The organism is Flavobacterium sp. KH_001, assembly GCF_057840745.1.
Genome location: NZ_CM174520.1, coordinates 1499458 through 1557128, shown reverse-complemented (window position 1 = coordinate 1557128; position 57671 = coordinate 1499458). Strand labels below are relative to the sequence as shown.

The window sequence follows — 57671 nt, the reverse complement described above, 5'->3', positions numbered from 1 at the left end:
TAGAAATTTCTGGCTTTTTAGTTTTTCAGACTTTAAGACTTTCGACTTTCAAACTTTATGACTTAGAGAGTAGCTTTCTGTTTTTCTACAAAACTATTTGATTGCAACTCTAATAATTCTGTTGCATTTTTACGTTGCAGATCGTATAAACTTTTATCCTCAGCAATATCAGCATAAACCCTGTCGTGCATTTGAGCACTCGTTTTCTTAAGTAATTCGCGTTGGTATTTGTTTTGTTCCAATGTCGCTTTCATCGCTGTTTCCGCTTCTTCCTGTTTAAAGTCGAATTCGCCTTTTGGCGCTAACAATTTGGCAATAATTGGAGAGGTTTCGATCGCCAAAAACAATAACATTATAAAGAAAGAAGGCAGCCATGGTAATTTATTCAAAGCGTTAATCCTGGCCATTAAACCATCAAAACCTTCAATAATCGGTTGTGTTTGTGAAACTTTTTTATCTAAATCGGCTTGCAATTGTTTGCCTGATTTTTCTTTCTCAGCAATTTTTGCTTCGTTAGTTGTTTTTAAGGTTTCGAATTCTTTTAAAATGGCATCGTGTTTCTCGCGTTTTTCTTTATAAACAGGACCTTTTCCTAGTTTTTTAGTTCCGGCAGTTCCTTCTGCTTCTGTAATATATGTTGAATATAAAGCGTTTACTTCTTTTTCTTTTTTTACGATATCTGCTTTTAAAGACGCAATCTCAGCTTTGTTTTTATCTAAATCTGATTTGAAATAGGTTCCAATTTGTTTTTTATTGGCCAATTCCATTTCGTTTTTTTCCTTCAACAAAACAGTATTGATCTCTTTTTCGAAAATTTTAATTTCCAATGGTTTCGAAATTACGATGGCAATAATAATCGCCAATGCAATACGAGGTGTCGCTTGCAGAAATTCATCCATAAAGCGATCTCTTTTTTTGATAGTCGAAACAATAAATCGGTCTAAATTGAAGATCAACAAACTCCAGACAAATCCAAAAATAAGGGCAGGATAAATAGAGTCAAAAACAGTAAAAAGCGCATAAGCACTGGCAAGGAATGCCATAACTGCAGTAAAAAAAACGGTGGCCCCAATACCAACATATTTGGTTTGTTCGCCTTCTGAACAGCCCTCAAGAAGATCTCGATCGGCTCCAGAACAAAGGATGAAAAATTGTTTTAACATGATTGATGATTTTTGATTGATTGATAAGGCAAATTTAGCGCCAAAAAATTAATTCTGAGGTAAATAGTTGATTTGTTTTTACTTGACTATAAAAAATTTGTTCTAAATAAATGTTATTTAAACATTAATAACTTTCTCTTTTTCCTACGAATCATAACAGTATGTTAATTTTTTTAAAGGCTTTTAGTAATACTAAGGTTCTAGTTTCGCAACCAAAATCAAACTAAAAAACTAATGAAAAAATTTTATTTATTACTAATGTTTGCATTATTAACCTTTTCCGGTTACGCTCAAAAAGCAATAATCTCAGGAAAAGCATTAGATGCAGACGACAAGCTTCCCTTACCAGGAGCAATGATTCAAATTGTGGGTGAAAATAAATACACCGTTTCAGACTATAATGGTCGTTTTGAATTGCTTAATATTAATGAAGGAACATACCAGGTACAAGTAAAATATATAGGATATACTACAACAACTCAGGAAATCAAAGTAGAGGCAGGAAAAAACAATGTTCTTGATTTTGCACTTAAAACTTCAGGAACTGAGTTGAACGAAGTGGTGGTTGGAGACATTTTAAAAGGTCAGGCCAAAGCACTGAATCAACAAAAAAATAATAAAAACATCGGAAACGTAATTTCATCTGACCAAATGGGTCGTTTTCCTGATGCCAACGTTGGAGACGCATTAAAACGCGTTCCGGGTATTACCATGCAAAATGACCAGGGAGAGGCTCGTAATATTATTATTAGAGGTTTGGCTCCGTCATTGAACTCGGTAACTTTGAATGGAGACCGAATTCCATCTGCAGAAGGAGACAACAGAAATGTTCAAATGGACTTAATTCCTTCTGATATGATTTCGACTATCGAAGTAAACAAAACCTTAACTTCAGATATGGATGCTGATGCAATTGGAGGTTCTGTAAACTTAATTACAAGAGCAACTCCAAACGGGGAAAGAATTTCTGCAACACTTGCGGGGGGTTATTTACCAATTCGTGAACATGCTTCTTACACTGCCGGACTAGTTTACGGAAACCGTTTCTTCGACAATAAATTAGGAGCTGTTTTCAGCGGATCTTACAACAATGTTGATTACGGATCAGATAACATCGAAAACGAATGGGTAAAAGATGATTTCGGAAATGAATATTTACAGGCTTCTGAAGTTAGAAAATATGATGTTCAACGTATTCGCCGAAGCGGTTCTGTTGCTTTAGATTATAAATTTGACGAAAACAATACCATTTTTGCCAATGCCATTTATAACTGGAGAGATGATAGAGAAAACCGTTTCAGAACTACTTATGATGATATTGAACCTCTTTACAATGGAGAAGAAATTATTGGTTTTGAAGGTCGTGTAAAACGCCAGACAAAAGGTGGGGTTGACAACGACAGAAACAAAAACAGAAGATTAGAAGATCAGCGTGTTCAGAATTACTCAATTCGTGGAGAACATTTGATTAACTCAAAATTAGATTTAGACTGGTCTGCGAATTATGCAAAAGCAAGAGAGTATCGTCCGCAAGAGCGTTATATTGAGTACCGTCAGAAAGGTTTAGAAATGATGGAAAACTTATCTGATCCAAGATTTCCTTTAATGACGACTGTTGGTGAATCTACAGATGAATTTGAATTTGATTCGGTTACAGAAAATACAGATGAGACAAGCGAAAGTGAATTTGGTGCTAAAATCAACATTCGTTTCCCTTTCACCGTTATTCCTTCAGAAAAAGGAAGACTTAGAACGGGACTTAGATTACGTTTAAAAGAAAAAGAAAGAAATAATATGTTCTTTTCTTACGAGCCAATCAATGACGGAATGGGATTATTATCTGAAATTCCAACCAGTTATTATGACGGAAAAGGATTTAATCCGGGAAGTAAATATGTACCGGGAACTTTTGCATCTGCCAATTTCTTAGGAAGTTTAGATTTGAACAATTCAGCGTTATTTGACAAAGAAGCAGATCCGGCAGAATATTTAGCCGTAAACTACAATGCTAAAGAAAATATCTACGCGGCTTACGTAAGATGGGATCAGGATTTTAACGACAAACTTTCCATGGTTTTAGGTTTCCGTTTAGAGAACACACATATCGATTATACAGGAAACAGAGTTTTGGATGAGGAGGAATTAGAAAGTGAAATCAACACTACAAACTCTTATACTAATTTATTACCAAGTATTTCATTTCAATATAATGCGACAAAAGATTTAGTTTTAAGAGCGGCTGCTACAACAGCTTTGGCTCGTCCAAACTATTATGCATTGGCTCCTTATGTAAATAATATTGCTGCAGACAAAGAAATTACAGCTGGAAATCCAGATTTGGATGCAACGTATTCTTATAACTATGATTTCATGGCTGAGAATTATTTCAAATCAGTTGGTTTGATTTCTGGTGGTGTTTTTTACAAAAGATTAAATGATTTCATTTACAATTACAGTGATAATCAATACGACAGCGTAAAATTTGCTACTGATTTTCCAAATCAGATCAACCCAATTCCGGTTGGAGAAAACTGGTCATTTGTACAATCAAGAAACGGAGATAAAGTTGATGTTTACGGTTTTGAAGTGGCGTTTCAACGTCAGTTAGATTTCTTGCCTGGGAAATTCTTAAAAGGTTTTGGAATCTATTTGAACTACACATATACAAAATCGAAAGCAAAAGGAATTGCTGACGAAGATGGAAACGAAAGAAACGATATCAGCCTTCCGGGAACAACGCCACATATGTTTAATGGATCATTATCTTGGGAAAACAAACGTTTTTCAGCCAGAGTTTCAACCAACTTCACATCAGATTATTTAGATGAATTGGGTTCTGAGTCTTACAAAGACAGTTATTATGACAAGCAGTTTTTCTTAGATGCCAATGCTTCTTTCAAAATTACAAAACAACTTCGCGTTTTTGCTGAAGCCAACAACTTAACAAACCAACCGTTGCGTTACTACCAAGGAGTTGAAGCGCACACCAAACAAGCTGAATACTATCAGGCCCGTTACAATTTGGGATTGAAATTTGACTTGTAATAACCATTTATAAAATTCTTAAATTAGACAGGACTTTGGGGTTCTGTCTAATTTTATTAAATAAAAATCAGAATGAAAAATAATTCTATAATCACTTTTTTACTTTTAAGTACTTTATTCCTTTCCTGTAAAGATGATAAATTAGCGCCCGTTGCTGCAAACGCAGTTAAACCAACAATCGTTACAGAAGCTTTACCTCACGATACTGATGATCCTTCTATCTGGATTCATCCAACCGATTCTACAAAAAGCATTATCGTAGGAACAGATAAAGACACTGACGGTGGTTTGTATGCTTTTGATTTAAATGGAAAAATTGTCGGTAAATCAGAAGTTTTAAAACGACCAAATAATGTTGATATCGCTTACGGATTAATCGTTGACGAAAAAAAAGTTGACGTTGCCGTAACAACAGAACGTGAAAGCAACAAAATCAGAATTTTTAGTTTACCTGATTTGAAAGCAATTGATAACGGTGGAATTCCGGTTTTTGAAGGAGAAGAATTACGTGATCCAATGGGAGTTGCTTTATACACACGACCAGGTGATCATAAAATTTTTGCTGTTGTAGGAAGAAAATCCGGACCATCCGGAAGTTATTTATGGCAATATGAACTTTCCGGAAACGGGAAATTTGCCACTGCAAAAGTAGTACGCAAATTTGGTGCTTACAGCGGAAAGAAAGAAATCGAAGCCATTGCGGTTGATAATGAATTGGGAACAATTTTATACTGCGACGAGCAATTCGGAATTAGAAAGTACAAAGCTGATCCTGCTTTAAATGATAATAAGGAAATGGCTTTATTCGGAAAAACGGGCTTTAAAGCTGACAATGAAGGAATCGCAATTTATAAAAAAACAGATTCTACCGGATATATTTTAGTATCAAACCAACAAGCCAATACCTTTATGGTTTATCCAAGAGAAGGTGCAAAAGGCAATCCAAATAATTATCCTTTATTGGCAGAAATTCCAACTTCAACAATTGAATGCGATGGTGCTGATGTGACCAGTATTAATTTGGGAGGAAAATATAAAAACGGTCTTTTTGTAGCCATGAGCAACGGAATGACATTTCATTATTATGCCTGGGATTTGATGCAGCAACGTATTGATGCCGCTAAAAAATAATATTTTAGGTTTTTCAGCCGCAGGTTTCAGTGTTTTATTTATTTTTTTTTTACTGCGGTTGAATACCAAACAAAAAAGCTGTTCATAACGAACAGCTTTTTTTAGTTTGAATTAGTAATTTTCCTTATTCTGTTTTTGGCGCACCGGCCAAGATTTCTTCATTTGCAAATTCTTCAAATTTCGCAAAATTAGCTTTGAATTTCTGAGCTAATTCGATTGCTTTTTTATCATATAAATCTTTGTCTTCCCAAGTGTTTCTAGGATTCAAAATCTCTTCTGGAACATTCGGGCAAGATTGTGGTTTTGCAATTCCAAACACTGCATGATCTTTATATTCTACGTTATCCAATTCTCCGTTTAATGCAGCAGTAATCATGGCACGAGTATATTTTAATTTCATACGGCTTCCTGTTCCGTAAGGCCCACCTGTCCAACCTGTGTTGATCAACCAAACTTTTACGCCTGCATCTTTCATTTTTTTAGTTAGCATTTCGGCATAACGTGTTGGGTGCAAAGGCATGAATGGTGCTCCAAAACAAGCTGAGAAATTAGGCTGTGGTTCTGTTACACCCGCTTCAGTTCCGGCAACTTTAGCCGTATAACCTGAAATAAAATGGTAAGCAGCCTGACCCGGAGTCAATTTTGAGATTGGAGGCAAAATTCCGAAAGAATCCGCCGTTAAGAAAAATATATTTTTTGGATTGTGGCCAATAGAACCTGGCTGAATATTATCAATATGTGTTATTGGGTAACTTACACGCGTATTTTGAGTGATAGAAACATCATCATAATCCACTTCATTTGTTCCTGCTTTGAAAACCACATTTTCTAAAAGCGCTCCTTTTTTGATCGCTCTAAAAATGTCCGGTTCATTCTCTTCAGACAAGTTGATTACTTTAGCATAACAACCACCTTCAAAGTTAAAAACTGTATTTTCAGCAGTCCATCCGTGCTCATCGTCACCAATTAATTTACGTGCAGGATCTGCAGATAAAGTAGTTTTTCCTGTTCCTGATAATCCGAAGAAAATGGCAGTATCTCCACCTTCACCAACATTAGCACTACAGTGCATTGGTAATGTATTTTTGAAAACTGGTAAAATGAAATTCAAAGCAGAGAAAATTCCCTTTTTCATTTCTCCTGTATATCCTGTTCCACCAATAAGAGCTATTTTTTTAGTAAAATCTAAAATTGCAAAATTAGACTGACGTGTTCCGTCTACAGCAGGATCTGCCATAAAACTTGGTGCACAAATTACTGTCCATTCCGGAGTAAAGTTGGCTAATTCAGATTCTTCTGGTCTTAAAAACATATTGTAACAGAACAAATTAGACCAAGCCGTTTCTGTTACTACACGAACATTTAATCTGTAATTAGCATCTGCACAAACATATGAGTCACGTACAAATACTTCCTTATTTGATAAAAACTGTGTTACTTTATTATATAATTTTTCGAAAGCTTCTGATGAAAACGGAATATTTACATTTCCCCACCAAACCTTATCTTCAGTAATACTATCTTTTACGATAAAACGATCTTGTGGAGAACGTCCTGTAAACTCGCCTGTATTGATCGCCAATGCTCCTGTAGAGTTTTCGACACCTTGTCCTGATTGCACTGTAATAGCATGCAGTTCATCCGCAGATAATTGGTAGTGAACTTTGGCATTTTCAATTCCTAATTCCTTTAACGAAATCGATTGCGATAAAAGTGTGTGAGTGTCCATAAATTTGTAGTTGTGTATATTTATTTTTAACTGAAAAACATTTCTTACTCTGATCTTTAAATACTTACATTTTAAAATATTGAATTGTTATATTTTTTATTGATACCAATAAAAAAGAATAAAAATTCACAGAAGTAAAGTTTTATGTTATTTATGAGACAAAATTAAAGATTAATTCTTAGATAGAATTTTTTATTCTGTATTTTATGATTTTTGCTTAAAAATATTAACAAATAATGCCAACCAAGCGAGAATTAATAAAAATCCGCCCAAAGGTGTTGCGAATACGATAATTTTAGAATCGAATAATGTAAGGTTTTTTGTAGCTAATAAATAGATAGAACCACTAAATAAAATTACCCCTGCAATCGTTAAATTATAGATTGTTTTTAATGTTTTTGGAGAGAACTCTTTTCGGGTTGAAAGAAAAAACAAAAAGAAAGCATGATACATCTGATAACGAACCCCGGTTTCAAAAGTAACCAGTTGCTCTACTGATAAATATTTTTTGAGAAGATGTGCTCCAAAAGCCCCTAAAATAATAGCCAGCATACCTATAAATGCACCAGTCAGTATAATTCTTCTTTTCATAATCTTCTACTACTTTTAATTTTAAAGCAAAAATACTTCAAAGTATTCAAAAAGCTTTTTACTTTCTGCAATCTTTTTTTGAGAAAAGGAATTCTTTAAAGTTTTATCTGAAATAAAATACATTTCATTTTTTTAAATCAATTCAATTGTTATATTTGTAACAAATTAATATATTTGTGTTACATATTTAAAAACATGAGAAGCATTTTAATTATCGGAGCTGGAAGATCAGCATCATCCTTGATACGTTATTTACTATCAAAGTCAGAAAGTGAAAATCTACATCTTATTGTAGCTGATCTATCATTGGCCCTAGCCGAAAAAAAGACAGAAAAACATCCCAATGCTACTCCAATTGCTTTAAACATATTTGATGCCGATGAAAGAAAAGCTGCGATAGAAAAAGCCTCTATCGTAATTTCGATGTTACCGGCTCATTTACATATAGAAATTGCAAAAGATTGCCTTCAGTTTAAAAAACATCTTGTAACCGCTTCCTATATAAGTGATGCTATGCAGGCACTTGATGAGGAAGCCAAAAAGAACAATTTGATTTTTATGAATGAAATTGGTCTTGATCCCGGAATTGATCATATGAGTGCAATGAAAGTTATTGACGAAATTAGGTCAAAAGGCGGTAACATGCTGCTTTTTGAATCGTTTTGTGGCGGCTTGGTTGCTCCTGAATCAGATAATAATTTGTGGAATTACAAATTTACCTGGGCACCAAGAAATGTAGTATTGGCGGGTCAGGGTGGCGCAGCAAAATTTATTCAGGAAGGTACTTATAAATACATTCCGTACGGAACTTTATTTCGCAGAACTGAATTTCTTGAAGTAGAGGGTTATGATAAATTTGAGGCCTATTCCAACCGTGATTCGCTTAAATATCGCTCTATTTATGGTTTAGATGATATTCTGACTTTGTATCGCGGAACTATTAGACGAGTTGGTTTTTCTAAAGCATGGAATATGTTTGTGCAACTCGGAATGACAGATGACAGCTACATCATGGAAGATTCTGAAAACATGAGCTACCGTCAATTTACAAACTCATTCTTGCCGTATCATCCAACGGATTCTGTTGAAATTAAAACCCGATTGATCTTAAAAATTGACCAAGACGATATTATGTGGGATAAACTTTTGGAACTGGATTTATTTAATCCGGACAAAAAAGTGAATTTACCAAATGCGACTCCTGCTCAAATATTAGAAAAAATACTATCTGACCGTTGGACTTTAGCGCCAGACGATAAAGATATGATTGTGATGTACCATAAATTCGGTTATGAATTGTATGGTGAGAAATCGCAAATCGATTCGAAAATGGTTTGCATTGGAGACGATCAAACGTATACAGCAATGGCAAAAACAGTCGGACTTCCGGTTGCTATGGCGACCTTATTGATTTTGAATGGAAAAATCACAACTCCGGGCGTGCAGCTTCCTATTAAAAAAGAAGTGTATTTGCCTATTTTAAAAGAATTAGAAGAGTATGGTGTTGTTTTTAACGAACAAACCATGCCTTACTTTGGATATAATCCGGACCTATTTTAGTTCTGATTACTTTTTTTTGAGAATTTTTTTTTTAGTTTTTAATTTTATCCGCTTCAAGTTCCAGAAGCGGATTTTTTTTTTGAAGGGGCAAAGGTTTATCCCAGTAAACCTTTGTCCCTTTAAACCTCAGCCCCTTTTCTCAAAACCTATTTACTTGGCTGAATTGTAATTGGCAGACTGTACATAACGCGTACTGGTTTTCCTTTGTCAGAAGCCGGAATCCATTTTGGAGAAAGTTTCAGAACACGAACTGCTTCTTCTCCAGCACCATATCCTAATTTATCTCTCAAAATAGTAATTTCGCTTAGCGAGCCATCTTTCTCAATTATAAATTGAAGGTAAACTTTGCCATTTGTTTTGTTTTTTGAAAGCTCTTCCGGTATTCTATAATTTTGTCCAACAAGCTTATAAAACTCCAGAATTCCACCCGGAAACTCAGGTTGAACATCGACATCAGTAGTCATCATGAAATCTTTAGATTGATTTTCTATTTTTGAAACTTCCTGTGCAACGACATCAGTGCTAAAAATAAAAAGCATTAAAACACTAACAATCCCTACAGTAAAAACTTTTAGGATAATTTTAAGCGGAGATTCTTCTTTGGTCATCATAAGAAAACGTTTTTTTGTTATTAAATAATTGATATTACTCGCCAGAGCGATATTTGTTTTGTCATAAGCAATATCAAGCAGCAGGCTCTGATAAGTTGAAACCGATTCAAATTGTTCGTTTACAGCCTGATCTGCCAGAAATTCATGATTGAGTTTAATGGCTTTTTTGTATAAAATAATAAGCGGATTAAACCAGAACAAAATTTGTAAAACTTCAATAAAAAGGATATCCAAAGAATGTTTTTGTTTAATATGCGCTTCTTCGTGTGCAATTAATTCAGATGGAATTTTGCCGTTTTCAAACTCATCATTATTGATAAAAATGGAGTTCCAAAAAGAGTGTGGCAAAATGGATTCCTTAACCAAAACAATTTTTTGATCGTTTACAATTTGAATTTGATTGTATTTGATGTTTTTATAAAAAGAATACAAATTCTTTGTAAAACGGAAAATCAAAACGAACGCCACTAAAGCGTAAATGATTCCTAAAGTATAGATCAAAATCTGATAATAATTTATTTGATCTGAAACCTTCTCATTGGTTTGAATTATGATTCCGTCAAGCTGAACAACACTAATTGGCGTTGAGAAAAGAGGTTTAATTGAAAACAACTGCAATGGAATTACAAAGCTAAAAATCAAACTTCCAATTAGATAAATACGATTAAAGCGAAACATCCTTTCGTTTTCTAAAAGCAATTTATATACCGCAAAGAATATTAAAAGCAGTACTCCGGATTTTAAAAGATACGTTATCATTTTTTCTTCTTTTTAATTTCTGAATCGATTATTTTTTTGAGCTCTTCTAATTCCGAAGTGGATAAGTCGGTTTCGGTGGTAAAAAAAGAAGCAAATTGTGACGCTGAGTTATTAAAGAAACTACTAATTAGTCCGTTTACGTGTTTGGAGAAATAAGCCGTTTTTTTAACCAGCGGATAATATTCACGAGAATTTCCGAATTCATTGTAAGCGACAAATTTCTTGTCGATCATTCTTTTTAAAAGCGTTGCAACGGTTGTGGTTGCAGGCTTTGGCTCTGGATACGCTTCAAGCAAATCTTTCATAAAAGCTTTTTCAAGCTTCCAAAGATGTTCCATTAATTGCTCTTCTGAGTTTGATAATTGCATATTTTTTGAGGTTCTAAGGTTCTAAGATACTGAGGTTCTAAGATACTGCGATTCTAAGTTTATAAAAGAAATCTTTATTCTTTATTCTTTATTCTTTATTCTTTATTCTTTATTCTTTATTCTTTATTCTTTATTCTTTATTCTTTATTCTTTATTCTTTATTCTTTATTCTTTATTCTTTATTCTTTATTCTTTATTCTTTATTCTTTATTCTTTATTCTTTATTCTTTATTCTTTATTCTTTATTCTTTATTCTTTATTCTTTATTCTTTATTCTTTATTCTTTTTCTGATTTAGAAGTTTTTCAAATTCCGGAAGTTCTTTTTTATACGCTTCCACATCCCAGGTCGCATTCCAATTTTTAAGATAATCCGACATTGTCCCCAACCCTACAGAAGCTCTTCTTTTATCAACATTATCAGGATCTTCAAGCGGAGAAACAAACGGTATCTTAGTAGTTGGATGATAGGAAACCTGACTTCCGTAAATCTGTTTTTTTCCTTCTCTCAGGGCAACTCTATCTTCAAGCAAAGCCAAAGAACTTGCTTTTGCATTCCCTTTTTTAACGGCATCTCTCATCATTGGAAGATATTTTTGCTGATATTGTAAATCGGCATGTTGTATAACCAAAAACAAAGTTTGATTGGCCTGCGATCCCACAACATCTTTTCCAACCCAGCCTCTTTCATCTAAAATCTTCATTACCCTGATCAGATTGATACTGTCTTTTTTGCCCATTAATTTACCAATGCTGTCGATTTTCTTTTTATCAGCGTTAGGTGCTTTATAAATTTTCATAAAATCTCCGCGAATACCCTGATCCTCTGTATAAATATCCAAAAGTTCTTTTTGAAGGGGCTTATCATAATTAGCGCTCAAAATATCCATTTGTTTCTGAAGCTTATCTATTGTCTTTGTCCATTCTTTCTTATTGTGCAGCGATTCTAAATCATTATCTATTTTTATGTGAGCAATGTCTTCATAACCATTATCAATTGCTAAATCCAGCCACTTAAAAGCTTTCTCATCATCATTGTTTAAAGCGGCAGCGCACGCACCATTATATAAATCTGTAGATGATTTATGTTCCATTTTAAATGCCTTTTCATAATAGCCAACAGATCCTTTATAATCTTTCGCTTTATAAGAATCATCACCTTTTGCAACAAATTCCTTATAAGTTTGGGACTGCATCAATCCAATATTCATTGTAATAAAAAAGAGAGCAATTAGTTTTTTCATAAATTTAAATCATTTAGTGGTTATTTTATTTTTTGTTCCGAGATTAATTCGCCGTTGTTATACTTTTTGATTTCGGTTAATTTTCCTTTATCCGAATAGAATTTCCAATCTCCGAAGTAAAACCAATGTGTTTCTTTTGAATTACTTTCCATTTTTGTTTTTCCTGTTGATTGTACTTTTCCGTTTTCATAATAATATTTAACCGTACAGATTCCGTTTTTGTATTTCTCCGTTTTGTAGATTTTTCCTCCAATGTAGGATTTCCACTTTTTTACCGGTTCATCGTGTTTGTAATATTCAAACGATTTGTACCTGACATTATCCTGCGTATAATCATCCATCCAAACACCTTCTTTTTTGTGATCGATCTTCTGATTGATGGGTTTGCTTTTGCAGCCGGAAAGCATAATTCCACAAAATAATAAAACAAATATTGGACGCATGTTTTTTGGTTTTGTCTCTACATTTATAGATGTTGTTCTACAAATGTAGAGATAAATTTTTAATGTGCAAGTTTTTTTTTGCCACGAAGGCACTAAGGCGCTAAGTTTTTTAAGGCTTCCGCTTGCAGCAAAAAACTTTGACCAAAAAAATCCGCTCATTTCTGAACGGATTTAGAATATTTATAATCTTTGACAAAGAATCTAAACTTAAAAAACTTTGCGTCTTAGCGCCTTCGTGCAAAATATGCGTAAACTTTTTTTAAGACTTCGTTTGCAACAAAAACTTTGACAAAAAAAATCCGCTCATTTCTGAACGGATTTAGAATATTTATAACCTTTGACAAAGAATCTAAACTTAAAAACTTTGTGCCCTAGCGCCTTAGTGGCAAATTCTTACTTACTTAATTCCACAAAATACTTGTAAAACAACGGAATAGTCTCAATTCCTTTTAAGTAATTGAAGATTCCGAAATGCTCGTTTGGTGAGTGAATCGCATCAGAATCTAAACCAAATCCCATTAAGATAGTTTTGCTTTTTAGTTCTTTTTCGAACAAAGCTACAATTGGAATACTTCCTCCTGAACGAACCGGAATTGCAGGAACTCCAAATGTTTCGGTATACGCTTTGTTTGCTGCCTGATATCCAATACTGTCGATTGGCGTTACATAACCCTGACCTCCGTGGTGCGGTGTCACTTTTACCGTAACTCCAGCCGGAGCAATGCTTGTAAAATGTTTAGTGAAAAGTTCTGTAATTTCATGCCAATCCTGATTTGGAACCAAACGCATTGAGATTTTAGCGAAAGCTTTGCTTGCAATAACCGTTTTTGCTCCTTCGCCTTGATAACCACCCCAGATTCCGTTTACGTCTAAAGTTGGACGGATTGAGTTGCGTTCGTTGGTTACATAGCCTTTTTCGCCGTAAACATCGTTTAACGCTAATGCGTTTTTATATTTTTCTAAACTGAAAGGCGCTTTGGCCATTTCGGCTCTTTCTTCAGCAGATAATTCCTGTACTTTATCGTAGAATCCCGGAATCGTAATATGATTGTCTTCGTCATGCAATGAAGCGATCATTTTTGCCAGAACGTTTATCGGGTTTGCTACTGCTCCACCGTATAAACCGGAGTGTAAATCACGGTTTGGACCGGTAACTTCAACCTCAACATAACTCAGACCTCTTAAACCTGTCGTGATTGACGGTTGTTGGTTTGAAATCATTCCGGTATCTGAAATTAAAATAACGTCGTTTTTCAGTTTTTCCTGATTGCGTTCTACAAACCAGGCTAAACTTGCCGAACCTACTTCTTCTTCTCCTTCGATCATGAATTTTACGTTACAAGGCAAAGTATTGCTTTGCACCATATATTCTAAAGCTTTTACGTGCATGTACATTTGCCCTTTGTCGTCGCAGGCACCACGCGCGAAGATTGCTCCATCAGGATGAATCTCAGTTTTTTTGATAACAGGTTCGAATGGTGGCGATGTCCATAATTCCATTGGATCTGGTGGCTGAACATCATAATGTCCGTAAACTAAAACTGTTGGTAATTTTGGGTCGATTATTTTCTCTCCGTAGATAATTGGATAACCCGGAGTGTCGCAAGTTTCGACAAAATCGCAGCCTGCTTTTGATAAACTTTCTTTTACAGCCTCTGCTGTGTCGATAACATCTTGCGAATATGCAGTGTCGGCACTAACCGACGGAATTTTTAATAATTCGATCAACTCATTGATAAAGCGATCTTTATGTTGTTGAACGTACGACTTAATATTTTCCATTTAAAAGATTTTTATAGAATTTCAAAAATACAAAAAAGAGAATTAATATTTTTTTTCAAAAATGCTTTGAAAATTCGAAGTTATGCTTATCTTTGCACCCACAATTACGCGGATATGGTGAAATTGGTAGACATGCCAGACTTAGGATCTGGTGCCGCAAGGCGTGTAGGTTCGAGTCCTATTATCCGCACTGAAAAAGCTTCTGAGAAATCAGAAGCTTTTTTGTTTTACTTCGTTTTTACTTTAAATGAATCATATAAATTTACGCTTATTTAAAATCTTGAAATCAATATTTATGAAAAAAACTTTAAAAATATTTTTGCTTCTAATTTCGACTTTAAGTTTCGCTCAGAATAAATCAGAAAACGAAATATTTAAAAAAATAATTGATCATGAGATTGAGAAAAATAAATCTATAATTTATATACAATGTAAAAAACCAAATATGTCCTTTAATATCAAAGAATTCAAAGAAGAAAATGAAGGATTCGTAATATCTGAAAGCACACTACAGGAATTTGAAAAGAATAATATCAATACTAATGAAGTTTGGAATTCAGAATTAATAAAACAATTAGACTATATCAAAAACACTAATTGTTTAACAAAAGAAGAAATAGAACTAATATTTAAGAATACAAATAAAAGACAAAACATAATCTTGATTAGCAAACCTATCTTTGACAATGGCTTTGAAAACTGTATTATTTCTATCGTCTACTCAAAATCTCTTCACAGTTCTTATGGTCAGAGTTATTTTCTAAAAAAAGTTAATGGCATTTGGACTATTATAACGGGATTTGGCCACTGGATGTCATAAATTTACAAACTTCTATTGATTAAAAAGATAATTTATTGGCTTTCGATGAAATGAAAAACCAAGGTGAATTTAACCGCGATGAACGGATAAAATCCCTTGAAAAGCGAGGTAATCCAGTGGCAAAAACGGTGCAGAAAAACAAATCTTAATTTTTCTTTTATTCCAAATAAGGATCCAAAACTTCCGCCAACTTATTCAGCCAATAAAAATTATCTTCAAGATTATTGAATTCAGTCTCTACCGTTTCACAGCTTCTCATTGCGCATAACGAAAGAACATAATTTACTTGTCGTATTGTCTTCGCCATTTCTTCAGGATCAATGGTCTTTGTAAAAAACTCACTTAATCGGGCTTCAACTTCTTCTGAAAGATGATTTGTGGTCATAATTTTAGATTTTAAAATATTGCAAAAATCATTCGAACTTTATTTCATTTGAACTCATATATGCGTTCAATTCTAATTATTTTTTTCATATACAAAATCTATTTTTAATTTTACCAAAAATCCAAAAAGCTACCAATGATAAAAACCAAAAAATTTCAACTTACCAAAAAAGAATACTTCATGTTCCTTGTTAGACTTGAATTAAAAAGACGAGGATGGTTATTTGCTTTTATGTGGATATTTTCTGCGATAGTTCTTTTTACCGGAAAAAAAGATTCTTTTAGCGTCTGTATTATAGTTGTTGGATTTACGTATCCTCTTCTTACGATTTATAAATATTGGAGTTTTGCAAATTCAAAGGAAAACAAAATTATTTTTAAAGAAAGAGAATACGAAATTTTCCCTGATAGAATCATTTCCCGTATGGGTGAAATATCAGAAGGTACAATTGATGTAAAGAATTTTATAAAAGTTTTCGAATTAAAAGATCTTTATCTTTTATATATTTCTAAGGGTCAGACATTTTTTCTTCCAAAACGAATTTTTGAAACTCGGGAAGATGAAAATTGGTTTAGAAAGGAAGTATTTTTGAAAGTTAAAAACAGATAAATTTTAGATAAGCCATATCAAAAAAACTATAGTTAAACTCTTAAATATGTTCAAAAAATCAACTTTCGCTATTATTGTTCTTGTTACTTTAAACTCCTGCATCGTTCAGCGAAAAGTTTTACAAATGAACGATTGGTATGCTTTTACTAAAACCAATACAACGCAACAGCAACCATCAGACATTTATGAGTTTAAAGACGGAATGATTCACATGCATGGAAATGACAACAGCTGTTTGATGACTAAAAAAAGCTATAAAAATTTTGAACTTGAGTTAGAATACAGATGGAATTTGGAAGAGCAATACAAAACAACCAGCACAAAAAATAGCGGTGTAATGTATAATATTCCTTTAGATGCGGCTGACAAAATCTGGCCAAAAGGAATTCAGTTTCAAATAAAAGAAAATACTACGGGAGACTTTATTTTTCTGGATCAGGTAACGGCAAAAGTAAATGGAAAAGTAATTGAAGCTGGTGCAAGTGTAGTTTCTCCTAAGTTTTTAGCCAACGAGAATCCGTATGGCGAATGGAATATTGTTGTTATTAAATCTTTCAACGGGACAATTAAGCAATACTTAAACGGGAAATTGGTAAATGAATGCACGGATGCTTCTTCTACAGAAGGCAAAATTTCTTTGAATTATGAGCGTTCGCCAATTGATTTCAGGAATATTACGATAAAAGAGATTTCGAAATAATACTTTTCGGCAAAGTTTTTTTCCGCCACGAATTCACGAATTAATTTAAAAATTCGTGAATTCGTGGCGGAAACTTAGTGGTTTATTAATTTGTATTGTGATTTAGTAACTCAATTATCTTATCCACATTAACCTCACTATAATCATTTATATAAAAATCACACGGAGGTAATTGTTCTTTTGTATGCGTACTCAAAACACCAACCACTTTCATTCCTGCATTTAATCCAGCTGTAACACCCGAAAAAGAATCTTCGAAAACAACACAATCTGACGGAGCAACGCCAACACGTTCTGCAGACTTTAAATATACTTCCGGATTTGGTTTATGCTGTTTTACATCTTCGCTGGACATCATTGAATCCATTTTTTCGTCTAGTTTTAAAACATTGGCAATTAAATCCAAATTGGCACGTGGCGCAGATGTCGCAACGGCCGTTTTAAAACCACGAGACCTCAATTCACTTAAAAAATCCAAATAATGCGGAATCGTTTCGACTTTGTCTTTATAAACTTCACGGAACATTCCTTCTTTTTCGTCTTCCAGTTTTGTAAGTTCTTCTCCGGTAATCGGACGCTTAAAGAAATGCGTCATGATATAACCGTTATGTTTTCCGTACATATGTTCTTCAAATTCCTGTTCTGAATGAGGAATTTCATATTTATCAAAAAAGGCCTCGAAAGCTTTTGCATGATGTGGATTGGTGTGACAAATCACGCCATCCATATCAAAAATTACACATTGCTGCTTCATTGTATATTTGTTTTTTTAACGGTCGCAAGATAGGGTAATAAAGGGTTATTTCACAGAGAATCGCGGAGGTTTTTCGCAGAGATTCGCAGAGTTTTTTTTTAATCTCGCAATCCCGATAGCTATCGGGAGCAGAGCCGCAAAGTTCTTTTTAAGTAACTATTAAACGTACTGTTTGTCATCCTGATGGAGGAAGGATCACACAAGGAATTCCGCACAGAAATTCGCCAATCTTTGTCGAGTTCCGTGTGTGATCCTTCCTCCATCAGGATGACATAAAATGAGAATAAAAACTTAGCGCCTTAGTGCCTTCGTGGCAAAACTTACCCTATCCAAATCTTACTTTTAACCAATGTCATCGTTTGTTTTAAATGCTGATTTAATGCAATAAGAATAATCAAAACTACTAAACCATAACCCACAATAGTATAAATCTCCATATCGGCCAATAAAGTGGCTTGTTTGGTAATCGTTCCGAAAACTTTTTTCAGGGCCAAAGTATTTGCATTGTCTGCCGAATATCCTTTTGCCATAAAACTCTGTGCTGTTGATGCTATCGTTTGTTGTGCTTCGGGGCTTTCGCCGGTTACAAACTGACTTAGTTTTAAAAAGTGTTTTTTGTTCAGGAATACCATTGCATTCTGCATCACGCAAAACCCAATTGTACTTCCCCAAAAACGTCCAGAAACACCGACGATCCCCGAAGAAACCGCCATTTTAGCCGGAACGGATGATGTTGTAAACAAGATTAAGGGAACGAATAAAAATCCAACTCCTATTCCTTGTAAAATATATGGAATGATAATATCCGACAGCGCCACATCGGGCACGAACAGAAACGTAAACCAGAAATGGAACAACGCAATCAATGAAAACCCAATGATAAAAATAACTTTGGTCGAAACGGATTTCATCAGAAAATAAGCAGCCAAAATCAGTCCGATTACGTTTCCTAAGCCGTTAATATATTGCACGCCCGCAACGCGCGACGGATCCCAATTCCAAATGGAAAACATCGCGGAATGACAAAGACTCAACGTTGCTCTGCTGATGTAGAAAAGGAAAAACAATAAAAACCCAATGCGCAAATTGGCATATTTAAAAACTTCAAAATTAAAAGTCGGTCTTTTTACCAAAAGCTCTTTAAAGATGAACAAGCCTCCGGTTATCAGCGCAATGATCAACATTAAAACCATTTCAGACGACTGAAACCAGTATTTTTTCTCGGCATAAACAAAGAAATAAGCACCACAAAGAATGGCTGTCAAAACCAAAATATAACTCAACCAGTCGATTTGATACAGCGGAATTTTCTTTGTAATTCTATGTCCTCTAAAAGTAACTAAAATCAAAAAGACATTCAAAACCTGAAGTCCGCCCGAAACGTAGAGCATGTATTTCCAATCGTAATGATCCAGAAACCAAACCGCAATATTCATAATAAAAGGAGTTGACAACAACAGCGAACCGTAATAAAAGGAGAAACCAATTATAATCGCGTTTTTAGAATTAAACTGCTCAATCAACAATTGTCTGATCGTAATTACTGGAAGCGCCATTAAGATTCCTTCGGCAACTCTAAGCAATAAAAACAGATAAAAGTTGGTAATATAGGCCGATGAAATAATCGTAATTCCGATTACCGAATATACCGCCATCAGATAATTCTTGGCAGGAAAAAAACTCGAGAATCGGCTTTCGATCAAAATGGTGGCCAGTAAAGTTCCGTACGTAACGCACATCGCGAACTGCAAATCTTCTGGTTCGATGTCCAGAAAACTTGCCGCGTAGGTTACGTTTGAAGTATAAACTCCCAATAAAATCATAGAATGCAGCAAACAGACAAACAAAATAATGATGATTGCCCATTTTGGAACCCAGGATTTAAAAATACTTTTATCTTCCATTTTAGTGGTGTTCGGCGATAACGGTGATATTCATTCCGGCTCTTAAAAAATCGGTTTGTTTGTCGTTGTCTTTTAACTGAATTCTAACCGGAATTCTTTGTTCGATTTTCACGAAGTTTCCTGTTGCATTGTCCGGAGGAAGCAAAGAAAATCTTGCCCCACTTGCAGGCGATAACGAAGTAATAATTCCTGTAAATTCCTTATCGTTTATAGCATCAGCCTCAATTTTAACTTCTTGGCCTACGGTTAAATATTGCAATTGTGTTTCTTTAAAATTGGCTGTAATCCATTTTTCTTTGCTTACAATCGAAAGTAAAGATTGACCTTCTTTTACCAATTGTCCCGGCTGTAAAGTTCGTTTTCCAACCCAGCCGTCGTAAGGTGCGGTAATGATCGTGTACGAAAGAAATAATGCCGCATTATCGGCAACAGCTTGTCTAGAAGCAATGTTAGTCTGCGTTGTAGGAACATTAGCTTCAGCAACAGATGTGCTTAAATTAGAAGAATGAATTCTTTCTTTCATTTCCTGAAAATGCGCCTGCGCCGATTCGTAATCGGCTTTTACTTTTTCTAATTGCTGAGATGTTGCCGCTTCCTCTTTTACCAAAGCTTTGTATCTTTCGTACTCTAATTTTGTTTTCCAAAGATTCGATTTAGAAGCTTCCAATTGTGATTCCCCAATTGCCGTTGTGCTCGCTGTTGTCGCCACGTTTTTCTCGGCCACAACACTACTTTGTTGCGCATTTTGAACATCAGCAAGCGCCACATTCAATTTCGATTTGTATTCTCTGTTATCAATCACAACCAAGGTATCACCTTTATGCACAAACTGATTTTCGTCAAAACGCACTTCCTGTACATAACCCGTAATTCTCGACATAATTGGCGTTACATATTGCTCCACCTGAGCGTCATTTGTCTCTTCGTGATTGCTATTGAAAACATAAAACCAAATCCCCAAAATAATCCCGCTCACCACAAGCGCACAAGCAATACTTGTTATTATGATATGAAACGTTCTGTTTCTTCTAGTCTCATTTTTTATCTTAACCATAAACTCTATATCTTTTTTCTATTCTCTATATTCTATTCTCTATATTCTATTTTCCAAAATCTCGTCTCTAAAGTCTAAAACCCAAAATCTTGCCTCTTGCCTCTTTCTTCTAACCTCTAAAATCTAACTCTGAGGCATCATCCCCGCCGTATGCAACAACTCATAATGTTTTAAAACAGCATCCAAACGGGTAGAAACTTTGTTGTATTTTGCCTGTAATAAAGCATTATCAGCATCAACCATTTCCGTTATTAAAACCAATTGGTTTAAGTATTTCAGCTTTACAATGCGGTAATTTTCATTCGCTAAATCCAAAGCTTTATCTACCACTACAAATTTTTCAAGGATTTCCTGATATTGCGTATGCTCTTTGTATAGCTTGTCCTGAATTTCATCTTTAATAATTTCAGTCTGCATTTGCTGCCATTCGATTTTGGTATTGGCCTGCTGCATTTTGGTTTTGTTTTTATATAAAGCCGAAATATCAAAATGCGCCTCTATACCCACTTGCCCTAAAGTGTACAAATACGGATTTGGCGGAAAAAATTTGTAGTTCGGATAATAGAAACCATAATTCCCAAAGAAGTTTACGGTTGGCAGATAGTTTCCTTTAACCAATTTCAATTCCGTTTTTTTGATCTCTAATTCCTGGCTCGCAATTCGCATTTCTTCATTTTGAGCAGCTTTACTCAAATAAAAATCATACGGATCTAAACCTTGCATTTCATCCAGATTGGCTGTAGTATCAATCGCGATTTCTTCATTTTCCGGAAACTGAATTAAAGTTTTCAGATCGTGAAGCGCAATTTTTATGTTTTTGGAATTCGTAAGCGCATTTAATTCACGATCCGAAAGCTGTAATTCGGCTCTAATAACTTCATTTTTGGTAAGCGTTCCGTGTTTTTGAAGCGATTGCACTTCTTTCAATCGGCTTTTTTCTTCTTTGATATTTTCTTCAAAAATCTTCTGAAGTTCCATCATTTTATAAATAGCCAGATAGTTAGCAACCACTTCCAGCTCAATATCATTTTCAGTTTTTTCTGTTTTTATTTTGGCAATTTCGCTTTCCTGATTCGCAATTTTGATGGCGTTATTGATTTTATTTCCAGCATAAATAGGCATTGTAAAAGTGGAGTTTACCTGATAAATTTCAGGAATTGCTTTCGTAACTTCTTTACCGTTTAAGAAACCGCTTCCTTTGAATTCGGTAATATTGGTAATTCTGGAATACTCTCCGTTTAATTCGATGTCCGGCAAACGAAGTTCTTTTCTTTCTTTGATGTTTTGCTCTGAGAGCGTAGTCTCTAATTGAGATCTGAGGATTTTTTTATTGTTTTCTTTAGCCAATTTCAAGGCTTCACTTAATGAAACCGAATGAATTTCCTGTGCTTGTACATTATTGAATGTGAATACAATTAGAAATAACAGCAGGATTTTGAGAAAACAATCTTCTGTAGAATGTGTTGTTTTATTAAGGAACATGAGTACATAAATAAATTATGGTGCAAAGTTCCCACATTATTTTGTTGACTGATAATTCTAAAAAGTCAATAACATATTCATTTCGGACAAATGTTAAAATTGTTATTTTCGAAAACGTTATATTAAATTACTGACAAACAACTAATTAAAACATTTCTTGATTTAAAGGTTTCACGCAGATTTAAAAAGGATTTAGGCAGATTTGCGCAGATTACTATTTATTAGAGGATAGTTTAAGTCAGATATTTTTAAATAAATCTGCGCTGATCTGCTAAAATCTTCCAAATCTGCGTGAAATAATTTTTAGAATATCTGCGAGAGAAATAATTTTTATTTGCTTTTTAAAACATCCTCCCCATTCAGGTAGTCAGAAGGTCGTTGTCCAAGGATTTTGAAGAAGGTACTACTGAATGTCGGTACGCTACTATAACCTACTTCCAGTGCGACTTCTTTGACTGAAAGTTTTCTGTCCAACAACAATTCGATTGCTTTCAGAATTCTTCTGATGGTATAATATTGTATGAAAGACATTTTGAGATCTTTCTGAAACAAGCGATACAAAGAGCGCTCGCTATAACCGAATTCATGAGCAACTTCAGAAAAGAGAATTGTTTCTCCTAAATTATTCTCGATGTGCCGAAGGATTTTCCCTAGTCGTTTGTCTTTTGGCTGTGGTAATTCTAAAGGTAGATTGTTAGTGCAAATTTGAGGAAGAATTGCTTTAATCGCTTTGGCAATTGTAAAGTTCGGAGAACCTTTCTTCAAATCGCCATTCCATTGATTGGTGAAAAGCATCATTTGAAGCAGTAAATTATTCACGGGATAAATACCTTCTTTTTTATAAAAGACATCTTCGTCCTTCTCCACTGGAAAGTATAGATTTCGCATCATTACATTTTCCGACTTTGGCTGAATACTGTGCTCTAAGCCAGCCGGAATCCAGATAAAATGTCTTGCCGGTAAAAAATAGCTTTTCGTTTCGGTCGTTACAAAAACCACGTCGCCTTCGGCATACAGCATTTGTGCTTTATTGTGTTTGTGCGTGGGAACCAACAATTCTCCCATCAAATCATGGTGACAATAAATGCTTTTTTTATCGGCATCTACTTTTGTGAGGTAGTACTTGTCTATTTTGAATGTTGATCGTTCCATTTAAATAATTTCTTGCGATATATAAATGTAGGGAAAATTAAATTCCAATATTTTAAAATCCCAAATTCCAATTAGTACATTGGTCGTTTGGGATTTGGAATTTTTTATTTGGGATTTATTTAGAAGACTTCCTAAAATAAAAAAAGCCTTTCCGTTAAGAAAGGCTTCTTCCAATATTGCGGTCTGGACGGGACTCGAACCCGCGACCCCATGCGTGACAGGCATGTATTCTAACCAACTGAACTACCAAACCAACTGCGTTATTGTGAGTGCAAAAATACAACAGAACTTTGATTCTGCAAGGGTTTTTACGAATAAAAATTGAGAAATTTTTAATCCTCTGATTTCTAGATAAATTCCAATCCTCTAAATTCCAAATTCCAATGTTGGAATCTAAAAAAGTCGTTATTTAACCGCAAAGAGCGCAAGGTTAAAAACAAAAAAAGGTTCGCAAAGCTATATATAAACTTTGCGAACCTTTGCGTATCTCGATAGCTATCGGGATTGCGCTCTTTGCGGTTAAATCAAAAGTGTTATAAATCAAAAAAGCCATCCACAAAAGTGGAAAGCTTTTCATTGGTCTAACTACTAAACCAGCTACGAGTTACAAATTCGTAGCAAACAACACAACTAATCTTAGATACCGTTTTTGGGCAAAAAAGCCTTTCTTAAAAGAAAGGCTTTTCCCAATATTGCGGTCTGGACGGGACTCGAACCCGCGACCCCATGCGTGACAGGCATGTATTCTAACCAACTGAACTACCAAACCTCTGCGTTATTGCGGTTGCAAAGATAGTACAGAATTTCATTTCTGCAAGTGTTTTGATAAAAAAAATTAAATATATTTTTAAATTATTATCCAAAGTTTTGTTTTTCAACTAAATATGTAGTCAGAATTTTTTCAAAATTATCACCAACATTGACAGGAACGTACTTAATTTGGTTCTTCGCACAGGTTAAAGCCAGATTTTTAAAGTACGCTTCTGCCCTTTTTTCATATTCCATTTTGACATTATCAGCAAAAATCGATACTTCTTCACCTGATTCTACATCAATAAACTTCCGTGGTGTATTATCAAAATCAAATTTCAGCTCAGTTTCATGATCAACCACGTGAAATAAAACCACTTTATGTTTGTTGTGTTTAAGATGTTGTAGCGCATTAAAAAGCTTTTCGTCATCTTCTGACTGAAACATATCAGTAAACAATATAATCATCGAACGGCGGTGCATTTTCTCTGCAATCTGATGCAAATACGTAATCGTATCCGTGCTCTTTTTGACTTTTGGCTGTTCTAATAATTGCTCCAGTTTATTGAGCAGCATTCTATGGTGACGATCGCTTCCTTTTTCGGGAGCGTAATATTCGTAGCTGTCTGAGAAAACGCTCAATCCAACAGCATCGCGCTGCTTCTTTAAAATATTCATCAAAACTGCCGAGGCCAAAACGGCAAAACCAATCTTCTTTTCATAAAAAGGCTTATTCGATTTTAGTTCCGGATAATGCATCGACGACGAATTATCGACAATAAGATGACAGCGTAAATTGGTCTCTTCCTCATAACGTTTCGTATACAAACGATCGGTTTTGGCAAATAATTTCCAATCGATATGTTTGGTACTTTCTCCGGCGTTATAGACTTTATGTTCAGCAAATTCAGCCGAAAAGCCATGAAACGGACTCTTGTGCATTCCGGATATAAAACCTTCCACAACCTGATTCGCCAGCATTTCGAGATGCTGAAAACTGGAGACTTTCTCTATTTCCGATTCAATTTTCATTCGGTTTCTTTTTTAATATTTTGGGGCACGGTACAAACCGTCGGTCGCCTGCAATAATTTTCGTTTTAATATCGGACTAAAATTAGGGTTTTCTTTTAAGAAACGCTGCACTTCATCAAAAGCATATTTTGAAGAATAGCCATTTGTTCTGAAACACCATTTTCTGATAAAAATAAAATTTAAAACCTTAACAAATCGCGTTATTTATCTTTTTTATTAATTACTACCACTACACAGCCTACTTATCGACTAAAAATCAGTCTGTCACAAATTGCGAGGCATATAATTTAAGCTTCAATGAAATCATAAACATTAGACAATATAGCACCATACATTTTACCATTTTTTTCTTATTTTGCTATCGATTTATTGTAAAATATTCAAATGCAATTGCGTACGCCAAGTACTTTTAATTTAAAAAACCATCGCATGACAAAGACATTAAAACTGAGTTACTTCCTCCTACTTTTTCACACCTTTATTTTTTGTAATGCGTCAGGCAAAATTGTCAATGAAGAACCAAAACTGAATTACGCTGTTTCTTTTGAAAATCCGGAATCACACTATCTTGAAGTTACCTTAAATTTTGACAATATTCACGCTAAAAAAACTACTTTATCACTACCTGTCTGGACACCGGGTTATTATTTAATTTTAGAAACACCACGATATATTGTAGATTTTGAAGTTGTAGATGAAAACGATAAAAAGATTTCCTGGAAGAAAAACACTAAAAATTCCTGGGTTATCGAAAATGGCATTAACACTAAATTCGTTGTAAAATACCGGGTTTTTGCAAATAAAAAATCAGTTGCAGAATCGTATGTTGATGCAAACAAAGCTTTTTTAATGCCCAACACTATTTTCATGCATATCGAAAACAGCATCAACAATCCTGTTACTTTGACATTGCATAAAAATGCAAAGTGGAGTACTATTTCGACAGGGTTAAAATGCATTGATAAAAATAAAAACAGCTATTACGCTGAAAATTTTGATGTTTTTTATGATAGCCCAATTTATATTGGCAACCAAAAAACTATTGATTTTGAAAACGAAGGAAAGACCTATTCATTAGGGATCGCCACGCCGCAAGGGCTAGATGACGAGAAATTTGTTGGTGATCTGAAAAAAATCATGAGCGCCACAACTTCTATCATGCAAAAGATTCCGTACGACCATTACAGTTATATTATGATGGAAGCCGGAGGCGGAGGACTAGAACACTGGAACTCACAAGCCATTTTTACAAAAGGTTCTTTTGATGCCAAATCAAAACAAGAATATACTGATTTCATGAATTTTGTCACACATGAGTATTTTCACTTATATAATGTAAAAGCAATCAGACCAATAGAATTAGGTCCTTTTGATTACAATAAAGAAAACTACACCACAATGCTTTGGGTTTCAGAAGGTTTTACAGTTTATTACGAATACATCATTATGATGAAGGCCGGTTTACTTGACGGCAAAGATGCCCTGAAATACCTTTCTAGCTCCATAAAAAAATATGAAAACGAAGAAGGAAGCAGACATATGTCGCTTGCACAATCTAGTTTCGATATTTGGCTGAACTTCTTTAATAATGAAAGCAATGCCAAGCAAACTGTAATATCGTATTATGACAAAGGCCCTACAATAGGTTTATTATTGGATTTAGAAATTAGAAACAACACAAATAACAAAAAATCACTAGATGATGTGATGCGTTTTTTATATAACGAATACTATATGAAAAAGAAAAGAGGCTTTACTGAAGCTGAATTCTGGTCTGTCTGCGAACAAACATCACAAAAATCCCTAGACGAAATAAAAACATACGTTAACACGGTAAATGAAATTGATTATCAGAAATACCTAAGCTATGGCGGACTTCAAATAGATTTGACACCCGTTAGTACGGCAGAAAAAAACGATAAATTCACTAAACGAAATTATACCATTTCCGAATTGCCTAATACTACTAAACTCCAGTTGGAAATCAGAAAGTCTATTTTCAATTTTTAGGCAGTTTATTAAAATAAAAAAGGGAATTCAGATTAAAGAATGTTTGCTACTAATTTTATTTTGAATGCTGCTTAAAAAAGTTAGCCACAGCTTAAAGGATTGAAATGATTTCTTTTACTTTATAAATTCTCTCGCAGATTCCGCAGATTTGGCAGATTATCAAAATTAAATCACTTTTATCTGCAAAATCTGCGAGAGAAATTAATTTTAAAAATCATTTTAATCTGTGTAATCTGTGGCAAAAAACCAATTTCAAGCCAGTGAAAATTCGTGACCCTAGCGATAGCGAACAGGCGAAGCAAATTCGTGGCAAACCTTTTAATAAATACCAATAAAAAAGGCTTGACTTTCGCCAAACCTTTTTTATATCAATTATAATCTTACGATTACAACAAAGCGTCTAAACTATCTGCGTAAGTTTGTTTCGGAGCAACTCCTACTTGTTTACCTACAACTTCACCGTTATGAAAAACCAAAACGGTTGGTATGTTACGCACACCATATTTTGCAGCGAATTCCTGGTTAGCATCCACATCCACTTTACCAACAACAACTTTACCTGCGTATTCGTCGCTTAATTGGTCAATGATTGGTCCAACCATTCTACAAGGACCGCACCATGCTGCCCAAAAATCTACCATTACTGGTTTATCTGACTTTAAAACTACTTCGTCAAAAGTAGCATCTGTTATTGCTAATGCCATAATATCTTAGGTTTAAATTATGTCTGAATTATTAATCTTCAAACTAGAGTACAAATTTAAAAATTAAATACGAATGAAACACCATTCCCAAATTAGTTTTGATTATAAATGTATTGTCATTAGTTATATAATTTTCATGTTTGCGTTTCCTAAAATATTTTGCCTCAATAAATTGAAGATCAAATTATTAAATTAACATTAATTTTTATGTTATCTTTAATGTTGAGAAAATTCGTTCCTATGACAGCAACTTTACATAGAATAAAAAACTTTCTACAATCAGCCGGTTTTAAAAAATACGCCAAACGCTTTGGCTTTTTTGTTTTAGGACTTGTCGTATTAGTGTTAATTGCCGGTGCCGGACTATCGATTTATTTTAATCGGAACAAAACCGAGATAATGGCCAAAATCAATACTAAAATCAACGATAATATCAACGGTGATTTTCATATTGGCGATTTTCAATATAAATTTTTAACCGGTTTGCCCAATTTTACTGTGGCCCTAAAAGATGTCGAACTCAAAGACAAACAATGGAAAACCCACAAACATACTTTATTAAAAACCAAAGAAATAGAAGTCCGTTTAAACGTTTGGAGTTTACTGCAAAAGGAAATCAACATACATAAAATCCTGATCAACGACGCCCAGATTTATCTCTATAAAGCCGAAAATGGCTATTCTAACTCGGATATTTTTAAACCGAAAAAGAAAAAAACACCCGAAACCCAATCTGACAGCGAAACCACAATTGACGAAATCGACCTCAACAATGTTCATTTTATTCTCGACAATCGCATTGGTCACAAATTATTCGATTTTGATGTCGCCAGTCTAAAATCGAAAGTAGATTACGACGGAGACGACTGGAAAACTGATTTATTTCTGGATACTCAAATTGGTAGTTTGGCCTTCAATACCGTTCACGGAAGTTTCGCCAAACAAAAACGACTCAAAGGCACTTTTGCCGTTACCTATTCGGCCGAAAAAGAAAAAATAGATGTAAAAACAGAGGGTTTAAAAATTGGATCCGATTCTTTTGATATCGTTGCTTTTTTCAATTTAGCCAAAGGCAGCACGCTGTTCGGCATCAACATCAGCACTACGATTTTATGGCAAAATGCTTCCAATTTATTATCGGCAAACATCAGTTCTAAGCTGAACCATTTTAATCTAAAAAAGGAAATTGATGTGAATTGCGACATCAAAGGCGATTTTAATGCCGAAGGTGATCCTCGAATTGTGGTTCAGGCCGAAGTACACAATAACGAGCTCAGCATTCCCGATGGCTTATTGACCGATTGTAATTTCAAAGGTATTTTTACCAATAATTTCAAGCCAAAGGAAGGTTTTAGCGATGCGAATTCCGCTGTAATTCTAACCCGTTTTTCTGCAAAATACAGAAACGTACCACTTAAAATTGCACAATTATCCATCAACAATCTCGAAAAACCATTGGCAACGGGAGTCGTGAATTCTGATTTTGATCTTCCCGTTATGAACGAAGAAAACACCGAAAAATGGATTCATTTTACCGAAGGCCACGCCACGCTTAACCTTAAATTTCAATTTGATATTGTCAATTTATACATTACCAAACCGCGTTTTATTGGTAATGTCGGCGTTAAAAATGTCTCTTTCCATTTTATTCCGAAAAACATTCACGCCGAAAAAATAAACGTGAAGCTACAATTTACGCAAGAAGCCCTGATCATTAATAAAATTGCCTACAAAAATAAAAACAACATTATTTTTATAGACGGAAAAATCAATAATTTCCTGAATCTCTATTATGATGCTCCAGAAAAAATGGTCGTAAACTGGAATATCTATTGCCCAAGTATCGATGTCAGACAATTTATGGGCGTTCTGGCTACTTCTCAAAAAAAGAAAGTGAATGCAAAAAAACCATCTATGTCCCAACAGCTACGTAATGCCATTGAAAAATGTGTTGTAGACATTAACCTCAAAGCCGATAAAATCACCTACAATAAGCTGACCGCCACCAACACCAAGGCCCAGATCCAGATGATCGATTCGCGATTGGTAATCAAAAATGGTTCGCTGCAAACGTGTGGCGGAAGCATTAATTTTAGTACGACGCTTTCTCCAAATGGCAAAAATTACAATTTCGCTTCCAACGCACAGGTCAATCAGGTTGATATTACACAGTTTTTAAAGTCATTTAATAACTTCGGAATCAAATCATTTACGCCCAATAATATTCGCGGACAGCTCACCAGCACTACCAATATAACCGGAATGATCCATAACGGCGAATTAGTCCCGAATTCGACACACGGAAGTCTGAATTTCAACGTCACTCACGGTGCTTTACTAAACTTTGAACCAATTGTTAAAATCGGGAAGTTTGCGTTTCCATTTCGTGATGTCAAAAACATTACTTTCAGCGATTTATCCGGCAATTGCAAACTTCGTGGCGAACTGGTCGACGTCAATAAACTCACCATAAGTTCCAGCGTTCTCAACCTCGATGCCGAAGGTATTTATTCCTTTGGCCGCGGCACCAATATGGCGCTCACCATCCCACTCCGAAACTCCAAAGACGACGCCAAACTCGCCACCAAAGCCGAACGCGACGCCGTTCGTGACCGCGGAATTGTCCTGCATTTACTCGCTGTTGATGATGGCGGGAAAATGAAAATTAAATGGGGGAAGAAGGATAAAGGGAAGAATAAGAAAGAGAAATAAGCGAGCTGTTTGTCATTCCGAGGAACGAGGAATCCCCGCAAGAAACTCGACAAAGATTGGCACTAAAGTCTAAAAATAAAGCAGTGCAACGCAATCTTGTCATTTCGACGAAGGAGAAATCACACTAGAAACTCGACAAAGATTGGCACAGAACACAAGAAAGAATTGGAATTTGGAATTTAAATTTTGGAATTTCTTTTTTATTAGAAGCTATTTCCTGCTATTCACTTGTATCTTTTTAGGCAGATCTTTTACGGTAAGCGAGATATTTCCGATGGCCTAAAAAGGATACCGCTTCTATCAGGGCTATGGGACTTGGTTTCATGAGAAGGTTTTAGAAAATCAGATTTCTAGTATACTTTCTATTATACTAAGTTCTTTTATAAGTAAACGTTTTGCTTCAATTATAGAATCTTTTTTTAATGGTATTCCTAATACAAAAATCAAACTGGTAACTTCATTAATTGTGTTTTTATACTTTATTTTTTTTATTTCTAATTGGTCAGATGGATAGCAAAGAAAACCAAACTTCAAATCTGTTTTACCAAATGAAGAATAAGCCATGATCTGATGTAAATCATGTCTATAATCATCTTTAAGAGTTTCACTATTGCTAGACTTATTATACAGATTTGATTTATATTTAGCATCGATGAATACCATCAGATTTTCCTTTTGATAAATAGCATCCGGTTCAATATGTTTTAATTCCCAAGAATAGTGTTTAGAAGTTTTAGAATGAAATTTAAAATTTGAAAATAATCTACCGCCAGTTTCTTTAGCAACTTCTCTGAAAATATATTGAACAAATTTTTCAAAAACATCACAAAAATCCACTCTCCAAGCAGTAGAATCAATTAAATTAAAGTTTAATATCTTATTAGCTTGTTCTTTGCAAGATTTTACAATAACAGTATCAGATGTTTTAACTGTAATGTTATTCGTTATTTTTGGTTTGTGATAATACAATTTTTCTTCAATGAAATTTAACCTTGCTCTCATTGTATTTTTAATTCTTTGAGGAGTATTTGAAGAAAGTAACTCACCTTTACAAATGTCAAATACATAACGCACTTCTGCATACTCACTATGAAATTCGCTTAATATATTTTTTCGTACAGGAAACTTTAACCTATTTTCAATTTTGAATTCATTGTTGATGTATTTCTTCCAATTTATTTGACCATTTGGTTGATTTGATATTTTTTCAACATTATCAAATTTACACCAAGACTTCGACAATAACAGTTCAAGAGAGGAGATGAATTTTACTGCTTCTAAATACAATGGTGGTCTAAAATTTTTACCTGAAGCAAGAGGTAAGCTATCAATAATTTCTGGGCTTATTTCTGCACCAAGTAAGTTTAAAATTTCAATGTAATCTTCAAAACGATCACGACCAGTAAATCTTGGCATTACTACAAAATCACCTATTTGCTTACCTGTATCAGAGGCTCTTAATGGAATAGTTCCAATGAAACCTGATGATCGGAAAAACAACGAAGTATTTTGATCTGTACCAATTATAAATGGCTGAATCCCTAAGAATTTAAATTGAGCTAAATTATATTCTATAAACTTTTGAAGAGTCTGACCAATAATTCTTCTGTCAGCTGTTTTAAACCATTTTTTTTGCAAATAGGTTCCACTTAACTGAATAGATTGTTCAGTTAAACAAGACATCTCAAAAAAAACATCTAATGGCTTACTCATTCAAAAAGTGATTGATTTATACGTGAAGCAAAATAATTATTAAATTCTTCTTTGGCATTTCTAACCAATCCTTCTTGCAAATATTCTTTTATCAATGGAAATATTTCATATTGAATTCTGCTTTTCATTTCCTCTTCACTTTTTGCAATAAAGTAGCCTTGTCCCGGTTGTAGTGAAAGCTCATTACTAGAAGCATACCAATCAAAAATTTCATTAATTTTCGAGAAATCTTCAAGAAAGAAATATTCTTCAGAATTATTTATTTCAGACACACTCACATTTGCCAAATTTTTCTTTTTCCCGTTAATAGGTGTTGGCTTTAAATCATACCATGCAAACCTTCTTCTCAATGCAAAATCTACTACAGACAAACTTCTATCGGCCGTATTCATTGTCGCTATTACGTGAAAATTATCTGGTAATCTATTAATTTTAAAGTCTGGAGAAATTTCTATTTCAACATCCCATTTATCCATTTTATGTTCAAACAAATAAAAAATGGGACCCAAAACATTAGAAAGATTTGCTCTATTAATTTCGTCAATTATTAAAATTACTCTTTCCCCGCTATTTTCTTCTGCATACTTTAATGCCTTAGTAAAAATTCCTAAATTTTCTTTATAGAGAAGGTGATTGCTATTCAAATCTGGTCGAATACCAAATATGAAATCAGAAAAACTGGTCTCTGCATGAAATTGAGTAAAAAATGTTTTTGTTCTTATTTTTATTTTTTCTGCAACTTCCTTAGCCGTTCTAGTCTTACCAGTTCCAGGTGGTCCTTGCAGAACAATATATTTTCTATCTATAAGAAGATTATTTATTTCTTCAACTTCATCTATTTTCTCTTCTTTAAAAAAGGGCTCTAATGCATCTGAAATTGCTTTACGCTGTTCCTTATTAGATGACCAATTTCTAAGTTTTGCATAACCTGCCACAAATGCTGCTATTATTTTTTTTCCTTCTTCACTTTCAGGATTTTCAACAATTTGGCAAACTGGTAAAACTTTTGTGTAAGTCTTTATTGTGTTTTTTATTTGCTCTAGGTCTTCACTATTAGTAATAGTTTTAGGCAAAGGTGTTTCTATATCTGAAAAGTCCGATTTACAAAAACCTTTTTCATTAATAAGTTTCGAAAAAAGTCTTCTTACTCCAGGATAATTGGCAAGATCGTAATCATTTTTGAAACCGCTTGACCCAATACCTAAGCAAACTAACCAAGGTTTATCTTCAATACATGGGAAAATAGTTAATGAAAAGTCATGGAATGGCCCTCCAGATTCTTCCTCCGGATGAATAAAACCAAAATAAGCACCTTTATCTTTAAGAGAATCTGATCCAGTATTATTTCTTTCGATATATGATTTATTAAACTCTTTATCATTATTTGCACCAAATTCTATAGCTTTTTGCCTGATAAATTCTAATACATTTTTAATCCGTATATTTTCTTCGTTCATATTTTCTGTTGGAGTATTATTTTATAGATTTTGCTCAACTTTATTCATCATTATTACTATTCATCGAATAAGTCTTTTATCTTAACTTCTAAAGCATTCGCTAATCGCTCAACTACTTCAATAGAAACATTTCTTTCACCTTTTTCAATCGTTGGCAGATAGGTTCGATCTATCTCTGCTAAATTGGCTAGCTTTTCTTGAGACAGTCCTTTGAGTTTTCTAAGCTCCTTTATCTTAAGTCCAAATTTTTGCTTAATATCCATGTTAACAAAAGTTGCAAAATGTAGACTCTAAAACAACGGAGTATAGTCGGGTTTTTATTTATCTTTGAAATAAAATTCCTATGTTAAGCTTAAATGAAAAAATTCAACATTTAGAAAATTACTTATCGCAACCAAATGAAAATTATGCAGATAGCTTTAAAGAAGACATTTTTATGTTTATAGATGATTTTACTAATCAAAATAAGCTTTTGTCTTTTCTAAATAACATTAATTCTTTAGAAGAAATTGAAAATTGGGTTGATAAATTATGCTCTAGGATTGTTTTAAAGTTTGACTCTGAAGGAGAAGAAATCAACGACTTTATATATGATTATATGCAATTTGGTTAATTAAAAAAGTATGATAGAATATTCAATCTTAGAAATCCCAACTGTACTTAATCCACCAATAAAACTTATAGATATTATTTACAATTGTCCTATTTGTGATTACGAAATTGAAATAGATATGGATGTAGATGATAGAAGTTTTGTAACGTGTGATTGCTGTGATCACATAATTAAATTTAGAATTAAGAAAATCTAAATTAGGAATAATTACCTCTTGCTTTTTTGTATGCTCTTGATTGTCGAGCTACTTGCGGGGATTTCTCATTCTTCGAAATGACAAACCAGACGGAAAAACAAAAAAAGCCACTTCACAGTGGCTTTTCCATTCTAATCTATTCAATCTCAAAATAAGGATTTAAAATTTCTGCTAATTCATTAAGCCAATAAAAACCATTTTCTACGGTTGTAATATTGGTTTGAAGTGTTTCGCATTCTCGCATTACACTTAAGGCGAAAAGGTAATTTATTCGTCTAATTGTTTTTGCCATAGTTTCCGGATCGACTGATTTATTGAAAAAATCAATTAGCCGGACTTCGGCTTCTTTTGAAAGGGTTTTGGTACTCATAATTTTTAACGTTTAGGGGAAATATAAAACCCGCATAGCTAAGGTGTCCTACGCCGTTAAATGCGTTGCAGTTGTTTCCAATACCGCCACCATACCACACGGGCAAAAGTTTTTTCGAAGTCATAATTTTAACGTTTAGGACTGCAAAGATACCAAAAAACGCGGGTGTCCACTATCAATTAAAGAAATTATAGGGTATAATTTTAGTTTTGATTTGCTTTTGATTGTCGAGCTACTTGCGGGGATTCTTCTCGCGAAGTCTCAGGATCGAAATGACAAAAAAATGCGTGCAAAATTTCATAATGTTTCCTTAACTCACTTGGCTTTTCATCTTAAAAAAGATAGCTTTGAGAAACAATCATTAAATATAAACCATATGAAAATTCAAATCAATACCGACAAAAACATCGAAGGACACGAAAGATTAGAAGCTTATTTTTCTGGAGAATTAGAAAAAGGGCTAACACGTTTTGAAGAAAAAATAACCCGCGTTGAAGTACATTTTGGAGACGAAAACGGCGAGAAATTCAGTTTAAACGATAAGAAGTGTGTAATCGAAGTCCGCACAGCAAAACTACAACCCATAACCGTTACAGAACACTCAGATACACTTGAAAAAGCATTTAGTGGCGCCTTGGCTAAAGCCAAAAAAACATTGACGACTACTTTCGAAAAGCAGAAAACATTTTAGATATATCGGAACCGGTTTTCCACCATATAAGTGATATAAGTTCATGTTAAGCTAAGCGCTAAACTAAATTGAACTTATATCACTTATATGGTTTATTTTTTTAAGCCCAGTTTGTCATCCTGAGGAACGAAGGAACACACTAGTAGCTCCGCAAAGAGAATCGCCAATCTTTGTCGAATTTCTTGTGTGTTCCTTCGTTCCTCAGGATGACAAATACACCTTGCGACTCCTATCTTCAATACTTATATGCCCTTCTATTATTTAAAATTAAGCACAAAGTAAACACCCCAATTATAAATGAACTTATATCACTTATATGGTTTTTTACTTTCGACTTATTTAGGATTTTGGTAATGGCTGACCTACTGCAATATCGCAACGGTGTCCTGGTTGTCCGTGAGCCGGATTCATTCCTTCGGCAACTTTTGGTGCTTCGGTGCTTAATAAAGCCGGAACTGCATTTGTATTTGCTGGTGGCGGTGTAACGGTAAAACTTTGTGTGCTACTTCCGCTTTGTGCTGGTGTTGCCGCAACTGGTTTTGCAACCGGAGAATTTAAAGGAGCTCCAACCGGAATATCACATCTGTGACCTGGCTGTCCGTGCGATGGATTCATTCCCTTCGCCACTTTTGCAGGAGCCGCAACAGTTGTTGTGGTCACCATATTTTTTTGATTCGGATTAACCTGTACTGTTTGCGTTGGCTGCGCAGTTGCCGTTTGTCCTTGCGTTGGTGCCGAATTCAATGGCGCGCCTACTGCAATATCACAACGGTGTCCCGGTTGTCCGTGTGCCGGATTCATTCCTTTTGTTTCACCCAATACCGTATTCGGATTCGTTTGTGGCTGTGGTGCCTCTACTACCGACTTAACTTTCGCCGTATCTTTTACCAGTCCCAATTTAACTAATTCAGAAGTGGGTGTACTTTCCTGAGGTTCTAATTCCTTTTTGCAAGACACAAAAAGTAAAGAAGTAATAACGATCGAACTGATAAATATTTTCGGATTCATGATGTGGTATTTTAAAACAATCAAAGATAGTAAATGTATGTTTATGTTTAAACCATATAAGTAATTTAAGGAAATTTAAGTTTTGGCGAATTTCCACACAAAGGCACTAAGGCGCAAAGTTTTTTGTTTTTAGATTCAGTTTGTCATCCTGAGGAACGAAGGATCACACTAGAAGCTCCGCACAGAAATTCCCCAATCTTTGTCGAGTTCCTTCTGTGATCCTTCGTTCCTCCTTTAGATTTGCTTTTTGAAATTTAATTAAATTTATGATTGAGAAAGGAAGCAAAAGTAAACTATTCGTTCCTCTGAGTTTGTGACTCATATCTTGATTAAGACTTTCGCTTCCCTTTCATCAAAGACTCAGATAGAAATTTGGGCTAGAGACCCGTTATCAAGGAGTTGAGCTTATGATGAATTTCTCAAATCATTTGTTGAATCGTAAAAGCAAAGTTATGAAAAACATTATTATTGGCATTGATATCAGCAGTAAGACTTTAGATATCTGTATTAAAAATGAGACAGTAAGCTACTTTTCCATTGAAAATAAAGTACCTGTTATTAAACGTTTCTTGAAAAGCTACTCGGGAGAAAAGGTAATTATAGCTATGGAAAACACAGGCAGATATAATTGGAATCTGTTTGAAGTGCTTGAAAAATTTGATTTTAAAGTTTATGTAATATCAGCTTTACATATCAAAAAAAGTATAGGACTTGTTAGAGGTAAAAATGATAAAATTGATGCTCTTCGCATTTGTAATTTCATCGAAAAAAATCATCAGGAAAGCAGAGAATGGAAGCCAGGTTCTTGTTCGATTAAAAAGATAAAAATACTATTAACCGAAAGAGCTTCAAGAATAAAGATTAAAAAGCAGCTAATAGTGCAGCAGCATGATTACAAACTCATGAAAAGTATTGGCTTAGATAAACAGCTAAAAGACTTAAATATTAAGCTTATTAAAGATATTGACGTCCAAATTAAGATAATAGAAAATGATATTGAAAATATAATCCAAAACCAAGAGAGTCTTAATCAACAACAGAAATTGATTAAATCTGTTCCTGGAGTAGGTCAGGTTTTATCATGGACATTGTTGTCAAAAACAGAAGGATTCACAACTATAACTGATCCTAGGAAAATGGCATGTTACAGTGGAGTAGTTCCTTTTGATTTTCAATCTGGAACATCATTAAAAAGAAGGCCTGGAGTATCAATGCTTGCTGATAAAAATCTAAAAACTATTCTGCATCTGGCAGCGATGAGTGCGGTCCGATCAGATAATGATTTAAGAACATACTACATTAGAAAAGTTGATGAAGGAAAGAATAAAATGAGCGTTTTAAACGCTGTGAGAAATAAAATAATCCATCGAGTTTTTGCGGTAATAAAAAACCAAATCCCTTATCAAAAAGATTTGGTTTTATCATAGAAATCAGGATGACAAATAAGCCTTGCAAGTCCTATCTCCAATACTTATATGAGCTTCTATTTAAAAAAATAAGCACAAAGTAAACACCCCAATTAAATGAACTTACATCACTTATATGGTGAAAAAATATTTTTCTTACCTTTAACTCAAATAACCAAACCCATGAAAAAAACCATCTTACTTTTATTATTTGTGACCGTTTTTGCTAATGCACAAAATGCCGAAAAAGAAAAAATCAACAAAACACTCGATGCCTGGCACAAAGCCGCTGCCGATGTGAAATTTGAAGACTATTTTAATGCAATGACCGAAGATGCGATTTTCATTGGGACAGATGCTACCGAAAATTGGGTTAAACCAGACTTTCAAACTTGGGCACAGCCTTTTTTTAAAAGTGGCAGAACTTGGAATTTTACGGCTCTGGAACGTCATATCTTTTTTGACAAAACCGGAAATGTGGCCTGGTTTGATGAATTGCTAAATACACAAATGAAAATCTGCCGCGGTTCTGGCGTTTTGGTGAAAGTGGGGAAAGAATGGAAAATTCAACAATACGTTTTATCAATGACCGTTCCGAATGACGAAGTGGATGCTGCGATTAAAATAAAAGCGCCAATCGAAGATGCTTTGATTGCGAAACTTCAAAAAAAATAAACATTTTAGAACTTTCTTATTATAAACCTAACTTTTATAGCACGTTACAAATCACGATAGCAATTTAATTATAACATATTTGGCAATTTGGGCTCTTTTTTTTGATTCAGAAATACAATTCCATCAAAAAAAGGATCTGAATTTTACAAAATTGACTAAAATTAACCAACAACCTCTATTTTAACAGCCCTCAAAATCAAAATCTTTATTTTTTTTTAACTTTGACCCCAAAAAAAATAGGGTTCAATAAAGTATTTGAAAAATGAAAATAGAAAGACGCTGGATCATTTCCTTTATTATTATAAGTTTAGTTTGTATTACGGGTGCATTTTGGCCAACAGTTACAGAGAATAATTACGTACTATCAGAATTTGGCACTACAGATGCAATCGTTCCTGCCGATGTTGCCTGGATGTTAACTTCTTGTTGTCTGGTTTTAATCATGACACCGGGATTATCATTTTTCTACGGCGGAATGGTAGGCAAGAAAAATGTCATTTCAACCATGTTGCAAAGTTTCATCTGTTTGGGCGTTGTAACACTTTTATGGGTTACCGTTGGTTTCAGTTTAGCTTTTGGAGATCCGGTAGGTTTTGGGTCTGGAGAGCACTTTTACAGCTTCTTCGGAAATCCGACCACTTTTGCCTTTATGGATTACGTTAATATTTTACCACATAAAAAATTAGCGAGTACGATTCCGTTTATGCTTTTTGCTTTGTTCCAAATGAAATTTGCGATCATCGCTCCGGCCATTATTACGGGTTCATTTGCAGAACGCGTTCGCTTTATTTCTTATTTAATTTTCATTAGTTTATTTACCATTTTTATATACGCTCCTTTGTGTCACGCCGTTTGGTATCCGACAGGAGTTTTAGGAAGCTATTTTGGCGTGAAGGATTTCGCCGGAGGAACTGTAGTACATATGAGTTCAGGATTCGCCGCTTTGGCCGGAGTTCTGGTTTTAGGAAAAAGAAAAAACAGCGACCATATCCCAACCAATATTCCGTTTGTATTATTAGGAACCGGAATGCTTTGGTTTGGCTGGTTCGGATTCAATGCTGGGTCTGCTCTTGCAGCCAACGGAACTGCAGCGATGGCTTTTGCAACCACTACAACTTCATCGGCAGCAGCCATGTTAACCTGGGTTTTCTTTGACCGTATGAATGGCAGAAAAGTATCGGCTTTAGGAGCTTGTATAGGAGCTGTCGTTGGTTTAGTTGCCATTACTCCTGCTGCAGGATTTGTATCGGTTCCTGAAAGCATGTTCTTCGGATTTGTTACTGCTTTGGTTTCAAACTCTGTCGTAAACTGTCGTTTCTCAAAAAGATTTGATGATACGCTTGACGTTTTTGCCTGTCACGGAGTTGGCGGAATTATGGGAATGATCCTGACTGCTATTTTCGCTCACGGTGAAGATGCGAGTCTATTACACGGAGGCTGGAATGTTTTCGGACATCATATGATGGCGTTGGTTCTGGTATCCATTTTTACTTTCTTCGGAGCTTATTTCTTATTCAAAGTAACGAACTTTATTATTCCGCTAAGAGTTTCAGAAGAATCAGAACACATTGGTCTTGATTTATCGCAACACGATGAAACTTTAGATCCAAAATCAAAACCAATTACGGAACCACATTACGGGTAACATTAAAAAGTTTACCACAAATTACACAAATTTGTGGTTAAAAAAAAGACCCTGAATGTAAAAAATCGCAGCAAAAAACTTTAAACGTAATTGCGCTATTTTCATTCGTTTATATTCCTTAATTTTGCTGAAAATTTTTGTAAAAGTGGGAAGTAAAAATAAACTAAAAAGATTCAGGGAAAACGAAACATTTCAAAACGTTTTTCAACCAACCAGAGAAGAAGTTGTAGGCGATTTAATGCCTTTAAAAGGAAAATGGAACTCTGATTTCTTTAAAAATGACAATCCATTAGTTTTAGAATTAGGATGTGGAAAAGGAGAATATTCTGTTGGATTAGCAGAAAGATATCCAGACAAAAATTTTATCGGAATTGATATTAAAGGTGCTCGTTTCTGGAGAGGTGCTAAAACCGCTGTTGAAAACGGACTTCATAATGTTGCTTTTATTCGAACTCAAATCGAATTGATCAATCATATTTTTGCTGATAACGAAGTAGACGAAATCTGGATTACTTTTCCGGATCCGCAAATCAAATACAAAAGAACAAAACACAGAATGACAAATTCCGAGTTTTTGAAATTGTACAAAAAAATCCTTAAAAAAGACGGTGTCGTAAACCTTAAAACCGACAGTGAATTCATGCACGGTTATACGCTTGGATTGCTTCACGGTGAAGGTCACGAAGTTTTATATGCCAATCATAACGTGTATACTAACGAAGGAAGTCCGGAAGAAGTTACTGCTTTTCAGACTTTTTATGAAAAACAATATTTAGAAATTAACAAGGCAATTACGTATATTCGTTTTAAAATTAAAGACTAATTTAATTTTAAAACAGATTTTACTAACCCATCAAACAACTGAATGGTCTTAATTACTCCATTACTTTCAGGTTTCATTGCCGCTTTCATTGGGATTATTCCGCCTGGATTAATCAACATGACCGCAGCAAAAGTAAACTTGAAAGAAGGAAGAAAGAACGCTTTATGGTTTGTTTTGGGAGCGCTTGTCGTGATTTTTTTTCAGGTTTATGTGGCGCTTTTGTTTGCTCACGTAATTGACAATCGCCCTGATGTTGTGACTTTATTGCGTGAAGTTGGGTTTGTAATTTTTTCCATACTAACGATCTATTTTCTGTTTATCGCCAAAGAACCGAAAACCAAAAAGAAATCGAAAATCAAAAAGAGCAGTAAAAAAAGCCGTTTCTTTTTAGGGATGCTACTTTCGGGATTGAACTTTTTCCCGATTCCGTATTATGTTTTGGTAAGTGTTACTTTAGCTTCTTACCATCTATTTGTCTTTGAAAGCAATATCATTTTTACTTTTGTAATGGGTTCTGTTTTGGGTTCGTTTGCTGCTTTGTACAGTTACATCGGCTTCTTCGGAAAAATAGAAAAGAAAACCGATTACCTGATGCGGAATATGAATACTATTATTGGAAGCATTACGGGTTTAGTTGCCGTGGTAACTCTTTTTAATATTTTGAATTACTATTTTGGATAAAGATTTAGTTTGCCACAGATTACAGGATTAAAATGATTTTTGTTTGTGTGGTAAAAAATATTTCACGCAGATTTGCTTCGCCAGTTCGCTATCGCTCGGGTTGCAGATTAAGGCAGATTTAAAGGGATATATTTTTGACTAAACTTATCTTTTCTATTTGATAAAATATTCAACTTATTAAGGATTAAAAAGATTTATATTTGATCTGCTCAAATCTGCAGAATCTGCGGGAAACTAATTTTAAAAATCTTTTTAATCCTCTAATCTGTGGCAAAAAAACAACCTATGGCAGAAGATAATTTTTTTGAAAGAGTTTATGACATCGCCAGACAAATTCCGTATGGAAAAGTGACTTCTTATGGCGCTATTGCAAAAGCTCTGGGAACTGCACGCTCTGCGCGAATGGTCGGCTGGGCGATGAATGCCTGTCATAATAGGGATGATGTTCCAGCGCATCGCGTTGTCAATCGAAAAGGACTCTTAACCGGAAAACACCATTTTGACGGAACGAATTTAATGCAGCAACTACTGGAAAGCGAGGGCATTGAAGTTATAGACAATCAAATTATAGATCTCGAAAAACACTTTTGGACGCCGGATGTTTCCACCATATAAGTGATATAAGTTCATTTTAAGTTTTGCTTTACTTTGTCATTGAATCTCGCAAAGGCGCGAAGGCGCAAAGTTTTTATTTACTGCCACAGATTAAAAAAATATTTCACGCAGATTCTGCAGATTTAAGCAGATGTATGCAGATTGTTTATATATTAAATCCGTGTACATCTGCTTAAATCTTTTAAAAATCTGCGTGAAACAAAAACTTTGCGACTTCGCGTCTTTGCGAGAGATTTATCCGCAATCCATAATGAACGTATATCACTTATATGGTGGAAAAAAATCAAATCAAGCAAATAACAAAACTCGTTTTATCTTCATCGGTTTGGTAGCTTAAATAACCCCCATGCGCTTCGATGATGTTTTTAGAAAGGGTTAAACCAATTCCGGCGCCGTCTTTTCTGGTGGTGAAAAACGGCAGAAAAACCTTGTCTCTAATTTCAGAATCTATTCCTTTTCCGTTATCCGATATCGTAATGAAGAAACGGTTATTTTCGGTATAACTGGAGAGAAACATTTTCTTTTCCTGTTTCTCTTTTAAGGCATAAATACTATTTGTAATCAAATTGATAATCACCTGCTCCATCTGATTTTTATCAATCAAAATAGAACGCGAACTGTTAATATCATTTATCAATTCAATATTCTCTGCTTTTAAAATCGGATTCATGATTCGGAGGCAGTCATCGAAAAGCGCGTTGATTGGCGTCATCACTTTCGTTGGCGTTGGAAGCATGGCCAGTTTTCTGTAGTTCTCCACAAAAACCTGTAAATGATCGCTCCTGTTTATAATTGTCGAAATACTGCTTTTGATATCTTCAAAATCATCTTCTTCCAATTTTTCCTGATCGACAATTTGGAGTAAATTCTGCGAAAGTGCACGAATCGGTGTTAAGGAATTCATTAATTCATGCGAAATAATCTTCATCAAATTAATCCAGGCTTCTTTTTCCTTTTTCTCAATCACACGCTGAATACTATCTAGTAAAATGATAAAATATTCTTTGTTATAGGTTTTGGTAAGTGAAGTTTGAAGCATAAAAGTCTGCAGATCCTGATCTTCAATTTTAATCGAAATCGCCGACTTTAATTCGGCAAAATCAGACTTTTCAATTTCATTGCAAAGCGATGGCAAATAGTTTTTTAAGTAACTCCAATGACTGACTTTTGGCACTTTGAATAAATTAGAAAAGCAATCGTTCATCAAAAAGATATTCCACTCGTCATTTTCTTTTTCTAAAATAAGCGTTCCGGTATCAATGCTATTTAAGATGGATTGATAAACCAATTCTTTTGAAGTTTGTTCTTGCTGCTGAACTTTTAAAGCATCATATAAAAGGTATAAACTTTCGAAATTTTCTTTTTTATTCTCTTCGGGGAAATTGGTTGAAAAGTCCTTTTGAAGCATGGAGAGCAATGTTCTGTCGTAAAACAGTAATTGGTTTTTTACAAAAAAATACATTTCGAACAACATTACAACAGCAAAAAGTCCGAATAAAATGGCATTGTAATAAAACATTTTATAGATCAGAAAAACGCAAAAGAAGAAGAGCGTCATGACAAACAAGACTCTCACAAATAAGGCGTTATAAAACTTCCAATTTTTCATATTTTATATTTTTGTTACCACAGATTAAAGGATTAAAATGATTTTTGTTTCACGCAGATTTTGCAGATTTAAGCAGATAAAATTAGATTAAAATCAATCTATCCCTTAGTATTTTTTTATCGCCACAGATTACGGCATTAAGATGATTTCACATAAAATCTGCTCAAATCTGCAAAATCTGCGTGAAAAAAATTTAAAAATCATTTTAATCCTTTAATCTGTGGCAAAAAACTACTATGTATTCTTCAAATCGTATTTCTCTATTCTTCTATATAAAGCGGCTCTTGACAAACCTAATTCTTCAGCGGTTTTGCTGATGTTTCCGTGGTGTTTGAATAAGGCTTTTTCGATAGCAGTTTTCTCCATTTCAGAAAGTGGATTTTCATCGTTTTGCTGAATATCTTCAAAATCCAGAATATCTAAGTCGTGAACCGTTATTGTATTATTATCAGCTAAAATTAAAGCGCGTTCTATCTTGTTTTCCATTTCGCGAACATTTCCTTTCCATGGGTATTTTTCTAAATACGAGCCGGCATTTTCTTCAAACTGCCATCCCGAAGCTTCGGGACCATGATTGTATTTTTCGGCAATCTGATTGAGGATAAAATTGGCCATCGGAACAATATCATCTTTTCGTTCGCGCAAGGATGGCAAATGAATTTCCATTGTATTGATTCGGTACAGCAAATCTTCACGGAAGGTTTTATTTTTCACCTCGGCTTTAATATCGCTGTTGGTTGCCGAAATAATTCGGACATTCAACGGCCTTGGTTTGCTTTCGCCTAAGCGTGTAACGGTTTTGGTTTGTAAAACGTGTAATAATTTAGCCTGCAAATGCAATGGAATATTTCCGATTTCATCGAGAAAAATTGTTCCGTTTGAAGCCATTTCGAATCTTCCCGGCGTATCTATTTTGGCATCAGTAAAAGCCCCTTTTGCGTATCCAAAAAGTTCGCTTTCAAATAAATTATCACTCAACGAACCCAAATCAACATGGACAAAAGGCTGATTTTTTCTTTCAGAATGCTCATGAATAAATTCGGCAAAAACATATTTTCCAGTTCCGTTTTCACCTAAAATTAAAACGTTGGCGTCGGTTTTGGCGACTCTTTCCGCTATAGAATAGGCTTGTTTTATTTTTTGGGAAGTGCCGACGAAGTATATTTTTTCAGTTTTTTCGATTACTGGTTTTTTACTGTTTTTTCTACTTTCGGCGACAGCCTTATCAATGGTTTCCAGTAGTTTTTCGTTATGCCAGGGTTTCAAAACATAATCAAAAGCACCAATTTTTATTCCTTCAACAGCGGTTTCAATTTTACCAAATGCTGTCATTAAAATCACAATGGTTTGAGGAGAAAGGGTTTTAATTTCTTTCAGCCAATGAATTCCTTCGCGCCCGTCTTCAAAACCAATTCGGTAATTCATGTCCAATAAAACCACATTTATTTCATTTTCGCTTAAAAGAGAAATGATTTTTTTGGGATTGTTGCTGGTAAAAATGGTTTCAAAATGTTTTTTGAGAATCATTTTTGCCGAAAAAAGAATTTCTTCCTGATCGTCAACAATTAATATTTGGGCTAATTTTTTTCGCATCTGTCTTTTTTTGTCCGATTTCGAACGGTCAACTGTTCATTATCGAACACTCCTTTTTTTGAATGGTTTTTAAAGCTTCTTTAAAATCAAGACTTTACAAATAATAAATTTTGTGGCACAGTATTTACCTATTGGTAATCAACAAATTATTTATAAAATGGACAAGGTAATTCCTCGTAAAAATAGAAAATTTAGATATCTCACAATAGCAATTGGAGTTTTTTTAGTTTTGGCTGTCATCATCTTTTTTTCGTTTAACACCAAAAGAAGTTTAAATGTAAAAGCTGAAGAACTATCGGTTCAAAAAATTGAAAAAGCCTTTTTTGAAGATTTTGTGGTTTTTCAGGCTAAAGTTGAACCTTTGAACGTAATGCTTGTGAACGTTACAGAAGGAGGATCTGTAAAAGAGATTTTCGTGGAGAACGGCGCGATGGTAACCCAAGGGCAATCATTGGCTCGTTTGTACAACCCGAATACAGAACTGAATTACCTGACTCAGGAAACCGCCATTATTGAACAAATCAACAATTTGAATACCGGAAAACTGAACATTAGAAATCAGGAATTGAATTTAAATAAAGATTTGGTTTTGATCGAACACGATTATAACGACGCCAAAAGATTATACGATATGAATGCTCGTTTATATGAAAAAGAAGTGATTTCGAAAAACGACTGGAATACCTTTAAAGAAAGTCTACGTTTTCAGGAAGAGCGCAAAAGAACCATTCAGCAAAGTATTCAAAAGGAAAAACAAACGAATCAGGTTCAGATTTCACAAATCAATCGTTCCATTCAGACGATGGAAAAAAGTTTGGATATTTTAAGAAACAACAAAAAGAACTTTTTAATTACAGCTCCGGAAACTGGAAGATTAACATCCTTTGAACCTGTTTTAGGAAAATCATTCCAGGCGGGAGAAAGTATTGGAAAAATCGATTCGAAAAAAGGTTACAAGCTTGCTGCTGATGTTGATGAATTCTATTTAGAGAAAGTTCGCGAAGGCTTAAAAGGTCAGGTAGAATTTAAAGGAAAAACATTGGAAGTTCTGGTAACCAAAGTAATTCCGGAAGTAAAAAGCGGGCACTTTACAGTAGAATTGGCTTTCACTTCTAAAGAAGAAATCGTTTTGCAAGACGGACTTAGTTTTGGCGTAAAACTGATTTTATCAGAGAAAAACAAAACATTAGTCGTTCCAAAAGGAAGCTTCAATCAGGAAACAGCCGGAAAATGGATTTTTGTAGTAAAAGGAAATAAAGCCGAAAGAAGAAACATCAAATTAGGAAGGGAAAATCCTTCGTATTATGAAATTCTGGAAGGCTTAAAAGAGGGCGAATCTGTGATTACTTCTTCTTATACGGATTATAAAGATGTAGAAGAATTATCGATAAGCAATGTGCACTAAACACAATCTTGTCATTTCGACGGAGGAGAAATCACATAACGGATTTACAGTGCGTTGCTCTCTGGATGTGATTTCTCCTCCGTCGAAATGACAAAAAAACGAGAAAAAGTTCGCCACGAATTACACTAATTTTCACAAATTTTTATTCAGGGCGAAAAAATTAAAAAAATAATTCGCGGAAATTCGTGGAATTCGTGGCAAAAAAATACGTTTCAATCATCAATCAAAATCATCAATCAAAAAACGAATAATAACATTTAACACCTTAAGCATTATGATAACAATTCAAAATTTAACCAAAGTTTTTAGAACAGAAGAAGTAGAAACATCAGCCTTAAGCGGTATTTCTTTAGAAATTAAAAAAGGTGATTTTTTAACTATCATGGGACCTTCAGGTTGTGGAAAATCGACTTTACTAAATATCATCGGGCTTTTGGACAGCGCTACCGATGGGAGTTATAAATTATTAGATCAGGAAATGATTGGCCTTAAAGAAAAAGGAAGAGCTGCAGTTCGTAAAGAAAACATCGGATTTATTTTTCAAAATTTCAACCTGATCGACGAACTTTCTGTTTACGACAATATCGAATTGCCTTTGCTTTACAACAACGTAAAAGCATCAGACAGAAAACAAAAAATTGAAGCTATTGCTGAGAAACTAAATATTTCTCATCGTTTGAAACATTATCCGCAACAGCTTTCGGGAGGACAACAACAAAGAGTTGCCGTTGCAAGAGCTTTGGTAAATGATCCTAAAATCATTTTGGCCGATGAGCCAACCGGAAACCTGGACAGTAAAAACGGTAATGAAGTAATGGAACTGTTAACCGATTTGCACGCAAAAGGCGCGACAATTTTGATGGTAACCCACTCTGATTATGATGCTTCGTTTTCGCAAAAAACGATTCACATGAAAGACGGTGTAATATTCTCTGAGCGATTCAATCAGAGAAATGTAGATGTTTTTATGGACGCTAAATAATTTAAAGATGATAAAATTTATTGTAACCGCAATCACAATCCTAATTGGATTGGTTTGCCAGATATTAGCAATGATCTAAAAACTAAGAGGTTCAAAAAACCTTTTTAGATCTTTAAAAAAACTAACAACAACTATAAAAAATACACCATGATTTTTAACTGGTTTAAAATATTTATTTATCATTTAAAGCAAAGCAAACTGTTTTCGTTTTTAAATGTTTTAGGATTAAGCATCGGAATTGCCGGCGTAATTTTCGCGATTTTATATTGGAACAACGAACACGCTTACGATCGATGGAATCCTGAAAAAGAAAATGTATATCAGGTTCTTAATGTAATAGGCGCAACTGGCGACACTTGGGGAACAAGTTCTATCCCTTTTGGGAATACCTGTAAAGAAACAATTCCTGAAATTGAGCAAATTTGCTTTATGAATGTTTGGTACAACGAATCTGTAATTAAATATCAAAATAAAAAATTAATAGACAAAAAGATCACGGTTTCTGATAATAACTTTTTTGATTTTTTCCCTTTTCCAATCATAAAAGGTTCGAAAAAAGACATTTTGAAAGAGAAAAACAGCGTTGCCATTTCAGAAGAACAAGCAAAATTACTTTTCAACGATCAAGATCCGATTGGAAAAGCTATTAACTATGAAAATCAATCTTATACGGTAAAAGCGGTTTACCGTTTGATAAAACCATCTACTGTCGAACCTAATTATGTTTTTGGAGGGGTAGTTCGTGAAGGCGATCAAAACCAATGGGGAAACTTTAATTATGGTTTGATGATTAAAACCAAAAAGAACAGTGATATTGCGGTAGTTTTAAAGAAAATGCATAACGTAAATTATGTAAACAGAACTTTAAAAGATGCTAAAGAAAGTGGCCAGACTCCAGAGCAATACATCAAAGAAAATGGTGAAATTAAAATTATTTTCGATCAGCTGAAAACAATTCGCCTTCATGGTACAAAAGCTTCTGGACAATCGACTCCTGAAGGTAGAGGAAACTTACAGCTTCTATATATCATGGCAGGATTATCCGTTTTAATCCTGGTTTTATCCCTGGTAAACTATATTAATCTGGCAACGGCTTCTGCCATTAAACGTGCTAAAGAAGTGGGTGTCCGTAAAATTGTAGGCGCTTCAAAAAACCAGATTATCAGTCAGTTTATTTTTGAAACGGCTATTATTGTAGTTCTGGCTATTGTATTTGCCTTAGCCATCGTAGAACTTTCATTGCCTTACTATAATAACTTTTTAAAGAAATATTTGACTATGAATGGCGGCGAATTTTACCTGCAGCTTATTTTTATATTTGGATTAGTAATCATTCTTGCGGGTATATTCCCAGCTATTTATATTTCGAATTTTGAAACTTTAAAAGTACTAAAAGGCAATTTTTCAAGAAGCAAAAGCGGTATTTGGATTCGGAATTCGATGCTTATCTTTCAATTCGGAATTGCCGCATTCTTTATCATTGGAGCTTTGATTGTCAACTCTCAGGTTGATTATATGATGAATAAAGACTTGGGGTTTAGCGGAGATCAGGTTATCCGAATTCCTTTTAACTATCCGGATTACAAAACGAAAGGACAAAAATATCAAACCACAAAACAAGAAGTCCTAAAGATATCAGGAGTTCAGGAGGTCTCTACCTTTGCAGGTACTTTTGGAAACAGCACTAATTCCAGCTCTGGTCTTACACATAATGGTATTTTTGTACAGCCGCGAAATGTTGAAATGGATTTTGGCTTTTTGGAAATGATGAAAATTAAGATTGTCGAAGGGCGAGATTTGTCACCCAAATTTGCTTCAGACACAATCGACAACTGGCTGATTAACGAAACTCTGGCTAAAACATTAAACTTAAAAAATCCCATTAATACCATAATAAGTTCTGGCTGGGGAAATGAAAAAGGAAATTTAAAATTTAAGGTTGTCGGAATTGTAAAGGATTTTCACATTACGGGATTTCAAAGCAAAGTACCGCCAATGGTTTTCATTAATACGAAAACTTTAAAATGGAACAATTTTCAGAATGTTTATGTAAAAGTTTCTCCAAATAATTTAAGCGAAACATTGGCCGGTTTAAAAGCCTACTGGGAGAAAAACGTAAATCCTGATTACCCTTTTGATTATGAATTTGTAAATAAAGGTTTCGCCAAAACCTATGAAGAACAGGTAAAACAAAAAGATGTTTTCTTTATTTTGAATCTTGTAGTTATCATTATTGCCGTTTTTGGATTATTTGCTTTGGCATCATTTTCGATGGAAAGAAGATTGAAAGAAATTGCCATCAGAAAAACATTAGGTGCAGAAACAGATATTCTGCTTAAAGAATTATCAAAACAATATGTTATTTTTTGCCTGATGGGATTCTTAATCGGAATTGTTCCAGCTTATATTTTATTGCAAAAATGGTTGGAGAATTTTGCTTTCAGAATCAATGTTTCGATTGTACCGTTTACTGTTGCACTGGTTTCTTTATTGATTTTAACTTTAATGATTGTTTTGGCAAAAGCCTATCAGGTGACCAAAATAGACATTTTAAAATATTTAAAATACGAATAAAACTTGTAGACCATTTTTTTTAAGAAACCCGTCAGATTTAGTAGATCTGGCGGGTTTCTTTTTCTTATTAAGCTAAATTTTCAACCTTCATTAATTTTATTGATGACTAAAAAAGCACAATAGTATCATTTTGAATAATTTCGATATCAATAAATACGATTCAAAAAGGGCAGAAATCCGAACATAATCTGTTATCTTTGCAGTCTGAAACGAGTTTAAATAAAGATAGTGTTTAAATAAGTTTCTCCAATAGAAACACCTACATTAAAAATGAAATTAGATAGAAAAGAAATTCTTAAAGCTCTGGAAACAATCACCATAGCTGGAGAAGGAAAAAATATGGTTGAAAGCGGTGCTGTTGCCAATGTTATTACTTTTGGTGATGAAGTTGTGGTAGATTTATTATTGCACACACCGGCAATGCACATTAAAAAAAGAGCTGAAGATGATATCAAAAAGACAATTCACGAATTGGTATCTCCTGAAGCTAAAGTTAAAGTAAACATTAAAGTTGAAGCGAAGGAAAACCCTAATGAAATAAAAGGGAAAGCAATTCCGGGAATCAAAAATATTATTGCCGTTGCCTCTGGTAAAGGTGGCGTTGGAAAATCTACTGTTACTGCAAATCTTGCTGTAACACTTGCCAAAATGGGTTTTGCTGTTGGAGTTTTAGACGCTGATATTTACGGGCCTTCAATGCCTATTATGTTTGATGTTGAAAACGAAAAACCAATTTCGATTACCGTTGACGGAAAATCAAAAATGAAACCAGTTGAAAGCTTTGAAATCAAAATACTTTCAATCGGATTCTTTACGGCACCAAGTCAGGCTGTAATCTGGAGAGGTCCTATGGCTGCAAAAGCATTAAACCAAATGATCTTTGATGCAGATTGGGGAGAATTAGATTTTATGTTAATCGATTTACCTCCGGGAACCGGAGATATCCACCTTTCTATCATGCAATCATTGCCAATTACCGGAGCGGTTGTAGTGAGCACACCTCAGGCTGTGGCACTTGCAGATGCTAAAAAAGGAGTTGCCATGTTTATGCAGGATAATATCAATGTACCTGTTTTGGGAATTATTGAAAATATGGCATACTTTACTCCAGAAGAATTACCTGACAATAAATATTATATCTTTGGACAGGAAGGGGCTAAAAATCTTGCAGAAGATTTAAATGTTCCATTCTTAGGAGAAGTACCAATTGTACAGTCCATTCGTGAAGCAGGAGATTACGGTCGTCCGGCAGCTTTACAAACGGCTTCTGTAATTGAAACTATTTTTGAAGAAATTACCAGAAATGTGGTACAAGAAACAGTAAACAGAAACGATAGCTTACCAGCAACCGAAGCCATTAAAATTACAACTATGGCAGGATGTTCAGCGGTAAAGAAAAATTAGATAATTGAGATAATGAGAAAATTAGAAAATGTGCCAATTAGAAAATTATCTAATTATCGCATTTTCTAATTGCAACATTGTTTAATTGACAAATAAAATTATGACAACAGAAGAATTAACAAGCAACGTATTATTGGCTCTAGATGAAATCAGACCGTTTTTAAATTCTGATGGAGGAGACATTTCACTAATCTCTATCGAAGATGACAAACACGTTAAAGTTCGTCTTGAAGGAGCCTGTATTAGCTGTAGTGTAAATCAGATGACACTAAAAGCTGGTGTTGAAACAACGATAAAAAAGTATGCTCCACAAATCGAAACTGTGGTAAACATAATGTAAAGCAAAAGGCCTTTTTTTTTACTTTACGTCGTCAATTATTTAACAAGAATAATAGGCCTTAAGAGTGTTTGTCTTGCAAATTTCGAATAAAGCTTTTAAAAAAGCATTTAAAATTGCGGATTTAACAAAAAACAATATAAAGATTTAAGAGTTTTAGTTAACGAATTAATACATTTTTAACTTAAATTTGTCACATAACCCTAAATCTTATATATATGAAGAATTATTACGCTCTATTTTTATTGTTATTTTTTGTATCTGCAAATTACGCACAACAAAGCACACAAACCCTGGTTGTTGATAAAGCATGGGTAAGCGAATCTGAAGAATGGTCAGATTTTCAATATGCTGGACAAATCGTATTCTCGACAAGTTCAACTGCTGAAGAAGGAAGCCTTAGAATTGGTAATTATGATTTTCTTTATGATTTTTCAGAAGGAAAAGCAAAATTCGCAAATAAGTCAACTTACAGTACAGCTGAATTTGCTCATCCAAGAAAAATTTCTGCCACAACTGACAAACAAGGGGTCATCAATTCAACTTATGAAGGAATGTTGATTTTTCAGTCAGATAATGATTACTACTCCGTAATTGCAGTTGTTACAATTTTAGAAAAGGGAGGCAATAAACTTGGTGTAAAAATGCACCTTAAAGAAAACGCTAGAAAAGAATTCGCATTTAGCCTGAAACCAACTAGCTAATATAAATGAGGATTTAATCACGTTATTAAATCCGACCCATAAATTTCCAATTAATAAAATGGATGTATTAATAAAGATTAAAGATCGAGAAGGAGTTATACACGAGTTACAAGCTCCAACTGATATGGCAATGAATATAATGGAGTTATGCAAAGCGTACGAACTTCCTGTTGAAGGAACCTGTGGCGGAATGGCCATGTGTGCCTCTTGCCAGTGTTATGTTCTAAATGATGTTGCATTACCCGAAATGGGAGATGATGAAGAAGCCATGCTTTCGGAGGCATTTTATGTTAAATCTAATAGTCGTTTAGGCTGTCAGATTCCAATTACTACAGAATTAGAAGGACTGGAATTAGAACTGGCTCCTGAATATTAAAATAAATTACAATTTTTAAAAATTCCAAATTCCAATAGACTATATACACTATTGAAATTTGGAATTTTTGTTTAGAACTAAATCAGACCACGGGATATTAAAAATAAAATCCCAGTATTTTAAATTCCAATAGAAGATTGTTTACAGATCAATAAGTTCAGTTATATTTTTTGCTACCTCTTTAATTTCTTCTTTTTCATGAAACCATGAATAAATTCTCTCACTTAACTTTTTAGCATCATTTTCTAATGAAAGAAGAATTAAATAATCGCCACAGCCATTTGTAGCAATTGCAACGGCATTTTCGGGGAAATTATGCCATTCTTTAGCTTGTTTCGTTTCTAAAATAATATGATTACAAGTTCTGCTTATTCTCTTTTTATCCGATTTATCAAAAAAAAGGTAAAGTTGCCAATCATAGCCTTCTGTTATCAATTCGCCTCCATTCTGATTTATCATTTTTTGCTTGAATTCATATGGAAATTCAACACCCAAATGTTCTTCAGTTTCAATTATGTATTTTATATCTATAGGAAATGCCATAAATTCTCTTGATAAAAGGAAACCGTAATTTATAGTAAATCTCATAAATAAAAAAACCGTAATTACATTGCTGCAATTACGGTTTTTCCTTTATAACAATTTTCTTTAATCTCTGGTTTATACCAAACCTGCTGCAATTAAATATTCAGCAATTTGGATTGTGTTTGTAGCTGCTCCTTTTCTAAGGTTATCAGCAACAATCCACATGTTTAAAGTGTTTGGCTGGCTTTCGTCACGACGGATTCTTCCAACAAAAACATCATTTTTACCTTCTGCATATAATGGCATTGGGTATGTAAAGGTATCTAAATTATCCTGTACCACTACTCCATCAGTATGGTGTAAAATTTCACGAACTTCGTTTACGTCAAAATCATTTGTAAACTCAACATTAACTGCCTCACTATGCCCTCCTACAACAGGAACACGTACTGCGGTAGCCGTTACTCTGATGGTATTATCACCAAGAATTTTCTGAGTTTCGCGAACTAATTTCATTTCTTCTTTAGTGTATCCGTTTTCTTCGAAACTATCGCAATGTGGAATCGCATTTCTGTGAATTGGATATTTGTATGCCATTTCACCCTGAATTCCTGCATATTCGTTCTCTAATTGTCTTACTGCTTTTACACCAGTTCCGGTGATCGATTGGTAAGTAGAAACTATGATTCTTCTGATGTTGTATTTTTTATGCAAAGGAGCCAACGCCAATACCATTTGAATAGTAGAGCAGTTTGGATTTGCAATAATTTTATCTTCTTTTGTTAAGGTATCAGCATTGATTTCAGGAACTACTAATTTTTTTGTAGGGTCCATTCTCCACGCAGAAGAATTATCAATAACAGTTGTTCCGGCTGCAGCAAATTTTGGAGCCCATTCTAATGAAGTATCACCTCCGGCAGAGAAAACCGCAATATCAGCTTTCATATCTACTGCTGTTTGCATTCCTACAACCTTATATTTTGTTCCTTTGTATTCAATTTCTTTTCCTACTGATCTTTCAGATGCAACAGGAATCAATTCTGTAACCGGAAAATTTCTTTCGGCTAAAACTTTCAGCATTACTTCGCCAACCATACCAGTGGCACCTACAACCGCTATTCTCATTTTTATATTTTTAGTATGAATTAAATCTAAATTATAATGCAAAAGTATACATAATAAAAGTGAAAACAAGACGCTTCACAAAAAATAACAAAATGTTACAAATTAAACAAAAACAAAAAAACCGCCCCAATTAAGGAGCGGTTAAGTTAGACTTAGTGTAGCGGTATAATATATTATTGTTTGTTTTTTAACAGATCTCTGATTTGAGTAAGCAATTCTTCTTGTGTTGGTCCGGCTGGTGGCGCAACAACTTCATCTTTCTTCTTCACCTTGTTTAGTCCTTTAATAATTAAGAACAATACAAAAGCCACAATTATAAAATTAATAACAGCGGAAAGAAACAGACCATATTTTACACCTCCAAAGGCTGTTAATTCTTCGATAGTAGATAAATGCGCAGCATCTAATGCCGGTTTTAATATCAAGGGCGTAATAACATTTTCAATTAGTGAGCTTACAATTTTGCCAAAAGCAGCTCCAATAATGACACCGACAGCCAAATCGACTACGTTGCCCTTCATTGCAAATTCCTTAAATTCCGAAAGTACACTCATAATTGTTTCTTTAAATTTATAATTAAGTATATCAAAAATACGTAATTTTATTTAAAATCCCAGCAAACTATCGGAAAAATACCCTTTTTACACGTTGCGAAATACTAGTCAAAATTTCATACGGAATAGTTTTTAATGCCTCTGCCATTTCCATAACCGTTGGGCTTTCGCCGAAAATAATAACAGAATCTCCTTCTCTACAATCAATTTCGCTTACATCAACCATTAGCATATCCATACAAACACTTCCGACAATAAAAGCTTTTTGATTTTTAATTGTAACAAAACCAACTTGATTTCCCCATAATCTCGAGATTCCGTCAGCATAACCAATGGGAATGGTCGCAATTTTTGTTTCTTTTTCAGCCATAAATCGACGGCCGTAACCCACACTATCACCCCCAGGAATTGTTCGGACCTGAGAAATAATGGATTTTAAAGTACTTACGTTTTCTAAATATTTTTGTTCCGATGGATCATTGGATACACCATACAAACCAATTCCCAGTCGTACCATATTATATTGTGCCTCCGGAAAATTACTAATTCCGGATGTATTTAGAATATGGCGAATTGGATTAATATTTAATTCTGAAATTAATTTTGAAGATAATTTTTCGAATAAATTAATCTGAGAAATGACAAAATCATAATGTTTCATTTCGTCGCTTGTAGCCAAATGGGACAAAACACTTTTTACTTTTACGGTCGTATTTCCTTTTAAAGTTGCAATCAATTCATCGAGCGTATTTTCTTCAAAACCCAAACGATGCATTCCTGTATCTAGTTTTATATGAATAGGAAAATCCTTCAGATTCTTTTCTCTCGCAATTTTTAAAAAGGCATTTAATCCTTTTATGCTATAAATTTCAGGCTCTAACTGATATTGAATAATCGAAGGAAAACTGGTCGATTCCGGATTTAAGACCATAATTGGCAATTTAATACCTCCGCTTTTCAATGAGATTCCTTCATCGGCGAAAGCCACACCTAAATAATCTACTTTATGATGTTCCAGTAACTTTGCGATTTCCAAACCTCCGTTTCCATATCCAAAAGCTTTTACCATCACCATGATTTTTACTTCAGGATTAAGTTTTGCTTTAAAGAAATTCAGGTTATGACTAATGGAATCTAAGTTAATTTCCAGAACCGTTTCATGTGTTTTTTCTTCAAGTAATGCAACGATTTCTTCAAACTGAAACGATCTCGCACCTTTAATTAGAATCGTTTCATTAATGAAATTCAAACTTTCGAATTTCGAGATAAATTCGGCCGTGTTTTCAAATGTAATAATGTTCGGAAATTTGGCTGCAAAAGAGGTGATTGTTTTTCCAATTCCAATTACACGATTAACTTTATTATCAGCGATAAGTTGTGCTACTTTTGAGTACAACTCTTCATTTGAAAACCCACTTTGGAAAATATCAGACAAAATAACCGTTTTCGTCGCATTCTTTTTTTGCTGGCTTTCCAGAAAATCCAAAGCGATTTTAAGCGACTGGAAATCGGAACTGTAACTATCGTCAATTATACTGCAATTATTGATTCCGTTCTTTACTTCCAAACGCATTTCGACCGGATATAACATTTTCATGCGTTCCTGAATCGTTTCAAAATCATAATTAAAATAAAGCAGAACCAATAAACAAGAAATCGTATTTTCAACCGAAGCTGAATCACTAAACGGAATTTCTAAATCGAAAAATTCATTTTGATATTGATATTGAACAGTTGTTTTTTCATTTCTGTTTTCCTTCTCCAGAATAAAAACATCTGCCGTACTATCAGTAAAACTCCAGGAAAAAAGGTCTCTTTCATTTACTGGATATTCTTTGTAAAAAGCTCCTATACAGTGGTCAACAAGTTTGTTTTTTTGATAAATAATGACTTTAGATTTTTTGAAAAGCAGCAATTTCTCTTTTATTTTTTGCTCTAATTTCTCAAAACCTTCATCGTGTGCCGGTCCAATATTGGTTAAAACACCAATTGTAGGCTTGATGATATTTTCAAGTTTGCTCATCTCATTCACCGTAGAAATTCCGGCTTCGAAAATACCCAAATTATGTTTTTCGTTGATGGCAATCACAGAAAGCGG

The 57671-nt window shown here is 34.3% G+C and carries 50 protein-coding genes and 3 tRNA genes (1 of these 53 running past the window's edge); 24 read left to right on the top strand and 29 right to left on the bottom strand.

All coding sequences use genetic code 11. From position 1 onward, the window contains the following. Positions 1-62 precede the first annotated feature (62 nt). Positions 63-1163 carry a DUF4407 domain-containing protein gene (locus tag AC3ITQ_RS06860; RefSeq protein ID WP_489237543.1) on the bottom strand — a complete coding sequence of 367 codons (1101 nt, stop codon included), beginning with the start codon at positions 1161-1163 and terminating at the stop codon, positions 63-65. A 234-nt stretch (positions 1164-1397) separates the two neighbouring features. On the opposite strand from AC3ITQ_RS06860, the gene AC3ITQ_RS06855 reads away from it, so the two are divergent. After that, on the top strand, positions 1398-4208 hold the full coding sequence (locus tag AC3ITQ_RS06855) for a TonB-dependent receptor (protein ID WP_489237541.1): 2811 nt from the start codon (positions 1398-1400) through the stop codon (positions 4206-4208). A 72-nt stretch (positions 4209-4280) separates the two neighbouring features. After that, a complete protein-coding gene (locus AC3ITQ_RS06850) occupies positions 4281-5339 on the top strand; it encodes a phytase (RefSeq protein WP_489237539.1) in 1059 nt (352 codons plus the stop codon). Positions 5340-5463: 124 nt separating this feature from the next. Here the strand turns inward: AC3ITQ_RS06850 and pckA are convergent, their stop codons facing one another. Continuing rightward, positions 5464-7068 carry a phosphoenolpyruvate carboxykinase (ATP) gene (gene pckA / locus AC3ITQ_RS06845; RefSeq protein WP_489237537.1) on the bottom strand — a complete coding sequence of 535 codons (1605 nt, stop codon included), beginning with the start codon at positions 7066-7068 and terminating at the stop codon, positions 5464-5466. 204 nt (positions 7069-7272) lie between these two features. Next, positions 7273-7659 (bottom strand): DUF423 domain-containing protein, encoded by a 387-nt coding sequence (locus AC3ITQ_RS06840; protein WP_489237536.1) that lies wholly within the window; start codon positions 7657-7659, stop codon positions 7273-7275. Positions 7660-7854: 195 nt separating this feature from the next. Between AC3ITQ_RS06840 and AC3ITQ_RS06835 the strand changes: the two genes are divergently transcribed. After that, the gene (locus AC3ITQ_RS06835) at positions 7855-9219 is read left to right on the top strand and encodes a saccharopine dehydrogenase family protein (protein WP_489237534.1); all 1365 of its coding nucleotides are present in this window, start codon (positions 7855-7857) and stop codon (positions 9217-9219) included. Positions 9220-9365: 146 nt separating this feature from the next. On the opposite strand, the gene AC3ITQ_RS06830 is transcribed toward AC3ITQ_RS06835, so the two are convergent. From AC3ITQ_RS06830 to AC3ITQ_RS06810, 5 genes are all read right to left on the bottom strand, one after another. Then, a complete protein-coding gene (locus AC3ITQ_RS06830) occupies positions 9366-10589 on the bottom strand; it encodes a M56 family metallopeptidase (protein ID WP_489237532.1) in 1224 nt (407 codons plus the stop codon). Continuing rightward, positions 10586-10957: a BlaI/MecI/CopY family transcriptional regulator gene (locus AC3ITQ_RS06825; protein ID WP_026982709.1), complete on the bottom strand. Its 372-nt coding sequence runs from the start codon at positions 10955-10957 to the stop codon at positions 10586-10588. The genes AC3ITQ_RS06830 and AC3ITQ_RS06825 overlap by 4 nt, the downstream gene beginning before the upstream one ends. Positions 10958-11227: 270 nt before the next feature. Further along, the gene (locus AC3ITQ_RS06820) at positions 11228-12199 is read right to left on the bottom strand and encodes a DUF6624 domain-containing protein (protein WP_489237530.1); all 972 of its coding nucleotides are present in this window, start codon (positions 12197-12199) and stop codon (positions 11228-11230) included. 20 nt (positions 12200-12219) lie between these two features. Beyond that, the gene (locus AC3ITQ_RS06815) at positions 12220-12642 is read right to left on the bottom strand and encodes a toxin-antitoxin system YwqK family antitoxin (protein ID WP_072970602.1); all 423 of its coding nucleotides are present in this window, start codon (positions 12640-12642) and stop codon (positions 12220-12222) included. A gap of 393 nt (positions 12643-13035) precedes the next feature. After that, the gene (locus AC3ITQ_RS06810) at positions 13036-14424 is read right to left on the bottom strand and encodes a dipeptidase (protein WP_489237528.1); all 1389 of its coding nucleotides are present in this window, start codon (positions 14422-14424) and stop codon (positions 13036-13038) included. Positions 14425-14532: 108 nt separating this feature from the next. On the opposite strand from AC3ITQ_RS06810, the gene AC3ITQ_RS06805 reads away from it, so the two are divergent. Both AC3ITQ_RS06805 and AC3ITQ_RS06800 read left to right on the top strand, forming a co-directional pair. Continuing rightward, a tRNA-Leu gene (locus tag AC3ITQ_RS06805) sits at positions 14533-14614 on the top strand. A gap of 105 nt (positions 14615-14719) precedes the next feature. Then, positions 14720-15244: a hypothetical protein gene (locus AC3ITQ_RS06800; RefSeq protein ID WP_489237526.1), complete on the top strand. Its 525-nt coding sequence runs from the start codon at positions 14720-14722 to the stop codon at positions 15242-15244. Between the two features lie 157 nt (positions 15245-15401). Here the strand turns inward: AC3ITQ_RS06800 and AC3ITQ_RS06795 are convergent, their stop codons facing one another. Next, complete coding sequence (locus tag AC3ITQ_RS06795; RefSeq protein ID WP_489237524.1) at positions 15402-15629, bottom strand: hypothetical protein; 228 nt, start codon at positions 15627-15629, stop codon at positions 15402-15404. Positions 15630-15764: 135 nt separating this feature from the next. Between AC3ITQ_RS06795 and AC3ITQ_RS06790 the strand changes: the two genes are divergently transcribed. Both AC3ITQ_RS06790 and AC3ITQ_RS06785 read left to right on the top strand, forming a co-directional pair. Then, entirely contained in the window at positions 15765-16238 is a 474-nt protein-coding gene (locus AC3ITQ_RS06790; protein WP_489237522.1) for a YcxB family protein, read from the top strand. A 46-nt stretch (positions 16239-16284) separates the two neighbouring features. Further along, the gene (locus AC3ITQ_RS06785; protein ID WP_489237520.1) at positions 16285-16938 is read left to right on the top strand and encodes a 3-keto-disaccharide hydrolase; all 654 of its coding nucleotides are present in this window, start codon (positions 16285-16287) and stop codon (positions 16936-16938) included. 85 nt (positions 16939-17023) lie between these two features. Here the strand turns inward: AC3ITQ_RS06785 and AC3ITQ_RS06780 are convergent, their stop codons facing one another. From AC3ITQ_RS06780 to AC3ITQ_RS06745, 8 genes are all read right to left on the bottom strand, one after another. Beyond that, positions 17024-17692, bottom strand: coding sequence for an HAD family hydrolase (locus tag AC3ITQ_RS06780; protein ID WP_489237518.1), 669 nt, complete (start codon positions 17690-17692; stop codon positions 17024-17026). Positions 17693-18012: 320 nt separating this feature from the next. After that, the gene (locus AC3ITQ_RS06775) at positions 18013-19596 is read right to left on the bottom strand and encodes an MFS transporter (RefSeq protein ID WP_489237516.1); all 1584 of its coding nucleotides are present in this window, start codon (positions 19594-19596) and stop codon (positions 18013-18015) included. A 1-nt stretch (position 19597) separates the two neighbouring features. Then, entirely contained in the window at positions 19598-20650 is a 1053-nt protein-coding gene (locus tag AC3ITQ_RS06770; protein ID WP_489237515.1) for an HlyD family secretion protein, read from the bottom strand. A gap of 123 nt (positions 20651-20773) precedes the next feature. Next, positions 20774-22132 (bottom strand): TolC family protein, encoded by a 1359-nt coding sequence (locus AC3ITQ_RS06765; protein WP_489237513.1) that lies wholly within the window; start codon positions 22130-22132, stop codon positions 20774-20776. 330 nt (positions 22133-22462) lie between these two features. Continuing rightward, complete coding sequence (locus AC3ITQ_RS06760; protein ID WP_489237511.1) at positions 22463-23284, bottom strand: helix-turn-helix domain-containing protein; 822 nt, start codon at positions 23282-23284, stop codon at positions 22463-22465. A gap of 179 nt (positions 23285-23463) precedes the next feature. Next, positions 23464-23537 (bottom strand) — tRNA-Asp (locus tag AC3ITQ_RS06755). A gap of 442 nt (positions 23538-23979) precedes the next feature. Next, positions 23980-24053, bottom strand: a tRNA-Asp gene (locus AC3ITQ_RS06750). 86 nt (positions 24054-24139) lie between these two features. Further along, positions 24140-25066 carry a DUF58 domain-containing protein gene (locus tag AC3ITQ_RS06745; RefSeq protein WP_489237509.1) on the bottom strand — a complete coding sequence of 309 codons (927 nt, stop codon included), beginning with the start codon at positions 25064-25066 and terminating at the stop codon, positions 24140-24142. Between the two features lie 429 nt (positions 25067-25495). Between AC3ITQ_RS06745 and AC3ITQ_RS06740 the strand changes: the two genes are divergently transcribed. Further along, positions 25496-27076, top strand: a complete 1581-nt coding sequence (locus tag AC3ITQ_RS06740; RefSeq protein ID WP_489237507.1) for a M61 family metallopeptidase — start codon at positions 25496-25498, stop codon at positions 27074-27076. 386 nt (positions 27077-27462) lie between these two features. Here the strand turns inward: AC3ITQ_RS06740 and trxA are convergent, their stop codons facing one another. Beyond that, positions 27463-27780, bottom strand: a complete 318-nt coding sequence (trxA, locus tag AC3ITQ_RS06735; RefSeq protein WP_012023423.1) for a thioredoxin — start codon at positions 27778-27780, stop codon at positions 27463-27465. Positions 27781-28020: 240 nt separating this feature from the next. Between trxA and AC3ITQ_RS06730 the strand changes: the two genes are divergently transcribed. Further along, positions 28021-30492 carry an AsmA family protein gene (locus AC3ITQ_RS06730; protein WP_489237505.1) on the top strand — a complete coding sequence of 824 codons (2472 nt, stop codon included), beginning with the start codon at positions 28021-28023 and terminating at the stop codon, positions 30490-30492. A gap of 342 nt (positions 30493-30834) precedes the next feature. Here AC3ITQ_RS06730 and AC3ITQ_RS06725 read toward each other — a convergent pair whose 3' ends face one another. Genes AC3ITQ_RS06725 through AC3ITQ_RS06715 form a run of 3 tightly spaced genes read right to left on the bottom strand, consistent with a single transcriptional unit; the run spans position 30835 to position 33925 of the window. After that, the gene (locus AC3ITQ_RS06725; protein ID WP_072970281.1) at positions 30835-32205 is read right to left on the bottom strand and encodes an McrC family protein; all 1371 of its coding nucleotides are present in this window, start codon (positions 32203-32205) and stop codon (positions 30835-30837) included. Next, on the bottom strand, positions 32202-33662 hold the full coding sequence (locus AC3ITQ_RS06720) for an AAA family ATPase (RefSeq protein WP_489237503.1): 1461 nt from the start codon (positions 33660-33662) through the stop codon (positions 32202-32204). Before AC3ITQ_RS06720 ends, AC3ITQ_RS06725 begins: the two co-directional genes overlap by 4 nt. Before the next feature lie 56 nt (positions 33663-33718). Continuing rightward, a complete protein-coding gene (locus AC3ITQ_RS06715) occupies positions 33719-33925 on the bottom strand; it encodes a helix-turn-helix domain-containing protein (RefSeq protein ID WP_072970280.1) in 207 nt (68 codons plus the stop codon). Between the two features lie 80 nt (positions 33926-34005). Here AC3ITQ_RS06715 and AC3ITQ_RS06710 point away from each other — a divergent pair, with 80 nt between their 5' ends. Continuing rightward, positions 34006-34275, top strand: a complete 270-nt coding sequence (locus tag AC3ITQ_RS06710; protein WP_489237501.1) for a hypothetical protein — start codon at positions 34006-34008, stop codon at positions 34273-34275. 332 nt (positions 34276-34607) lie between these two features. Here the strand turns inward: AC3ITQ_RS06710 and AC3ITQ_RS06705 are convergent, their stop codons facing one another. Further along, positions 34608-34841, bottom strand: a complete 234-nt coding sequence (locus AC3ITQ_RS06705) for a hypothetical protein (protein ID WP_489237500.1) — start codon at positions 34839-34841, stop codon at positions 34608-34610. Positions 34842-35217: 376 nt separating this feature from the next. Between AC3ITQ_RS06705 and AC3ITQ_RS06700 the strand changes: the two genes are divergently transcribed. Then, the gene (locus AC3ITQ_RS06700) at positions 35218-35532 is read left to right on the top strand and encodes an HPF/RaiA family ribosome-associated protein (RefSeq protein WP_026982687.1); all 315 of its coding nucleotides are present in this window, start codon (positions 35218-35220) and stop codon (positions 35530-35532) included. Positions 35533-35871: 339 nt separating this feature from the next. On the opposite strand, the gene AC3ITQ_RS06695 is transcribed toward AC3ITQ_RS06700, so the two are convergent. Next, positions 35872-36540 carry a hypothetical protein gene (locus tag AC3ITQ_RS06695; RefSeq protein ID WP_489237498.1) on the bottom strand — a complete coding sequence of 223 codons (669 nt, stop codon included), beginning with the start codon at positions 36538-36540 and terminating at the stop codon, positions 35872-35874. 452 nt (positions 36541-36992) lie between these two features. Here AC3ITQ_RS06695 and AC3ITQ_RS06690 point away from each other — a divergent pair, with 452 nt between their 5' ends. The 6 genes from AC3ITQ_RS06690 to AC3ITQ_RS06665 all read left to right on the top strand — a co-directional run bounded on the left by AC3ITQ_RS06690 (position 36993) and on the right by AC3ITQ_RS06665 (position 42385). Then, a complete protein-coding gene (locus AC3ITQ_RS06690; RefSeq protein ID WP_489235457.1) occupies positions 36993-37967 on the top strand; it encodes an IS110 family RNA-guided transposase in 975 nt (324 codons plus the stop codon). A 162-nt stretch (positions 37968-38129) separates the two neighbouring features. After that, on the top strand, positions 38130-38621 hold the full coding sequence (locus AC3ITQ_RS06685) for a nuclear transport factor 2 family protein (protein ID WP_489237496.1): 492 nt from the start codon (positions 38130-38132) through the stop codon (positions 38619-38621). A gap of 262 nt (positions 38622-38883) precedes the next feature. After that, positions 38884-40266, top strand: coding sequence for an ammonium transporter (locus AC3ITQ_RS06680; protein WP_489237494.1), 1383 nt, complete (start codon positions 38884-38886; stop codon positions 40264-40266). Positions 40267-40411: 145 nt separating this feature from the next. Beyond that, positions 40412-41089 (top strand): tRNA (guanosine(46)-N7)-methyltransferase TrmB, encoded by a 678-nt coding sequence (trmB, locus tag AC3ITQ_RS06675; protein WP_489238907.1) that lies wholly within the window; start codon positions 40412-40414, stop codon positions 41087-41089. Between the two features lie 42 nt (positions 41090-41131). Next, positions 41132-41770, top strand: coding sequence for a LysE family transporter (locus tag AC3ITQ_RS06670; protein WP_489237492.1), 639 nt, complete (start codon positions 41132-41134; stop codon positions 41768-41770). A 285-nt stretch (positions 41771-42055) separates the two neighbouring features. Beyond that, positions 42056-42385, top strand: a complete 330-nt coding sequence (locus AC3ITQ_RS06665; protein ID WP_489237490.1) for an MGMT family protein — start codon at positions 42056-42058, stop codon at positions 42383-42385. A gap of 283 nt (positions 42386-42668) precedes the next feature. On the opposite strand, the gene AC3ITQ_RS06660 is transcribed toward AC3ITQ_RS06665, so the two are convergent. Next, on the bottom strand, positions 42669-43994 hold the full coding sequence (locus AC3ITQ_RS06660) for a sensor histidine kinase (protein WP_489237488.1): 1326 nt from the start codon (positions 43992-43994) through the stop codon (positions 42669-42671). A 234-nt stretch (positions 43995-44228) separates the two neighbouring features. After that, positions 44229-45587, bottom strand: a complete 1359-nt coding sequence (locus tag AC3ITQ_RS06655; protein ID WP_489237486.1) for a sigma-54-dependent transcriptional regulator — start codon at positions 45585-45587, stop codon at positions 44229-44231. Positions 45588-45744: 157 nt separating this feature from the next. On the opposite strand from AC3ITQ_RS06655, the gene AC3ITQ_RS06650 reads away from it, so the two are divergent. From AC3ITQ_RS06650 to AC3ITQ_RS06620, 7 genes are all read left to right on the top strand, one after another. Then, entirely contained in the window at positions 45745-46992 is a 1248-nt protein-coding gene (locus tag AC3ITQ_RS06650) for an efflux RND transporter periplasmic adaptor subunit (protein WP_489238905.1), read from the top strand. 274 nt (positions 46993-47266) lie between these two features. Further along, on the top strand, positions 47267-47974 hold the full coding sequence (locus AC3ITQ_RS06645; RefSeq protein ID WP_072970269.1) for an ABC transporter ATP-binding protein: 708 nt from the start codon (positions 47267-47269) through the stop codon (positions 47972-47974). Between the two features lie 147 nt (positions 47975-48121). Beyond that, positions 48122-50548, top strand: a complete 2427-nt coding sequence (locus tag AC3ITQ_RS06640) for an ABC transporter permease (RefSeq protein ID WP_489237483.1) — start codon at positions 48122-48124, stop codon at positions 50546-50548. A 270-nt stretch (positions 50549-50818) separates the two neighbouring features. Beyond that, on the top strand, positions 50819-51952 hold the full coding sequence (locus AC3ITQ_RS06635) for an Mrp/NBP35 family ATP-binding protein (RefSeq protein WP_026982675.1): 1134 nt from the start codon (positions 50819-50821) through the stop codon (positions 51950-51952). 100 nt (positions 51953-52052) lie between these two features. Beyond that, on the top strand, positions 52053-52292 hold the full coding sequence (locus tag AC3ITQ_RS06630; RefSeq protein ID WP_072970266.1) for a NifU family protein: 240 nt from the start codon (positions 52053-52055) through the stop codon (positions 52290-52292). 215 nt (positions 52293-52507) lie between these two features. Next, entirely contained in the window at positions 52508-52993 is a 486-nt protein-coding gene (locus AC3ITQ_RS06625; RefSeq protein ID WP_375030678.1) for a hypothetical protein, read from the top strand. Positions 52994-53051: 58 nt separating this feature from the next. Next, positions 53052-53369, top strand: coding sequence for a 2Fe-2S iron-sulfur cluster-binding family protein (locus AC3ITQ_RS06620; protein WP_007805184.1), 318 nt, complete (start codon positions 53052-53054; stop codon positions 53367-53369). Positions 53370-53510: 141 nt separating this feature from the next. On the opposite strand, the gene AC3ITQ_RS06615 is transcribed toward AC3ITQ_RS06620, so the two are convergent. The 4 genes from AC3ITQ_RS06615 to AC3ITQ_RS06600 form a co-directional block, all read right to left on the bottom strand. After that, positions 53511-53957: an SMI1/KNR4 family protein gene (locus tag AC3ITQ_RS06615; RefSeq protein ID WP_489237480.1), complete on the bottom strand. Its 447-nt coding sequence runs from the start codon at positions 53955-53957 to the stop codon at positions 53511-53513. A 72-nt stretch (positions 53958-54029) separates the two neighbouring features. Then, positions 54030-55019, bottom strand: a complete 990-nt coding sequence (locus tag AC3ITQ_RS06610) for an aspartate-semialdehyde dehydrogenase (RefSeq protein ID WP_489237478.1) — start codon at positions 55017-55019, stop codon at positions 54030-54032. Positions 55020-55192: 173 nt separating this feature from the next. Continuing rightward, positions 55193-55573 (bottom strand): large conductance mechanosensitive channel protein MscL, encoded by a 381-nt coding sequence (gene mscL, locus AC3ITQ_RS06605; protein ID WP_489237476.1) that lies wholly within the window; start codon positions 55571-55573, stop codon positions 55193-55195. Between the two features lie 67 nt (positions 55574-55640). After that, positions 55641-57671: the 3' portion of a bifunctional UDP-N-acetylmuramoyl-tripeptide:D-alanyl-D-alanine ligase/alanine racemase gene (locus AC3ITQ_RS06600; protein WP_489237474.1), read on the bottom strand. 441 nt of this gene lie beyond the right edge of the window; only the last 2031 of its 2472 coding nucleotides appear in the window; its start codon lies beyond the right edge, outside the window — the gene reads right to left on this strand; its stop codon occupies positions 55641-55643.

Bases quoted from the DNA above. Each gene is read 5' to 3' on its own strand.
- AC3ITQ_RS06780 (WP_489237518.1), bottom strand. From the start codon at position 17,692: ATGAAGCAGCAATGTGTAATTTTTGATATGGATGGCGTGATTTGTCAC.
- AC3ITQ_RS06775 (WP_489237516.1), bottom strand. From the start codon at position 19,596: ATGGAAGATAAAAGTATTTTTAAATCCTGGGTTCCAAAATGGGCAATC.
- AC3ITQ_RS06800 (WP_489237526.1), top strand. From the start codon at position 14,720: ATGAAAAAAACTTTAAAAATATTTTTGCTTCTAATTTCGACTTTAAGT.
- AC3ITQ_RS06715 (WP_072970280.1), bottom strand. From the start codon at position 33,925: ATGGATATTAAGCAAAAATTTGGACTTAAGATAAAGGAGCTTAGAAAA.
- AC3ITQ_RS06850 (WP_489237539.1), top strand. From the start codon at position 4,281: ATGAAAAATAATTCTATAATCACTTTTTTACTTTTAAGTACTTTATTC.
- mscL (WP_489237476.1), bottom strand. From the start codon at position 55,573: ATGAGTGTACTTTCGGAATTTAAGGAATTTGCAATGAAGGGCAACGTA.
- AC3ITQ_RS06760 (WP_489237511.1), bottom strand. From the start codon at position 23,284: ATGGAACGATCAACATTCAAAATAGACAAGTACTACCTCACAAAAGTA.
- AC3ITQ_RS06695 (WP_489237498.1), bottom strand. From the start codon at position 36,540: ATGAATCCGAAAATATTTATCAGTTCGATCGTTATTACTTCTTTACTT.
- AC3ITQ_RS06625 (WP_375030678.1), top strand. From the start codon at position 52,508: ATGAAGAATTATTACGCTCTATTTTTATTGTTATTTTTTGTATCTGCA.
- AC3ITQ_RS06665 (WP_489237490.1), top strand. From the start codon at position 42,056: ATGGCAGAAGATAATTTTTTTGAAAGAGTTTATGACATCGCCAGACAA.
- AC3ITQ_RS06725 (WP_072970281.1), bottom strand. From the start codon at position 32,205: ATGAGTAAGCCATTAGATGTTTTTTTTGAGATGTCTTGTTTAACTGAA.
- AC3ITQ_RS06705 (WP_489237500.1), bottom strand. From the start codon at position 34,841: ATGAGTACCAAAACCCTTTCAAAAGAAGCCGAAGTCCGGCTAATTGAT.
- AC3ITQ_RS06690 (WP_489235457.1), top strand. From the start codon at position 36,993: ATGAAAAACATTATTATTGGCATTGATATCAGCAGTAAGACTTTAGAT.
- AC3ITQ_RS06660 (WP_489237488.1), bottom strand. From the start codon at position 43,994: ATGAAAAATTGGAAGTTTTATAACGCCTTATTTGTGAGAGTCTTGTTT.
- AC3ITQ_RS06670 (WP_489237492.1), top strand. From the start codon at position 41,132: ATGGTCTTAATTACTCCATTACTTTCAGGTTTCATTGCCGCTTTCATT.
- AC3ITQ_RS06615 (WP_489237480.1), bottom strand. From the start codon at position 53,957: ATGAGATTTACTATAAATTACGGTTTCCTTTTATCAAGAGAATTTATG.
- AC3ITQ_RS06730 (WP_489237505.1), top strand. From the start codon at position 28,021: ATGACAGCAACTTTACATAGAATAAAAAACTTTCTACAATCAGCCGGT.
- AC3ITQ_RS06855 (WP_489237541.1), top strand. From the start codon at position 1,398: ATGAAAAAATTTTATTTATTACTAATGTTTGCATTATTAACCTTTTCC.
- AC3ITQ_RS06740 (WP_489237507.1), top strand. From the start codon at position 25,496: ATGACAAAGACATTAAAACTGAGTTACTTCCTCCTACTTTTTCACACC.
- AC3ITQ_RS06720 (WP_489237503.1), bottom strand. From the start codon at position 33,662: ATGAACGAAGAAAATATACGGATTAAAAATGTATTAGAATTTATCAGG.
- AC3ITQ_RS06645 (WP_072970269.1), top strand. From the start codon at position 47,267: ATGATAACAATTCAAAATTTAACCAAAGTTTTTAGAACAGAAGAAGTA.
- AC3ITQ_RS06680 (WP_489237494.1), top strand. From the start codon at position 38,884: ATGAAAATAGAAAGACGCTGGATCATTTCCTTTATTATTATAAGTTTA.
- AC3ITQ_RS06710 (WP_489237501.1), top strand. From the start codon at position 34,006: ATGTTAAGCTTAAATGAAAAAATTCAACATTTAGAAAATTACTTATCG.
- AC3ITQ_RS06835 (WP_489237534.1), top strand. From the start codon at position 7,855: ATGAGAAGCATTTTAATTATCGGAGCTGGAAGATCAGCATCATCCTTG.
- AC3ITQ_RS06630 (WP_072970266.1), top strand. From the start codon at position 52,053: ATGACAACAGAAGAATTAACAAGCAACGTATTATTGGCTCTAGATGAA.
- AC3ITQ_RS06640 (WP_489237483.1), top strand. From the start codon at position 48,122: ATGATTTTTAACTGGTTTAAAATATTTATTTATCATTTAAAGCAAAGC.
- AC3ITQ_RS06795 (WP_489237524.1), bottom strand. From the start codon at position 15,629: ATGACCACAAATCATCTTTCAGAAGAAGTTGAAGCCCGATTAAGTGAG.
- AC3ITQ_RS06635 (WP_026982675.1), top strand. From the start codon at position 50,819: ATGAAATTAGATAGAAAAGAAATTCTTAAAGCTCTGGAAACAATCACC.
- AC3ITQ_RS06820 (WP_489237530.1), bottom strand. From the start codon at position 12,199: ATGAAAAAACTAATTGCTCTCTTTTTTATTACAATGAATATTGGATTG.
- AC3ITQ_RS06790 (WP_489237522.1), top strand. From the start codon at position 15,765: ATGATAAAAACCAAAAAATTTCAACTTACCAAAAAAGAATACTTCATG.
- AC3ITQ_RS06825 (WP_026982709.1), bottom strand. From the start codon at position 10,957: ATGCAATTATCAAACTCAGAAGAGCAATTAATGGAACATCTTTGGAAG.
- AC3ITQ_RS06610 (WP_489237478.1), bottom strand. From the start codon at position 55,019: ATGAGAATAGCGGTTGTAGGTGCCACTGGTATGGTTGGCGAAGTAATG.
- AC3ITQ_RS06655 (WP_489237486.1), bottom strand. From the start codon at position 45,587: ATGCGAAAAAAATTAGCCCAAATATTAATTGTTGACGATCAGGAAGAA.
- trxA (WP_012023423.1), bottom strand. From the start codon at position 27,780: ATGGCATTAGCAATAACAGATGCTACTTTTGACGAAGTAGTTTTAAAG.
- AC3ITQ_RS06810 (WP_489237528.1), bottom strand. From the start codon at position 14,424: ATGGAAAATATTAAGTCGTACGTTCAACAACATAAAGATCGCTTTATC.
- AC3ITQ_RS06830 (WP_489237532.1), bottom strand. From the start codon at position 10,589: ATGATAACGTATCTTTTAAAATCCGGAGTACTGCTTTTAATATTCTTT.
- AC3ITQ_RS06860 (WP_489237543.1), bottom strand. From the start codon at position 1,163: ATGTTAAAACAATTTTTCATCCTTTGTTCTGGAGCCGATCGAGATCTT.
- AC3ITQ_RS06745 (WP_489237509.1), bottom strand. From the start codon at position 25,066: ATGAAAATTGAATCGGAAATAGAGAAAGTCTCCAGTTTTCAGCATCTC.
- pckA (WP_489237537.1), bottom strand. From the start codon at position 7,068: ATGGACACTCACACACTTTTATCGCAATCGATTTCGTTAAAGGAATTA.
- AC3ITQ_RS06840 (WP_489237536.1), bottom strand. From the start codon at position 7,659: ATGAAAAGAAGAATTATACTGACTGGTGCATTTATAGGTATGCTGGCT.
- AC3ITQ_RS06650 (WP_489238905.1), top strand. From the start codon at position 45,745: ATGGACAAGGTAATTCCTCGTAAAAATAGAAAATTTAGATATCTCACA.
- AC3ITQ_RS06785 (WP_489237520.1), top strand. From the start codon at position 16,285: ATGTTCAAAAAATCAACTTTCGCTATTATTGTTCTTGTTACTTTAAAC.
- AC3ITQ_RS06685 (WP_489237496.1), top strand. From the start codon at position 38,130: ATGAAAAAAACCATCTTACTTTTATTATTTGTGACCGTTTTTGCTAAT.
- AC3ITQ_RS06815 (WP_072970602.1), bottom strand. From the start codon at position 12,642: ATGCGTCCAATATTTGTTTTATTATTTTGTGGAATTATGCTTTCCGGC.
- AC3ITQ_RS06620 (WP_007805184.1), top strand. From the start codon at position 53,052: ATGGATGTATTAATAAAGATTAAAGATCGAGAAGGAGTTATACACGAG.
- AC3ITQ_RS06770 (WP_489237515.1), bottom strand. From the start codon at position 20,650: ATGGTTAAGATAAAAAATGAGACTAGAAGAAACAGAACGTTTCATATC.
- AC3ITQ_RS06700 (WP_026982687.1), top strand. From the start codon at position 35,218: ATGAAAATTCAAATCAATACCGACAAAAACATCGAAGGACACGAAAGA.
- AC3ITQ_RS06765 (WP_489237513.1), bottom strand. From the start codon at position 22,132: ATGTTCCTTAATAAAACAACACATTCTACAGAAGATTGTTTTCTCAAA.